Origin of the sequence: Azospirillum sp. TSH64 (assembly GCF_003116035.1) — a bacterium.
Lineage (GTDB): Bacteria > Pseudomonadota > Alphaproteobacteria > Azospirillales > Azospirillaceae > Azospirillum.
The window spans coordinates 6766555-6823947 of record NZ_LGQW01000015.1; the positions used below are offsets into that span (position 1 = coordinate 6766555).

Annotated in this window: 48 protein-coding genes (1 of these 48 only partly in view); 29 read left to right on the forward strand and 19 right to left on the reverse strand. The window is 68.1% G+C overall.

Annotated elements, in window-relative coordinates; all coding sequences use genetic code 11:
- Nucleotides 1–185 precede the first annotated feature (185 nt).
- The 3 genes from TSH64_RS31825 (at nt 186) to TSH64_RS31835 (ending at nt 3058) form a co-directional block, all read left to right on the forward strand.
- Nucleotides 186–1121, forward strand: a complete 936-nt coding sequence (locus TSH64_RS31825) for a DMT family transporter (protein ID WP_109451175.1) — start codon at nt 186–188, stop codon at nt 1119–1121.
- A 305-nt stretch (nt 1122–1426) separates the two neighbouring features.
- Nucleotides 1427–2563, forward strand: coding sequence for a hypothetical protein (locus TSH64_RS31830; RefSeq protein WP_109451177.1), 1137 nt, complete (start codon nt 1427–1429; stop codon nt 2561–2563).
- Nucleotides 2564–2668: 105 nt separating this feature from the next.
- Nucleotides 2669–3058 (forward strand): DUF4280 domain-containing protein, encoded by a 390-nt coding sequence (locus TSH64_RS31835; protein ID WP_109051039.1) that lies wholly within the window; start codon nt 2669–2671, stop codon nt 3056–3058.
- 30 nt (nt 3059–3088) lie between these two features.
- On the opposite strand, the gene TSH64_RS31840 is transcribed toward TSH64_RS31835, so the two are convergent.
- The 12 genes from TSH64_RS31840 to TSH64_RS31895 form a co-directional block, all read right to left on the reverse strand.
- On the reverse strand, nt 3089–3781 hold the full coding sequence (locus TSH64_RS31840) for a toxin-antitoxin system YwqK family antitoxin (protein WP_247873259.1): 693 nt from the start codon (nt 3779–3781) through the stop codon (nt 3089–3091).
- 10 nt (nt 3782–3791) lie between these two features.
- A complete protein-coding gene (gene tssI / locus TSH64_RS31845; protein ID WP_109451181.1) occupies nt 3792–5909 on the reverse strand; it encodes a type VI secretion system tip protein TssI/VgrG in 2118 nt (705 codons plus the stop codon).
- Between the two features lie 52 nt (nt 5910–5961).
- Nucleotides 5962–8601, reverse strand: a complete 2640-nt coding sequence (gene tssH, locus TSH64_RS31850) for a type VI secretion system ATPase TssH (RefSeq protein ID WP_109451183.1) — start codon at nt 8599–8601, stop codon at nt 5962–5964.
- A complete protein-coding gene (tssG, locus tag TSH64_RS31855; protein ID WP_109451185.1) occupies nt 8598–9635 on the reverse strand; it encodes a type VI secretion system baseplate subunit TssG in 1038 nt (345 codons plus the stop codon). Before tssG ends, tssH begins: the two co-directional genes overlap by 4 nt.
- Nucleotides 9599–11395 carry a type VI secretion system baseplate subunit TssF gene (tssF, locus tag TSH64_RS31860; protein ID WP_109451187.1) on the reverse strand — a complete coding sequence of 599 codons (1797 nt, stop codon included), beginning with the start codon at nt 11393–11395 and terminating at the stop codon, nt 9599–9601. The genes tssG and tssF overlap by 37 nt, the downstream gene beginning before the upstream one ends.
- Before the next feature lies 1 nt (nt 11396).
- On the reverse strand, nt 11397–11882 hold the full coding sequence (tssE, locus tag TSH64_RS31865) for a type VI secretion system baseplate subunit TssE (RefSeq protein WP_247873260.1): 486 nt from the start codon (nt 11880–11882) through the stop codon (nt 11397–11399).
- Nucleotides 11883–12021: 139 nt separating this feature from the next.
- Nucleotides 12022–12531 (reverse strand): type VI secretion system tube protein Hcp, encoded by a 510-nt coding sequence (locus TSH64_RS31870; RefSeq protein ID WP_098735784.1) that lies wholly within the window; start codon nt 12529–12531, stop codon nt 12022–12024.
- 47 nt (nt 12532–12578) lie between these two features.
- Nucleotides 12579–14048, reverse strand: coding sequence for a type VI secretion system contractile sheath large subunit (gene tssC, locus TSH64_RS31875; RefSeq protein ID WP_211099171.1), 1470 nt, complete (start codon nt 14046–14048; stop codon nt 12579–12581).
- A gap of 46 nt (nt 14049–14094) precedes the next feature.
- Complete coding sequence (gene tssB, locus TSH64_RS31880; protein WP_109451193.1) at nt 14095–14637, reverse strand: type VI secretion system contractile sheath small subunit; 543 nt, start codon at nt 14635–14637, stop codon at nt 14095–14097.
- A gap of 206 nt (nt 14638–14843) precedes the next feature.
- Nucleotides 14844–15407 carry a hypothetical protein gene (locus TSH64_RS31885; RefSeq protein WP_247873262.1) on the reverse strand — a complete coding sequence of 188 codons (564 nt, stop codon included), beginning with the start codon at nt 15405–15407 and terminating at the stop codon, nt 14844–14846.
- Between the two features lie 118 nt (nt 15408–15525).
- A complete protein-coding gene (locus TSH64_RS31890; RefSeq protein WP_109451197.1) occupies nt 15526–15837 on the reverse strand; it encodes a hypothetical protein in 312 nt (103 codons plus the stop codon).
- 12 nt (nt 15838–15849) lie between these two features.
- Complete coding sequence (locus TSH64_RS31895) at nt 15850–17277, reverse strand: tetratricopeptide repeat protein (RefSeq protein WP_109451199.1); 1428 nt, start codon at nt 17275–17277, stop codon at nt 15850–15852.
- Between the two features lie 158 nt (nt 17278–17435).
- Between TSH64_RS31895 and TSH64_RS31900 the strand changes: the two genes are divergently transcribed.
- From TSH64_RS31900 to TSH64_RS31965, 14 genes are all read left to right on the forward strand, one after another.
- Nucleotides 17436–18212 carry a hypothetical protein gene (locus TSH64_RS31900; RefSeq protein WP_109451201.1) on the forward strand — a complete coding sequence of 259 codons (777 nt, stop codon included), beginning with the start codon at nt 17436–17438 and terminating at the stop codon, nt 18210–18212.
- Between the two features lie 3 nt (nt 18213–18215).
- On the forward strand, nt 18216–20144 hold the full coding sequence (locus TSH64_RS31905; RefSeq protein WP_109451203.1) for a hypothetical protein: 1929 nt from the start codon (nt 18216–18218) through the stop codon (nt 20142–20144).
- Nucleotides 20141–22213 (forward strand): PP2C family protein-serine/threonine phosphatase, encoded by a 2073-nt coding sequence (locus tag TSH64_RS31910; RefSeq protein WP_247873263.1) that lies wholly within the window; start codon nt 20141–20143, stop codon nt 22211–22213. Before TSH64_RS31905 ends, TSH64_RS31910 begins: the two co-directional genes overlap by 4 nt.
- The gene (locus tag TSH64_RS31915) at nt 22210–22809 is read left to right on the forward strand and encodes a lytic transglycosylase domain-containing protein (protein ID WP_109451205.1); all 600 of its coding nucleotides are present in this window, start codon (nt 22210–22212) and stop codon (nt 22807–22809) included. The genes TSH64_RS31910 and TSH64_RS31915 overlap by 4 nt, the downstream gene beginning before the upstream one ends.
- Complete coding sequence (locus TSH64_RS31920) at nt 22806–23375, forward strand: SPOR domain-containing protein (protein WP_199237710.1); 570 nt, start codon at nt 22806–22808, stop codon at nt 23373–23375. The genes TSH64_RS31915 and TSH64_RS31920 overlap by 4 nt, the downstream gene beginning before the upstream one ends.
- A 256-nt stretch (nt 23376–23631) precedes the next feature.
- Nucleotides 23632–24420, forward strand: a complete 789-nt coding sequence (locus TSH64_RS31925; protein WP_247873264.1) for an SPOR domain-containing protein — start codon at nt 23632–23634, stop codon at nt 24418–24420.
- A complete protein-coding gene (locus TSH64_RS31930) occupies nt 24420–24869 on the forward strand; it encodes a hypothetical protein (protein ID WP_109451211.1) in 450 nt (149 codons plus the stop codon). The genes TSH64_RS31925 and TSH64_RS31930 overlap by 1 nt, the downstream gene beginning before the upstream one ends.
- Nucleotides 24870–24896: 27 nt before the next feature.
- Nucleotides 24897–26240, forward strand: coding sequence for a type VI secretion system baseplate subunit TssK (gene tssK, locus TSH64_RS31935; RefSeq protein WP_109451213.1), 1344 nt, complete (start codon nt 24897–24899; stop codon nt 26238–26240).
- 16 nt (nt 26241–26256) lie between these two features.
- Complete coding sequence (locus TSH64_RS31940) at nt 26257–27153, forward strand: DotU/TssL family secretion system protein (protein WP_247873265.1); 897 nt, start codon at nt 26257–26259, stop codon at nt 27151–27153.
- A 22-nt stretch (nt 27154–27175) separates the two neighbouring features.
- Nucleotides 27176–31438 (forward strand): type VI secretion protein IcmF/TssM N-terminal domain-containing protein, encoded by a 4263-nt coding sequence (locus TSH64_RS31945; protein WP_109451215.1) that lies wholly within the window; start codon nt 27176–27178, stop codon nt 31436–31438.
- A 30-nt stretch (nt 31439–31468) separates the two neighbouring features.
- Nucleotides 31469–32587, forward strand: coding sequence for a type VI secretion system protein TssA (gene tssA / locus TSH64_RS31950; RefSeq protein ID WP_109451218.1), 1119 nt, complete (start codon nt 31469–31471; stop codon nt 32585–32587).
- A gap of 7 nt (nt 32588–32594) precedes the next feature.
- The gene (locus tag TSH64_RS31955) at nt 32595–33188 is read left to right on the forward strand and encodes a type VI secretion system tube protein Hcp (protein WP_109451220.1); all 594 of its coding nucleotides are present in this window, start codon (nt 32595–32597) and stop codon (nt 33186–33188) included.
- On the forward strand, nt 33185–33769 hold the full coding sequence (locus TSH64_RS31960; RefSeq protein ID WP_109451222.1) for a TIGR00645 family protein: 585 nt from the start codon (nt 33185–33187) through the stop codon (nt 33767–33769). Before TSH64_RS31955 ends, TSH64_RS31960 begins: the two co-directional genes overlap by 4 nt.
- A 25-nt stretch (nt 33770–33794) precedes the next feature.
- Complete coding sequence (locus tag TSH64_RS31965) at nt 33795–34748, forward strand: hypothetical protein (protein WP_109451224.1); 954 nt, start codon at nt 33795–33797, stop codon at nt 34746–34748.
- A 90-nt stretch (nt 34749–34838) separates the two neighbouring features.
- On the opposite strand, the gene TSH64_RS31970 is transcribed toward TSH64_RS31965, so the two are convergent.
- Together TSH64_RS31970 and TSH64_RS31975 are read right to left on the reverse strand one after the other, a co-directional pair.
- Nucleotides 34839–36014: a helix-turn-helix domain-containing protein gene (locus TSH64_RS31970; protein ID WP_109451226.1), complete on the reverse strand. Its 1176-nt coding sequence runs from the start codon at nt 36012–36014 to the stop codon at nt 34839–34841.
- 141 nt (nt 36015–36155) lie between these two features.
- On the reverse strand, nt 36156–37169 hold the full coding sequence (locus TSH64_RS31975; protein WP_109451229.1) for a response regulator: 1014 nt from the start codon (nt 37167–37169) through the stop codon (nt 36156–36158).
- Between the two features lie 433 nt (nt 37170–37602).
- On the opposite strand from TSH64_RS31975, the gene TSH64_RS31980 reads away from it, so the two are divergent.
- The 8 genes from TSH64_RS31980 (at nt 37603) to TSH64_RS32015 (ending at nt 45634) form a co-directional block, all read left to right on the forward strand.
- Entirely contained in the window at nt 37603–38379 is a 777-nt protein-coding gene (locus tag TSH64_RS31980; protein WP_109451231.1) for a hypothetical protein, read from the forward strand.
- Complete coding sequence (locus tag TSH64_RS31985; RefSeq protein ID WP_109451234.1) at nt 38379–40379, forward strand: MFS transporter; 2001 nt, start codon at nt 38379–38381, stop codon at nt 40377–40379. Before TSH64_RS31980 ends, TSH64_RS31985 begins: the two co-directional genes overlap by 1 nt.
- The gene (locus TSH64_RS31990) at nt 40376–41443 is read left to right on the forward strand and encodes an ABC transporter substrate-binding protein (protein WP_109451236.1); all 1068 of its coding nucleotides are present in this window, start codon (nt 40376–40378) and stop codon (nt 41441–41443) included. The genes TSH64_RS31985 and TSH64_RS31990 overlap by 4 nt, the downstream gene beginning before the upstream one ends.
- A gap of 1 nt (nt 41444) precedes the next feature.
- The gene (locus tag TSH64_RS31995; RefSeq protein WP_247873267.1) at nt 41445–42242 is read left to right on the forward strand and encodes a hypothetical protein; all 798 of its coding nucleotides are present in this window, start codon (nt 41445–41447) and stop codon (nt 42240–42242) included.
- Complete coding sequence (locus TSH64_RS32000; RefSeq protein ID WP_109451239.1) at nt 42239–43480, forward strand: ATP-grasp domain-containing protein; 1242 nt, start codon at nt 42239–42241, stop codon at nt 43478–43480. Before TSH64_RS31995 ends, TSH64_RS32000 begins: the two co-directional genes overlap by 4 nt.
- Before the next feature lie 27 nt (nt 43481–43507).
- Entirely contained in the window at nt 43508–44314 is an 807-nt protein-coding gene (locus TSH64_RS32005; RefSeq protein WP_109451240.1) for a hypothetical protein, read from the forward strand.
- 204 nt (nt 44315–44518) lie between these two features.
- Nucleotides 44519–45223 carry a hypothetical protein gene (locus TSH64_RS32010; RefSeq protein ID WP_109451241.1) on the forward strand — a complete coding sequence of 235 codons (705 nt, stop codon included), beginning with the start codon at nt 44519–44521 and terminating at the stop codon, nt 45221–45223.
- A 192-nt stretch (nt 45224–45415) separates the two neighbouring features.
- Nucleotides 45416–45634 carry a hypothetical protein gene (locus tag TSH64_RS32015; protein ID WP_109451242.1) on the forward strand — a complete coding sequence of 73 codons (219 nt, stop codon included), beginning with the start codon at nt 45416–45418 and terminating at the stop codon, nt 45632–45634.
- Between the two features lie 102 nt (nt 45635–45736).
- On the opposite strand, the gene TSH64_RS36500 is transcribed toward TSH64_RS32015, so the two are convergent.
- Genes TSH64_RS36500 through TSH64_RS32035 form a run of 4 tightly spaced genes read right to left on the reverse strand, consistent with a single transcriptional unit; the run spans nt 45737 to nt 50771 of the window.
- On the reverse strand, nt 45737–48100 hold the full coding sequence (locus TSH64_RS36500; protein ID WP_109451243.1) for a hypothetical protein: 2364 nt from the start codon (nt 48098–48100) through the stop codon (nt 45737–45739).
- A gap of 34 nt (nt 48101–48134) precedes the next feature.
- Nucleotides 48135–48878, reverse strand: coding sequence for an ABC transporter permease (locus TSH64_RS32025; protein WP_108547429.1), 744 nt, complete (start codon nt 48876–48878; stop codon nt 48135–48137).
- Nucleotides 48878–49897: an ABC transporter substrate-binding protein gene (locus TSH64_RS32030; protein WP_109451244.1), complete on the reverse strand. Its 1020-nt coding sequence runs from the start codon at nt 49895–49897 to the stop codon at nt 48878–48880. The genes TSH64_RS32025 and TSH64_RS32030 overlap by 1 nt, the downstream gene beginning before the upstream one ends.
- 40 nt (nt 49898–49937) lie before the next feature.
- Nucleotides 49938–50771 carry an ABC transporter ATP-binding protein gene (locus TSH64_RS32035; protein WP_199237711.1) on the reverse strand — a complete coding sequence of 278 codons (834 nt, stop codon included), beginning with the start codon at nt 50769–50771 and terminating at the stop codon, nt 49938–49940.
- A 204-nt stretch (nt 50772–50975) separates the two neighbouring features.
- Between TSH64_RS32035 and TSH64_RS32040 the strand changes: the two genes are divergently transcribed.
- Together TSH64_RS32040 and TSH64_RS32045 are read left to right on the forward strand one after the other, a co-directional pair.
- Entirely contained in the window at nt 50976–51695 is a 720-nt protein-coding gene (locus TSH64_RS32040; RefSeq protein WP_109451246.1) for a GntR family transcriptional regulator, read from the forward strand.
- A gap of 253 nt (nt 51696–51948) precedes the next feature.
- On the forward strand, nt 51949–52113 hold the full coding sequence (locus tag TSH64_RS32045) for a hypothetical protein (RefSeq protein ID WP_199237712.1): 165 nt from the start codon (nt 51949–51951) through the stop codon (nt 52111–52113).
- Nucleotides 52114–52136: 23 nt separating this feature from the next.
- On the opposite strand, the gene TSH64_RS32050 is transcribed toward TSH64_RS32045, so the two are convergent.
- On the reverse strand, nt 52137–53927 hold the full coding sequence (locus TSH64_RS32050; RefSeq protein WP_109451248.1) for a tetratricopeptide repeat protein: 1791 nt from the start codon (nt 53925–53927) through the stop codon (nt 52137–52139).
- Between the two features lie 322 nt (nt 53928–54249).
- Here TSH64_RS32050 and TSH64_RS32055 point away from each other — a divergent pair, with 322 nt between their 5' ends.
- The gene (locus TSH64_RS32055; protein WP_199237713.1) at nt 54250–55287 is read left to right on the forward strand and encodes a TIGR03032 family protein; all 1038 of its coding nucleotides are present in this window, start codon (nt 54250–54252) and stop codon (nt 55285–55287) included.
- Between the two features lie 68 nt (nt 55288–55355).
- Nucleotides 55356–57393, forward strand: part of the annotated coding region (locus tag TSH64_RS32060; protein WP_199237714.1) for a calcium-binding protein (this coding region is incomplete at its 3' end). 5813 nt of the annotated region lie beyond the right edge of the window; 2038 of its 7851 annotated nt are in view.

Below are 57393 nucleotides of genomic sequence, written 5' to 3' on the forward strand. Positions count from 1 at the left end.
CACTTCGCAAACGCCCCGGTTCACATGAGCCGGGGCGTTTCGCTGTTCGGGCCGCGCTTGCCCTCAGGGGCAGGCCCCGCCTGGAGACATGGGTCGTCGGCGCACGGCTGCCGCCAGAGGAATGCAGGGCTGATTGTCAGTCTGTCGAATTAGCATGCTCTGCAACCTAAAGAGAGCGGCCGGTCATGACGGACGAAACGGTGGACGGGGGGCGAAACGGGCCGGCCCGCCAGACGGCAGCCGGAACGGAGCCCGGCCCGACAATCTACCTGCAGCTTGCCGGGGTCGTCCTGTTCTGGGGCGCCAACTGGCCGCTGATGAAGCTGGCGCTGATCGACATCGGGCCGCTCGCCTTCTGCGCCGTTCGGCTGGTCGGCACCACGGTGAGCTTGGCCCTGCTGGCGCCGCTGTTGCGCTTTCCCTTGCTGCCCCACCGCGGCGAGCGGCTGATGATCGCGGTCGTCGGCCTGCTGCAGGTCGGCGGCATGATGGGACTGAGCAACATCGGGTTGCAGTTCGTCTCGCCGGGGCGGGCGTCGGTGCTTGCCTACACCATGCAGATGTGGACGCTGCCGCTCGGCCTGCTGCTGCTTGGCGAGCGCATCTCCAGGCGGCAAGCCGCGGCGGCGCTGCTGACCTTCGCCGGGGTGGTTGTCTTCTTCAACCCGGCGCTGGTGAACTGGAACGACGCCAACGCGCTGATCGGCAACGGCTTCCTGATCGGCTGCGCGATCAGTTGGGCGCTGGGGGCGACGCTCTACCGCCGGCGGCTATGGGGTACGCCGTTCTGGACCCAGATCTTCTGGCAGGTCGCTGCCAGCGCGGCGGTGATGGTGCCACTGGCGCTGTTCGCCGAAACGGCGCACCCGATCAACTGGTCGGGCTCGCTGCTGGCGGTCATCGCCTACAACTGCCTGATCGCCACCGGGCTTTGCTATTGGTGGTGGAGCAAGGCGCTGTCGGTGATGCCGGCCAGCCAAGCCGGGCAGATTGTCTGTCTGGTGCCGGTCACGGCGCTTCTGTTGAGCGCGGTCTTCGACAGCGAGCCGCTGAGCTTGGGCGTGCTGCTCAGCGTGGCGCTGATCGGCGGCGGCATCGCTCTTTCCGCACGGGCACGCTGATCGGCGGCGCCAAGCGAACGCACGGAGGAAATCCTGATTGGCCGGCGCACTTGCGGCTGAAGACGGACCTTGGTAACGGGGCGGCCGGTCCCAATCGGCGTGGAGAACCGTCCTTCATGTTCAAAGTAGCCGGAGGCGCAATCCTCAATTGTGGCTGAATTTTCCTTGAACCGTTACCTTGCAGCGGTGGATTGTTCCGGAAATGGATTATCCAACAGTCCAGTTCGGAGCAAGTCCAGGTCGAAGTGGCGCTGCCAGTGTGGATACTGAAGCGGGAGAAATGGTCCAACACTGGAGAGCACCCGATGGCCGGCATTCAGATCGCCGAGATGGATTTTTCCGCAGGGCTCAAGACCAAACACATCAAGGTCCCTGCCATGGTCGCGAAGGTGGATCTGAAGGAGGTTCCGAAGGATCTCCAGAAGGCCATCGACAAGGACAAGATCATTGTCCAGAAACTGATCGAAGCGGCCTATGAGCAGCTCAACAAGTCCAAGAAGGAAGTCCAGGGGGCTCTTCAGGATTTCGACGCCAATCTGGGCAAGAAGCCGCCGGCCAATGAAAAGGAACTGGCCGAGCGTGAGAAGACGATCAACGTCATGTGCAAGCAGTTCACCGAGGCGCAGGCGGGTCTGGCGCTGAAGGCGGTGGAAAAGGCCTGGGACGCCTATGCCAGCAAGAAATCGGACCTGAAGTCGTTCAAGCTGAAGTTCGCCAAGACCATGGTGCTGGGGTCGATCAGCGTCCTTGCCAACACCGTGTCGGCCGGCGTCAGTGTCGGCGTCGCGGCGGTGACGGCGGGCGGCGCCACCCCGATGGCGATCATCGGCATCTGCACGACCGTCGCCAGCATCGGCAAGACCGCCGTCACCATGGCGCTCGCCATTCATAATTTCGCCCGCGACATCGAGAAGGCGGAGACCGACATCCGCAAGACCGACGACACGCTGGCGTCGGCCTACAGCAGCGGTGACCTGAATTTCAAGGCCGGCGCGCGCGAGGTGGCGGCGATCCTGGGCGTACCGTTCGTGAAGTCCGTCGGCGGCATGGAGAAGCTGCTGCTCGAATACCATGCCAAGACCGGCAAGATGGAGGAGCAGTCCGACAAGCTCTACGATCAGGCCAAGAAGATGATGACCCAGATCGAAAAGCTGGAGAAGGAGAAGCTCTCCAAGCAAGCCGATGCCCTGGTCAAGATTCTCGGCGAGAAGGTCACCTTCACGCTCGACAAGATTCATGAGCTGCAGGCGCGTATCAAGACGAAGGACGTCTTCTACGACCAGATGACCGGCCACCTCGTCTGCTACAAGGACCTGCGCGGCAAGCCGCTTGAGAAGATCGGCGTGACGAAGGAGACGCTCGAGACCATTGTCACCATCGGCTCGACCCTGAAGACCATCGTCTCGACGACGCTTCAGATCGTCAAGCTGGCCGGCGGCTGACGCCTGTGCCTCAACGGAGTCTGTCCCGCGCCTGGAGAGGCGCTGGACAGACTCCAGGCTTTATTCCGGAGACGGACCGCAGGGAACGGGAAGAGGAGACGCATCATGGGAATGCAGGCCGTCATGGGCGCGATGACGATGTGCAGCTTCGGCGCCGCACCGTCGAGCCTCATGGTGCTTCCCGCCAGCGCGGTGATGAGTTCCAAGGTGCCCGCCGCCAACATCATGGACAGCAAGCCGTTCGTCAATGTCCTGCCGTTCGGCGTGTGCATGAGCATGGCCAACCCGGCGGTGGCCGCTGCCACCGCGGCGGCCTTCGGTGTGCTGACGCCCATGCCCTGCACGCCGATGACCGCCGCCCCCTGGGTGCCCGGCAGCCCGACCGTCCTGGTGGGCAAGATGCCGGCGCTCAACAACAGTTCGAAATGCATGTGCGCCTTTGGGGGCGTGATCCAGATCACGCTGCCCGGCCAGTTCACCGAAATGGTCCCCTGAGCATCGGTTGCCGGGCCGAACCGCCAGACGCTATCGTCCCGGCGGTTTCGGCGGCGGGATCGCGCCGGTTTCCTTCCCGCCCTCGGAGAAGGTCCGCAGCGGCTCCACCAGGACGCCCTGGTGATAGACACCGCGCTGCATCACCTTGCCGGACGGAAAGAAACGCAGGAATTCTCCCTCCAGCAGCCCGTCCTGGAAGAACGTCTGCTCGCTGACCGCTCCGCCCTCGAAAAAGCCTGCCGTCGGGCCGTGCAGACGGTCCGCGGCATAGGTCTCCCGGCGCAGAACCGCGCCATGGGGGCTGTAGAAGACAGACTCGCCCTCGCGCTTGCCGGCACGGTACTGCACCACGGCTGCCACCGTGCCGTTGGTGGCGAAATAGACGGACGGCCCTTCCAGTTCGCCGGCGCGGTAGCTCAGGCGGCAGACCAACCGCGCCTGCATGTAGAAGGTCGAGGTGCCGTGCTGCACCCCATTTGCATACTCGGCCACCTGCACGATGTTGCCATCATCGTCATAATGGCGTGTCTCGCCATGCATGGCGCCGCTGCGCATGCGGGCACGCATCGTCGGCCGTCCGGTCTCTCCATAACGGATGAAATCGCCGTCGAACACCCCGTCCACCAGCCGTCCGGACTGGACGATGCGTCCGTGCGCGTCGCGTTCCTCGACCCTGATCTCGGTGGGGCCTGCGGCCTCGGGGGCGGCGGTTGGAGAGTCCATGTCCGTCATTTCAGTTCACCATCACCACGCCGCCCTTGAGCGTCAGCATGCCGCCGCCGCTCACCTCGGCCGTCGCCGAGCCCTTCACCGTGCTGGTCAGGCCCTGGGCCGTCAGGGCCAGCCCCGCCTTGAGGTCCAGCGTCGTGCCGCCCTTGAGCGTGGCGCCCATGCCGGCCTTCATGTCGAGCCCCATGCCGGCGTCGATCTCCATGCCGGTTCCGGCCTTCACGGTCATCGCGGTGCCGGATTTGACGTCGAGCGAGGTGCCCGCCTTGATCTCGATGCCGGTCGCCGCCTTGATGCCGATGTCGGCCGAGGTCGCCGTCAGCTTGATCGACTTGCCCTTGATCACGATGTCGCCGGTCACGTCGATGGTCAAATTGCCCTTGACCGTCAGCGTGTAGTTGTTGTCGACGGTGTGCTCGAAATCGTCATTGTTGAGGTGCGTCTCCTTGCCTTTGACCGACAGGTCGCGGGTGCCCTTTGAGATTGCGTGCGTCTCGTTGCCTTCGGTGACGGTGATCGTATGGTTGTTCTTGACCGTCAGCTTGCGGTCGTTCTTGACGTCGATGGTGCTGTCGTTCTCGATCGTCTCGATCTCGTCGTGCTTGACCAGCCGTGTCAGGTCGTTGAGGACCTTGATGTTCATGTCCTTCTGGGCCTGGACGAAGATCTCCTCGTTGTCGGCCTTGTCCTCGAAGCGGATCTCGTTGAACTTGCCGGTGCCGTTCTTGGAGGTCTGCGTCTTGATGGTGCTCTTCGTGGAATCGTCGGGCAGTGTGTAGGGAACGGTCTGGTCGGCGTTGTAGACGGCGCCGGTGACCAGCGGCCGGTCGGGGTCGCCGTCCAGGAAGGTGACCACCACCTCCTGCCCGACGCGGGGGAAGAACATGATGCCGTAATTCTTGCCGGCCCAACCCTGCGCCACCCGGACCCAGCACGAGCTTTTCTCGTCGTTGGTGCCGAGCCGGTCCCAGTGGAACTGCACCTTGATCCGCCCATACTGGTCGAGCCAGATCTCCTCGCCCGACTTGCCGACCACCTTGGCGGTCTGGGTCGAATGGATCCGCGGCTTCTGCGCCGTGTTGAGCGGGCGGAAGGGGTGGGCTGACGGGAAGCCGGTGAAGGTCGCGACGAAGCGGTTGGTCGCCCCTTCGATGCGGACGGAGTTCAGAACCATTTCCGCGTTGAGCGAGTCCTTGCGGTGGCCGGAGATGGTGATCTTGGTCCCGGCCTCCATCCCGCGGCAGTTGCCGCCGCCGCGGATGCGCTGGCTGGCGAAGGCGAGCGCCTGCTGGCGCACCAGGGCGATCTGCTCGCCGTCGGCGGACACCGTGTGGCGCACCGCATAGTCGTTCATCGTGCCGGTGCCGGCAGTCCCCTCCGCCGTGGCGTAGAGGTCGGTCGCCGGCGTCTCGAAGTGATAGCTGTCCACCCCGACGCTCTTGGTCGTCACCCGCCGCTCGACGCCGAGCTGGGTGATGACGTTGTCCTCGTTGTCGTAGGCCTTGTGCCCGCGATACTCGTAGGTGGAGACCAGCGCGCTCGTGGTGAAGGCGCTGTCGCCGTCGCCCAGAACCAGCTTGTGCTCGCCGTCGGCGTGCTCGAAGAAATAGAATATGCCTTCCTCTTCCAGCAGGCGGGCGATGAAGTTGTAGTCGGTCTCGCGATACTGCACGCAATATTCGCGGGTCGCGTAGGTGCCGTTCAACACCGTCTTGATGGTGCCGGTGGAGCCGATCACCGCCTCGACGATTTCCGGCACCGTCTTCTCCTGGAAGATGCGGCAATCGCCGGAATGGGTCAGCATCCACAGCCAGGGATGCAGTTCGGCCTCGTAATGGGCGGAGGAATCGCGGTCGTCGATGTGCGTCAGCTCGATGCGGCCGACGATGGCGTTGATGTAGCGCTTGGACGTGCCGTCGCCCAGAGTCAGCGTCACCGTCACCGGCTTGCCGACGATCTGGTCGAAGTCGATGTCGTCGTCCGACGACAGCATGGTCACCCGGTAGGAGAAGAGCGACGACAGCCGCTCCTCGCCCACGATGTTGCGCAGGATCAGCTTGTCGGGTCCGAGCGGAGTCGAGATCGACAGGTGCTGTTGGGCCTGTGAGAAACGCTCGCTCATTCTTCCCTCGTGCTGCCTTCCCTCGTGCTTCCTCGCCCCGTCCCGCGGCCGGTCAGGCCAGTGCCGGTTCCGCGGCTCCAACGGTCACGGTGAAACGCCCGTCGCTGTCGCAATCGACCCGGATCGCCCCCACCGGCTGCCCGGCGGCCACCTGATCGAGGATCCGCATGGCCACTTCGGGCACCACGAACTCCGACAGCAGCGTGTCGATCATACGGGCGCCCGCATCGGAATGCACGGCCCGCCGCACCAGCGCCTCCAGCGCTGCCGGTGCAACAGTGAGCGCCGCGGCGCGATTGCCCTCGGTGCGCTTGCGCAGCTTGTCCACCTTCATCAGGGCGATGGCGCGGACCTGCTGCTCGCTGAGGGGATAGTAGGGAACCACCGTCAGGCGACCGAGGAAGGACGGCCGGAAGCGCCGCCGCAGCGGATCGGAGATGGCCTCGATACCCTCTTCCAGCGCCTCTCGGATCTCGCCGGCATCGAGGCGCTCCCGGCCCAGTTCGGTCAGCTCCACGTCGCCGAGATTGCTGGTCAGCAGGATAAGCGTGTTGCGGAAGTCGACCTCCACCCCCTCGCCATCCTCCAGCACGCCTTTGTCGAACACCTGATAGAACATGTCCAGCACGTCCGGGTGGGCCTTCTCCACCTCGTCCATCAGGATGACCGAGTGCGGGCGGCGCCGCACCGCCTCGGTCAGCACGCCGCCGCTGCCATAGCCGACATAGCCCGGCGGGGCGCCGCGCAGGGTCGCCACCGCATGCGACTCCTGGTATTCCGACATGTTGATGGTGATAAGGCTCTGTTCGCCGCCGTTCAGCAGTTCGGCCAGGGCCAGCGAGGTTTCCGTCTTGCCGACGCCGCTGGGACCGCTCAGCAGGAAGACGCCGATGGGGCGGTTCGGCTCGTTCAGCCCGGCGCGGTAGCCGCGCACCGCCCGCGCGATGGCGCGCAGGGCTTGCGGTTGGCCGACGACGCGCGCCTCCATGCGCTCCTCCAGCCCGACGACGACATCGACGTCGTCCTTGGACATCGAGCCGACCGGGATGCCGGTCCAGTTCGACACCACCGCGGCGACCACGCCGCCGTCGACCCGGTGCGGCACCAGCGCGTCGTCGCCGCGCAGCGCGGCCAGCCGCTCCTCCGCCGCCACCGCGTCGGCCTGCCGGCCGGCGGTCAGCGCCTCGTCGATGGCCTTCACCAGTTCGGCTTCGCGGTTCCAGCGCCCGGTCAGCGCCGCAAGCTCCTCGGCGACGGCAAGGCGGCGGGTGGCGATGCCGGCCAGCCGGGCCTCGTGCGCCGCGCCGGCCTCGCGCTCCAGCCGCTCGGCCTCGCGGGCCAGCATCTGATCCTCGCGCTCCAGGGTCTCGACGGCTTCGGGTTTGGAGGTGCGGGCGACGGCCACCCGGGCGCAGGCGGTGTCCAGCACGCTGATCGCCTTGTCGGGAAGCTGGCGCGCCGGGATGTAGCGCGCCGACAGTTTCACCGCCGCAGCGATGCCGTCGTCCAGCACGCGCACGCCGTGGTGTTCCTCGAAGCGGCGCACCAGTCCGCGCAGCATGGCGGCGGCGGCGACCTCGTCCGGCTCAGGCACGGAGACCGGCTGGAAGCGGCGGGCGAGCGCCGGGTCCTTCTCGAAATATTTCTTGTATTCGGCCCAGGTGGTGGCGGCGATGGTGCGGAACTCGCCGCGGGCGAGCGCCGGCTTCAGCAGGTTGGCGGCGTCGCCCTGTCCGGCCGCCCCGCCGGCCCCGATCAGCGCGTGGGCCTCGTCGATGAAGACCACCGTCGGCACGGCGGAGGCCGCCACCTCCTTGATGATCGACTTCAGCCGGTTCTCGAACTCGCCCTTGACGCCGGCGCCCGCCTGAAGGAGGCCGAGGTCCAGCGTGCGGATCGCCGTGCCGCGCAGCGGCTCCGGCACGTCGCCCTCGGCGATGCGCAGCGCCAGCCCTTCGACGATGGCGGTCTTGCCGACGCCGGGGTCGCCGACCAGGATCGGGTTGTTCTGCCGCCGCCGCATCATCACGTCGACGACCTGGCGGATTTCGCGGTCGCGGCCGATCACCGGATCGATCTTGCCGGCACGCGCCTGCGCCGTCAGGTCGACGGTGTACTGGTCCAGCATGGACTGGCCGGAGGCCAGCGGCGACGGCGTCGAGGGTCCCTCGCCGAGCGGTGCGGGTGCGGCTGAGGACGCCTCGCCGAGCCTGGTGTCGCTGCGCAGCATGCGCACCAGTTCCGGCAGGTCGGTGGCGGTGCGGTCACGCGGGATGGCGAGCAGCGACGGTGCCGATTCGCCGATCACCGCGCGCACGGAATCACAGGCGACCGCCGCCCACAGCATGGCCGGCACCAGGATCTGCGGGCTGTCCAGATGCGTGACCGAGGTGAGCAGCGCGTTCTCCAGCAGCTCCGGCACCCGCGGCGAGAAGGCGGGGGTGCGGGTGTTGCCGCGGCGGATTTTCTCCAGCGCCGCGTTCAGCTCGGCCTCGACCCGCGCGGCATCGACGGTGTAATGGCGCAGGATGCCGGCCACGACGCCGCTGTTGGCGCGCAGGACACTGAGGACCAGATGTTCGACCTCGACGTCGTAATGGGTGTTCGACACGCACAGTGCGGCGGCGCGTTCCAGCACCTTGCGGCCGTCGCGGTCGAGCTTTCCGATCAGGGTCTTGATGTCGGCGGTCACGGGCTGCCTCCGGTCGCGGGCTGAAGAGTGAGCTGGCCGGGTGTCCGGCTCGGCGAGTTGGGGAAGCGCAGCCAGGACGTCCAGCCGAGCAGGCTGCCGTCGCGGGCGGAAAGACGGGTGCGCGGCACCATCGGCGGGCTCAGCACCAGGGAAATCTGGAAATCCATGCCGTCGCCGCTGTGGAAGCGGGCGAGGGCGCACAGCGTGGCATGGTGGCGGCCGTTGGGCAGGAAGTCGCGGTAGCGCTCCAGCGAGTCCATTTTCAGTTCGATGTCGTAGCAGGTCTGCTGGTCCCAGACGCGCCGTCCGACCACCACATCCTGGCCCAGCCGGTTGTTGCGTCCCCGCCGCCCGGCGCTGACGACGGTCGTCGCCTCCTCGCCCAGGGGAAGCCAGCGGCCGACGAATCCCTTGACCCGCGCCTCCACCTGGAAGATGGCGCCGATCATCGTCTCCAGCCCGGCGGCCGAGCGCACGCGGCAGGACAGGATGCCGGAAAAGGCCAGCAGCATGCGGTCGGGCGCACCGGGCAGCCGCTCCTCCAGATGACCGGTGCCGATGCCCACCAGGGAGCGCAGGGCCCGTGCCAGCAGCGACCGCTCCGGATCGCGCTCCAGCAGCGGCAGGCTGCCCTGCCGCGTCCGGTAGAGGATCGACATCAGGCGGTGGTTGAAGATGTCGTAGAAGGCGGCGCCTGCCGTGTCGTGGCGGGCCACGCGCTCCAGCATCATCTCGGTGGCGACATAGGGCAGGGGGCCGCCCGTGCCGCCGAGCCCCAGCACCGGCGAGCGCACGACGCCGCGCCCGTCCTCGTCCTGCCGGGCCGACACCACGTCGCTGGCCGGAAAGGCGAGGGTGGCGTCATGTTCGATGCGCACGGCCTCGCGGTCGGGATCGATGCCGGACCCGAGTGGCTCGCGGTCCGGTGCGGCGCGTTCCAGCAAGGCGATGGCCTGAAACAGGTCGAACCCCCAGGGCTCGGCCTCCAGCGCCTCGATCAGAGGACGGGCTGATTGCCTGCCAGGCGTGGCCATGTCTTCCAGATCCCCCCTCGTTGCACCGAGCGCAGCCGGAGCTGGGCGAAAGCGTTGACGTTGACGTAGAGGCCGAGGAAGCGGCTCAGCACCCCGCCGAACACCAGCGGGCTGGTGCCCACGAAGTTGCGCTCGTCGATGTCGAGCGTCAGTTCCAGCCCGCGCACGAAGCCGCGCCAGGCATCCTGGCCGATGCGGTGCAGGACCGGCCGCGAGGACAGGGCGTTCAGGCCGCGCAGCTGGTTCTGCGCCATCACGTCGTCCGGCGCATAGAGCCCGAGAATGGCCTGGAGCGCCCGCAGCCCCTCCGGATCGCCCGTCAGGCTGAGGTGGTTGACCGACAGGTGCGAGACCAGCTTCCACGCCGACGTGCCGCCGATCGGGGCGGGACGCCCGGCGGTCGGCTTGTTCAGGCAGCGGATGGAGGCGATGGGGGCCGCCTCCTCGATCATCAGCACCGCCCCGGCCGGCACCTGTTCCGCCAGACCGCGGTTGGTGCAGGCGACCCTGACCAGCAGCGTCTCGTCCGCCGGCTCCGCCGGGTCGAGGTCGAGATGGTGCAGGCTGAGATAGACGTCGGTGCCCGGCATGTCCTCGCGCTGGGTCGGTTCGCGCGCGGCGAGCCAGAAGCCGCGCGGATCGGCATCGGCGCTGGCATGCTGGAAGGAGAACAGGGGCACATAGCTGCGTCGCGCGCCGTCGGCGTCGCGCATGCCCGTGACCTCCAGCACCGAATGGATTTCGGTGGTCCGCTCGCGCATGGCGTCGGCGACGACGCGGTAGGAGGTGCGCTTGTGGTTGAGCCGCACCGGCTCGGCCGAGCGGGTGAACAGGTTGACGATCGGCGTGCAGCCCAGCCGGAAACAGTCGCGGCGCACCGTCAGCCGGTTGGGCAGCGGGCGCGACACCAGGATCAGCACGTCCACCACGGTTCCCGACAGCCGGCCCTGCGGCAGCGTCAGATCGTAGAAGTCGAACTTTTGCGGGAACTCGAAATACTCCTGCAGCAGGCCGTAGGCCGGCTGGGCGTGCCGCGGGTGCGGCAGCACGGTCTGGTCGGGCTCGAAGCCGACGGGACGCAGCAGGTCGTCGCCGCGCAGCCGCACCGGCGGCTTGCCGGGCATCAGGTAGACGACCTCCACCATGCCGCACAGCAGCAGTTCGTGCAGCGCCGCGTTCAGCACCGGCTCGCCGTTGAGGAACAGCCTCAGGCTCTCGACCGGGAGGTTCTCGAAAACCTGGTTGCAGGTCTCCAGCCGCAGGCGCAGGACCGAGGCGGCTTCGCCGCCATCGATGAAGTCGTAGCGCTCGGTCGGCTCCACCGCGGCCTCGGTCAGCGCCAGCGGCCACAGGGTCACGTCGTAGGCGGTGCGGAAGCGGCAGCGCGCCGATCCTTCGGCCAGGGCGTGCAGGGCCGTGCCCCGCGGCACGGTGAAGCCGCCGGTGAGCTGGCCGTTGCCGGCCGCCGGCTCCATCTGGGCGATGCCCATCGGCGGCACCGGCGCCACCAGCTGCGGGTGGAGGATGCCCAGCAGCGCTTCGGTGAAGCGCGGAAACTCGCGGTCGAGGTTGAGTTGCAGCCGTCCGGTCAGGAACGCGAAGGACTCGATCAGCCGCTCGACGTTGGGATCGGCCGCCTGGTCGGGCCCGAGCGCCAAGCGTCGGGCGATCTTCGGGTAGCTGCGTGCGAACGCCTCGCCCGCCCGGCGGACGTACAGCAGTTCGCGCTCATAATGTTCGAGGAGGTCCTCGCGCCGCATGTCAATCCGTCCCGGCGGCGAGGCCGTCGGTCGGCGTTGGGGGGGCAGCGCCGAGATTGACGGAGAAGAACAGCGGCTCGACGACGGTGCCGGCGGCCACCTCGCCGGAGATTTCCACCGTCAGCGTCCCGTTGCCCTTGCCCGGCGTCACGACGACGCGCGGCCGCAGCAGGCGCGGCTCAAAATCGAGGATGGCATGGCGGACCACCGTCTCCACCCGGCGGCGGTCGGTGAAGGAGCGCGGGTGGATCTCGCCGAAGTCCGGCAGCCCGTATTCCATCACGGTGCCGCCGGTGTCGGTCCGGCGTTCGCCCGCGGTGCGGCTGTCCAGCAGGCGCAGGATCTCCCGCTGGATGGACGCGGTCAGGTCGGGCAGGGACATGACGATCATGGACGGATCGTCGGTCGACGGGTTGTCCGGCTCGAAATCGATCAGGCGCTCGAAGAGCAGCGTGCGCCCGCCGTTCATCGCCTTGGACTGTCTCATTACCGGCCTTCCGATCCCTTGTCGTCCGCTTGCCCGCGGCGTTGCCACGCTTGCCCCTCCCTTGCGGAGCGAGAGAGGGGGCAACCGTTTCCGCCACGGCATGGCCCCGGCAGAAACCGGGGGCTCATGCCGCAGAGTCTCAGCTCGCGCCGCCGACCGCACCGGTGAGCAGGTCGAACGAGACGCCGCCGCCGCCCTGGCTGGTCTGCTTCTCGTCGTACTGCTTGTAGACCCAGGTGATCTTCGTGGCGTTGATCTCCAGGCTCTCCGTGGTGTCGCCCTCGCTGACGCTCAGCGAATGCTTCGACAGGAGCGGGTTGGTCAGCTCCAGGGTGAGGAACTCGACCCACTGGAACTCGTCGTCGCCCAGCGGCTTGACGCAGTGGATCTTCCAGGTCTCGCCCTTCACGCCGGCCCGCAGCAGCAGGCTGATGAGCTTGGGGGACGCGATGTCCCACTTGCGCTCCAGCGTGATGTTGTTGACCTTCGGCGTGTGGACGGTGCGCCGCGCGTTGGTCGTGACTTCCATCTCGACCTCCATGTCCTGCGCGAGCGATTCGCACAGGATCATGTCGGTGAAGTCGACCTGCTTCGTCTTGACCCGGCACTCGCCCTTGACCTCGGGGATCTCCAGGATGACCATGGACATGGTGATGAACTCCTAAACAGATGGGCGTTGGACGGTCGGGGCCGGGGTCAGGCTTCCGGCGCCGGCAGCTCGGCCACCAGCCGGATCGAAGCCGACAGCTCTTCGAGCTGGAAGTGCGGGCGCAGGAACACGTTGGCGCGGTAAACGCCCGGACGGCCCGGCACCTCGTAGACGTCCACGCGGGCCTCGCGCAGCGGGAAGCGGGCCTTCATGTCCTGGGAGGCGTCGTCATCCAGCAGGATGTAGTTGCCGATCCAGGTGTTCAGGTAGCTCTGCACGTTGCCGCGGGTCGTGAACGAGCCGATCTTGTCGCGCAGCATGACCTTCAGGTAATGCGCGAAACGCGAGGACACGAGCATGTAGGGCAGCATCGCCGAGAGCCGCGCGTTCGCGTTGGCCTCGTTGGTGTTGTACACCTTCGGCTTGTTGGCCGTCTGGCCGCCGAAGAACGCCGCATAGTCGGTGTTCTTGCAGTGCACCAGCGAAATGAAGCCGAGGTCGTTCAGCTCCTTTTCACGACGGTCGGTGATGGCGATCTCGGTCGGGCATTTCAGCGCGACGTCGCCCTCGTCCGTCTTGAAGGTGTGGGTGGGCAGGCCGCCGACCCGGCCGCCGCCCTCGACGCCGCGGATGGCCGCAGTCCAGCCATACTTGGCGAAGGCGTCGGTGATGCGCGCGCCGAGCGCCCACGAGGCGTTGCCCCACAGGTACTTGGAGTGATCGCGGCCGTCCACGTCCTCTACGAAGTTCACGCCTTCGACCGGCACCGTCTTCGGGCCGTAGGGCAGGCGCAGCAGCGTGTGCGGCATGACGAGCGCGACGTAGCGCGAGTCTTCCGACGCGCGGAAGGACCGCCACTTCGTCATCTCGGCGGTTTCGAAGATCTTCGACAGGTCGCGCGGACCCGACAGCTCGGAGAAGCTGTCCATGTCGAACATCTTGGGCGAGGCGGCGGCGATGAAGGGCGCATGGGCCGCAGCGGCGACGTTCGAGATCTTCTCGATCAGCGACATGTCCTGCGGATGGCGGCCGAACTCGTAGTCGCCGATCAGCACGCTGTAGGGCGTGCCGCCGAGCGTGCCGTACTCGGCCTCGTAGACCATCTTGAACAGCGCGCTCTGGTCGAACTCGACCGCGCTGTCGAGATCCTTCTGCAGGTCCTTGCGCGAGCTGTTCAGCACGCGGATCTTGAGCTGCTTGCCGGTCTCGCTGTTCATGACGAGGTAGTTCAGGCCGCGCCAGGTGGCTTCCAGCTTCTGGAAGTCCTCATGGTGCAGCACCTCGTTGAGCTGAAGGCTGATCAGCTCGTCGATCTGGGCGATGCGGTGGTTGATCGCCTCGACGACATCCACGGCGACGGCATCGCCGGTCTCGGCGACGACCTGGTCGACGAACTCGGACAGCAGATCGCGGGCGTAGGGGCGCTGGCCTTCTTCGCGCGCCATCTTGCCCTCGACCATCATGCGGTCGAGCAGGCTGGCGCTGGCGGTGCTCTCGACGGACATTTCCGTAGTCACTTGGGCACTCCTGTGAATGCGTTCCGTATCAGCGGATTGGCGGCCGTCAGGCGGCCGGCGGCTCTTCCGTCGGAACCGGCGCCATGGCCGTTTCCGTGGGGCCGAGGAGCTTCTTCAGCTCGTCCTGCTGTTCGGTGTTGGAGATGACGTCGTTGAGCAGGCCGCTCAGCTCGTCGTTGCCGTCCAGCTTCGCCAGCAGGTCGGAGAGCTTCTGCCGGGCCTCGAACAGGCGGGCCAGCGCCGGCACCTGGTTCAGCACCTGGACCGGCTCGAAATCGCCCATGTCGTCGAAGTTCAGCAGCACGTTGAGCTTGCCGCCGTCGGGCTGGAGCTTGTTGTCGACTTGGAACGCCAGCCGCGGAGCGGCGGAGGCCAGAACGTCGTTGAAATTGTCGCGGTCGACCTCGACGAACTTCCGCTCCTTCAGCTTCGGCAGCGGCTTTTCCGGCTTGCCGCTCAGGTCGGCCAGGACGCCGACGAGGAACGGAAGCTCCTTCATCTCGGTGGCGCCGCCGGTGTGAACCTCGTACGTCAGCTTGACGCGCGGCGGACGGACGCGCTCCAATTTCTTCTGGATGCTCTCGGTCATGACCTCACCACCTCGCAATGAATCCATGCGCGCCCTGCGCCGCGCGTTAGCCCCGCCATCATTCGGAGTGCAATCAATCTTAGCCAGCCGAGATAGGCCCCAATTGGCTGGCATCCCCCGGTAACACCTCCGTTTCGGAGGTATTACCCCGCAGCAGGCCTTTCGGCCTGTTCCATTCCGGCGGGAAGCCCCGCACCGGTACGGAGTTACCGGCGCAGGTGCCGCAGCAGGAAGTTGCGCGCTTCCACCAGCTGGCTCATCCGTTCCGCGCTCGACAGCAGGCCGGTGTCGGGATGGTAGATCGGCGCCAATGTGCGGAAGCGGCTGTTGACCGCCTGCGGATCGAGGCCCCACTCGTGCGTGAACCCCAGCACGTAGGTCGCCTGCCAGGGCTTGAGGATCGGCTGCTGGAGCGGACGGAAGGCCAGCGTCTCCAGTGCGGACGTCAGCTGCTCCAGGCGCAGGCGGCAGCGGCTCATCTCGGTTTCCACCGCCGCCAGTTCGCCCGACGTGACCAGGCGCGCGCCGTCGGATGCACCGATGGTCGCCGCCGCCCACGCCGCCTTGCGGACCGTCGCATGGTCCAGGCGGACCGGGTAGCGCACCCTCAGCTTCGGCACCACGCGCACCCGCCGGGTGCGTCCGTTCTTCAGCGTCACCCGCCGGTACGACACGTCCACCGGGTTGGGTTCCCCCGGATCCGGCAGAGTTTCCAGCACGTCGGGACTCATGACCGTCAGGAATGCCCGGATGAGCTGCGATGTCGTCATGCCGCGGGCGACCGCCGCCGCCTCGACGGCCGACCTCAGGGAATGCTGGCAAGGCACGACGATGGAGGACAAAGGGCGACCCCGAAGTGTGAGTGAAACCATGAATGACCTGTAAGACTCAGTCCCGCGCCTGCCGGAGCTGGACGAGCGCATCGCGGATCGCCGCCTCCAGCGCGGCGATCCGGCCGCGTTGCTGGTCGTCGCGCCGGGCGGCGGCCTGTGCGGCGCTGCGCAGGCGGCCGACCTCCTCGATCGGCGATGCGTCCACCCCCCGGCGGTCGAGGTAGAACAGCCCGACCTCGATCACCTGCTGCAGCGTCTGGCCGGCCGGCAACAGCCGCTCCAGCGCCGCCAGTGCGGCAATCCGCTCGCCCGCCGCCTCGCTGCCCAGCCGCGGAAGCACCGCCCGCAGCCGCTTGTCCCGGCTCAACGCGCCGACCGGTCAATGCACGGCATGGCCGAGCCGCTGGAACATGCAGAGATAGCCGTGGACCGGAACCGACGCCTCGGTACGCAGGATCACGTTGTCGATGGTCCTGGCGCGGAACAGGCCGCGCGCGCTGCTTCGCAGATGGTCGAGACCATGGACGTAACGGCCGCTCGGGGTCAGCCGGTATCCCGGCTCCTCCTGCCGCTCGACCGTGAATGCCAGCAGCCCGCCGGGATCGAGCACGTCCGCCGCCGTCCGGAAGACTTCGGTCAGGTCGCCGATGTAGCACAGCACGTCGGCGCTGACGACGGCATCGAAGCGTTCGTCGGTTCCGGTCATGAACTGGACGAGTTCGGCCTGCGCCAGCAGATCGTAGAGGCCGCGGTCGCGCGCCTTGTCCAGCATGCGCGCCGACAGATCGACCCCGACCAGCCGGGATGCCGCCGGGCGCAGGATCGGCCCGCACAGGCCGGTGCCGCAGCCGATGTCGAGAATCCGTGCACTGCCCTCCGCCGCCTGGGCCGCCGGCAGCGCGGCGACCGCGGTGCGGGCGACGATCTCATGCGCCTTGTACTGGAGCGTCTTGACCAGATGCTCGTCGAAGCGGTCGGCATAGGAATCGAACACGTTGGCGACATAGGCCTCCGGCGCCTTGGCCGAGGTCGTGCCGCCAATGGCGTGGACGAGATGGGCCAGGACCGTGTCGTTCGGATCGAGATCCATCGCCCGGCGATACACCTCCAGCGCTTCGTCCCGATGATTGCGGTTCACCAGCAGCGATCCCAGCACGATCAGCGATTCCCGCCGCGACGGGTCGAGCGCCGCCCCGCGGCGCGCGGCGGACAGGGCCTCCGCCGACCGGCCGACGGCGTCCAGCGCCTGAGCCTGGACCGCCAGGACTTCCGTGCCCGCCGGATCCAGGGCCAGTGCGGCGCGGCACACGGGCAGGGCCTCCTCCGGCGCCTTGTCCTTGAACAGGGCCATGGCGCGCAGGGCATGCATCGCCGAGTGGTCCGGGCGCAGCTTGGCCGCCTGCTCGGCGGCGAGGGCGGCGTCGCGGTACCGGTTCTGGGCCAGCAGGATGCGGGCCAGGTTGGCGAAGGCCTCTGGATAGTCGGGGCGGTGGCGCAGCGCGGCGGCGCAGGCGAGCAATGCCTCCTCCAACCGGCCCATGCCGCGCAGCGCGACCGCGAGGTTGTTGTAGGGCATCGGCCAGTCGGGTTGCGCGGCGATGGCGTCGCCGAACAGATCGGCGGCCTCGGCGAAGCGCCCCTGGCGGAGCAGGGCCGTGCCGTCCTCCACCTTCGCCCGGATTTCGTCCGGGATCTCGCCGGCCTGGAACGAGGTGGTTTGGGGCGACGGGGCATGACGGGGGGAGGGTGTTCCGGCGACACTTGGCGGCGCCATTGCGGGCGCCATTGCGGCGGACGCTTCGTCCATGGCGGTCCCCTCCGAGAAAAAATGATATTCGGCCTATGCCGTGACAAAGGGCATACCGCACCCCCGACGCCGCCGCAAAAGCAGATCGAACCAACATGGGCCAATCTTCAGGGGCTCCGGCGCTGGAATCCGGCTATAGCCGAACCAGGAGGCCAGCCATGCTCTTCGGTTTCGGGCGCCTTGCATTCGTCCTGTGGCTCTGCGCGGTCGGCGGTCAGGTCTTCACCCTGTTCGCCTTCCACAACGCGGTGGCCGAGGCTCACACCAGCGAGATCGCCGCGCGGCTTTCGGCGTTGACGAACCGCGTCGCCGCGGCTGCGGCGGAACGCGCCACCATCGGAATTCCTCTGGCCCACCAGACCGACCTCCAGCGCCGCATCGAACTGGCGACCGGCGTCGGCAGCGGCGTCGCGCTGCATGTCGTTGACGCGCGCGGCACGGTACTTTTCAGCACCGCGCGGGAAATGGTCGGCGCGACGGTTCCGGCCTCGTGGATCGGCATCGTCGCAGCCGCTCCGGCGGAGCCGTGGAGCCACGAGGGGCGCGACGGCATGGTCATCGGCGTGCCGGTGCTCGATGCCCTTGGCGCGGTGGGCGGCGCCATTCTCGGCCATGCGGCGCAGGAGGATGCGCGGGTCGAGGTGCTGACGGCGCTGCGCGAGACGGCGACGGTCACCCTCGTGTTCCTGATGCTGGTCGCCGTGCTGGCGGCGCTGGGCACCCGCCTGCTGGTCGGGGAGACCCATCGTTCCGTTTTGAAGCTAAAGGCATTTTACGAGGCGCAGTGCCAGAGGCTGATGGGGGCGGAGCCCGCCAATGTCGGGACGCGCCCCGCGGGGCAGGCGCTCGGCGTGGTCCTGCACGGTCTGGAGCAGGCCGAGGAACAGGCCGCCCGCATCGACGATGCGCCAAACCGCGGCACGTCGGGAGCATAACCAATGCTGTTTGGATCCGAGCACCCGGTCCGCCGCTTCGTCCCGCTGCTGGTCGCGGTCGTCGTCATCCCGTGGATCGCCACGCTGGCGGCGGCGCTGGTCGGCGCCGCCAATCTGGCCGACCGGGGCACCGCCACACGCACCGACATCGTCGGCCAGGCCCTGGTGCAGGACCTCGAAAAGGCGCTCGGCCTCGGGCTGCCGCTGAACCGTCTGGCCGGCATGGACGATTATCTGGAGGAACTCTCCGACATCGTTCCCGAGATCGAGCTGGTGCTGATCGCCGACGCCGATGGGAAGACCCTGTTCCAGAAGGCGACCACCGGGCGGCCGGACCTGTCGGCGCGCCTGTCCGCGGCCGAGACCGACTGGTCGGCCTTCCACCTGTCGGTGCAGCGCTATCCCCTGCGGACCGGGGCGACGCAGGCCGGCGAGGTGATCCTCGGCCGGAAGGCACTGGCACAGCCGGCGAACACCCGGCGCATCCTCATCGATTTCGCGGTGGCGCTGACCATCGCGCTGACGGGCGGGTCTCTGCTTCTCCGCATGCTCGTGCACACGCAGCTGGTCGCGCCGCTCGGCTATGCCAGCGGGCTCGACGCGGTGGTGGCCCGGCGCGTCTATGACCGGATCGCTCCGCCGGTGGACCAAAGCCTGATCGGCGGCCTGCTGGCGGAGATGAACCGGCTGGTGATCGGCGTCAACGACCGCTTCGCCCGTGCGCACGCCTACCTGACCGAAGTGCGCGACCTCAGCTTCAATCCGGACGCGGCGGCGGAGGTCGAGCCCCTGATCGCCCGCATCGAGCGGCTGGGCCGTTTCTCGCCCGACCGGCTCGCGGCGCTGCCGCCGGTCGCGGGCAACCCGCTGCCGCATGCCGTCGTCTTCTTCGCCGCGGTGGCGCTGTCCATCCTCGCCGGCGTCGCCGCCCAGCGCCTGCCCCTCGACACGGCCCTGGCCGCCACGGCGCTGGGCATCGCCCTGGCGGCCCCCTTCGCCCGCATCGTCGGGCGCTACGGGCTGGCGGTCACGCTCGCCGCGCTGGCGGCCTGGGGCGTGACCACCCTGTCGGACCCCGGCCGCGACCTGCTGCTCGCCGCGGCGGTCCTGGGCGGCATCGGCGCCGGCCTGTCGGTCCAGACCGTCCGCCCGATCCTCGACACGCTCGGTGCCGATCTCGGGGTGTCGGCCACCGGCGGGCTGGTGGCCGGGGCGGGGATTTCCATCCTGTGCACCGCGAGCATCGGCACCGGACCGGTGATGGGAATCGGCGCCGTGTCGGCAGCCATCGGCCTGCTGGTCGCCTTGCGCGTGGAGCGCATCGCGTCGGCGCGCCGGGCTCCCCTGATCCTGCGCCAGATCTTCACCCTCGACCGCTGGTGGAACGGCGGACGGCCGGCGCCGAAGGGCTGGGCGCTGTGGCTGGTCACCGGCTTGTCCCTGGCCTATGCCGCCATGCCGCAGGTGGCCGGTACCCCCGGTGTCCGCCAGGGCGCGGAGTTCATCTGGTTCCACGGCGGTGCCGCGTGGCTGGCGGCGATTGCGGTGGTGGCGCTCTCGCCCCGGCCGGCGACTGCCGTGCTGCTGTCCTTGTCCGCCACCGCCCTGGCGGCCGGCGCGTTGGCCTTGGGGGCCGTCGCGGCCGGGCCGGGCACGGCGCTGGCCGTCGCCGCGGCGCTCGGCGCCGGGCATGCCGCGCTGGCGGCGGGCGGCGAGAATGGCGGTCTGGTCGCCTTGCGCGGAGCGATGGCGCTTCTGGCCGGAATGGGGCTGCCGCTGCTGCTCGGCGGCACTGCCGGTGTCGCCGCGGCCTCGGCCGGGCTGGTGGTGACGGTCGCCCTGCTGCCGCCCATCGCGCTGGCGCTGCGGCGCGTCCTGCAGGACCGCCGGACCGTGCCGGCCGCCGCGGCGGAGGGGAGTGCGGCGGCATGAGGATGGGCATTGTGGGATCCGGCAGCATGGAAGCCGGCACTACGGGAGCCGGATTGGGCGGGCGGATGTTCGTCTTCGCCGCCGGTGCGGTGCTGGCGGTGCTCGCCACGGCGGTCCTTTTCGCCGTGCTGTGGGGCGACCGCACCGCGGAACGCCGTGTGGCGGAGGAGACCCGTGTCGCCCAGCGGCTTTGGGAAAGCCTGATGGAGGAGGAGGCCGTCGTCATGCAGCGGGCGGCGGCCGACCCGCTGCTGGTCGCGGCGCTGGACCGCAACAACGGCCAGGCCGCGGCGGCCCGGCTGCCGCTGCTCGGCTTCTCCTCGGCGGCGCTGGTCAACAGCGTCGGGCAGCCGCAGATCTCGGTGCCGGCGCCGACCGACATGCGCCTCATCGACGAACGGCGTGTCGCCCAGGTGCTGGCGCAGAACGATGCCTACACCGGCCTCGTCGTCGTCGGCGGTGCCGTGCAGCACATGGTGGCGGCCCCCTTCGGCGAGACGCGGCCGGTCGACCGTGTCGTCCTCGCGCTGCGCACCGTGCAGCCGAGCCTCACGGTCCTCGCCCGCGTCCTTGGCGGCTCGGCCTATCTGGTCGACGGCAACGGCGCGCTTTACGACCGTGCCGGCGCCCTGCCCTGGGAGGACATCCAGCCGTCCCTGGGGGGCGGCGGCGGGGACCATGCCAAGGTCCACCGGTCCGGCCGCAGCTTCGAGGTCCGCACCCTTCGCCTCGCCGACCCTGCCGGCGGCAACACGCTGGCGCTGGTCGTGGCACGCGAATCCACGCTGGAAGACATGGCGACCAGCCTGTTCGACACCAGCGCCATCCTGGTGCTGATGACCGTGCTGGCGGCCAGCCTGTTCGGGCTGGAGTGGTTTTTCCGCCGTTCCCTGGCGCCGATCCACGCGTCGCTGTCCGCGCTGTCGGCGCTGGCCGACGGCAACACCAACGTGGCGGTGCTCGGCGCCGAGCGCAGCGACGAGGCGGGCCGGCTCGCCCGCACGGTGGAGGTGTTCCGCAACCGCAGCCGCGCCCTTCAGGATGCCGAGGCGCGGCGTGGCCGCCATTGGCTGCGTCAGCAGTCCTTCATCCGCAAGCAGATGCTGCGCATGGCCGAAACCCTGCCCGACCAGGGGCGGGTGGAGCTGCTGGGGGATCTGGACCGCATCGAGTCCGTCACCGGCCGCGGCGACGGGGCGGGCGGTGACGGGGCCGGCGGTCTGGCGGTTGCCTTCGAGGTGATGGCCGAGCGTGTGCGCAGCCAGCACGCCGCCCTGGACGGCATGGTCGTGCAGCTTCGCGCCTCGCTCGACACCAAGACCGAACTGGTGGAACTGCAAAAGCAGTTCGAGATCGCGCGCCGCATGCAGCAGGCGATCCTGCCCGCCGGCCTGCCGGCCCGCCCCGATCTGGCGGCGGCCGGCCTGCTGCTGCCGGCGGCGGAGTTCGACGGAAGCTTCTACGATTTCTTCCTGGCCGACGACGACACGCTGGTGGTGCTGCTGGGCCAGGTATCTGGCGGCGGTCTGGCCGGCGGCTTCATGACGGTGACCGCCCGTACCGCCGTGCGCGCGCTGGCCTCCGCCGGGCTCGGCCCGGGGGCCTGCCTGACCGGCGCCAACCGCCTGCTCGCCGCCGACAATGCGGCGGGGCTGCGGATCGGGCTGGCGATGGGCGTGGTGACCCTGCGCAACCGCCGCTTCGTCTTCGCCGGTGCCGGCGTGCCGGCCCCGTTCCTGGCCCGTCGCCTGGGCGATGTCGTCGATCTGCCGGTGGCGGAGAACCCGCCGCTTGGACTCGACGCCGGCCTGACGGTCGCCGAGACCGCATTCGACCTGCCGGTGCCGAGCACGCTGGTTCTGTGCGGTTCGGGCCTGCTCGACGGCACCAACCGGTTCGACATGCCGTTCGGCCGCACCCACATGGGCGAGGTGCTGAGCGGTCTCGACGATCTTTCGGCCGACAGCACCGTCGCCGCCGTGCAGGCGGCGCTGTTCGAGCATGCCGGCGGCCGTACCGTTCCGATGGCGCGCGACCGCACCTGTCTCGCCGTGCGGGTGCGGGCATGACGGCCGGCCTGTTTGCCCGCGCCGCGGCGGCGTTCGTCTTTCTCGTGCTGTTCGCTTTCCCCGGGGCCGCGCGGGCACAGCACCCGTGCGAGAGCTACTTCGCGGCGAACGAGGCGGCCTACGGCATCCCCACCGGCATCCTGCACGCCATCGGCATGACCGAGTCCGGCCGCGGCGGCGCGACCTGGCCCTGGGCGCTGAACCTGGGCGGGGCCCCGGCCTTTCCGGCAAGCCGCGGCGAGGCGCTGGCGCTGATGGGCGACGGGGCGGGGTCGCTACGCCTCGACATGGCGGTCGGCTGCATGCAGGTGCACACGCGCTGGCACGCGCGCGCCTTCCGCTTCGGCGAGGACATCCTGGACCCGGCGACCAATGTCGCCTATGCGGCGGCCTTCCTGCGCCTGCTCTATGACCGCCATGGCTCCTGGACCGAGGCGGTGCGCCGTTACCATGCCGGTGCCGGCAATCCCCAGGCGCAGGACATCTACCTGTGCCGGGTGCTGGGCTGGCGGGTCCGTCTCGGCTACCAGCGCGAGACCTCGGCGATGGACGGTCTGTGCGCCGCTGCCCGGACCGTCTCGGCGGAGGGGCGATGAAGAAGCTTCTCCTTGCCGTGCTGGTCCTGCTGCTGTTGGTGGTGGCGTTCGGCGGCGGCTACTATCTGGCCGGCGGCGAGCTTCCGGGAGGCACCGCCCAAGCCGCCAAAGATGGTCAGGCGCCGGCAGGAGGTGTCGCAGGGGCGGCCAACGGCACTGCTCCGGCCGGTGCGCCCGCCACCGCCCCGGCCGGAACGAAGGCCGCGGACGGGAGGGATGCCAAGGATGCGAAGGGCGTCCCTGAAGAAAACCCGCCGCCCGCCATCCCGGTGAGACCCGCTACGGCGACCGCAAAGGGCGGCACGGTCTACGCCGTCGAGCTGGGCGCCTTCCGGTCGCCCGACAATGCGAAGGCCTTTGCCGGGGTGATGCAGGAGCGCGGTCTGCCCGTGTCCATCGTCGAGACGGTCGACGCCGGCGGACGGCCCTGGTTGCGCGTGCGCGCCGGCAGCTTCGCCGACCTGTGGCAGGCCGAGGCCCGCCGGCCCGAGTATGAGCGGGTCGCGGGGATCGGCGGGGTGGTGGTCGGCGAGACGTCCCCTGCCGCTCCTGCCGCCGCTCCGTGACCGGCGGCCTTCCGCGACCTGCCGCGGACGTTGAATGCTCCACATTGGATGTATGCCTCAACCCCGCGGAAACGCATGGGATGCGGACTTTCGCCCATGCCGGAAATAGGCCTTCGGGACAGCGTCCGGTCCGCCCCCGCTGACTACGCCAGAACGAACCAGACAGAGGGCGTGAATCCGGCGGCTTGATGTTTCAATTGCCACGATCCGGGCCGACGGGCTCTCGGAACAGGATTTCGCTTGGGATGCGATGGCGATGACGACGATTACGCTGGGGCGGGGACAGGTGGCCGGGCTGGCCATCGGCGTTGTCGTGCTCATGGTTGTCGCCGTGCTGCTGGGCGTCGGGATCGCCGTGGCGACGATGGGTCCGGGGCCGGCCACGCAGGTCGCCGCCGGCACTGGTCCCGCCACTGGTGCTGCCCCTGCCGCCGCCCCGGCTGGCGAAGGCCGGTTTGCCGGCGTCGCCGACACCGTCGGCATGAGTTCCATCTCGCGCCGGTTCGAGACCGAACAGGCGGTCAAGGCCACCGCCGACCGTGCCGCGGACACCGTCTCGGGCGTGGCGGAGAGCGTGCTGGACCCGGTCGCCCACGGCACGCTCGCCGCCGCCGGCCGCTTCCTTCCGTCCTGGATGGCCGCTCCGGTGGCCAAGTCGGTGAACCGAGCCTCCTTCCAGGCGCGCAGCAAGCTGTCCTACGGCGTCGAGAACGGCGTCGAGGACCGTCTGTTCAACGGGCTCGATCAGATGAGCGGGCAAGGGGCGAAGGCGGGCGATCCGGCCCCCGTGCGCAGCTTCGCGGTCGAGCTGGGCCGCTTCGCCAGCCAGGCCAATGCCGAGAGCTTCGCCGACGCCGCCGGCCAGCGGGGCGTCTCCGCCGCCGTCTCCTACACGCCCGACGGCGGGGCCACGACACCCTATGCCGTGCGCAGCGGCCGTTTCGCCACCACCGACGAGGCGACCGCCGCCGCGGACGCCATCAAGCGGTCCAGCGGCGTCGCCGGAACCGTCGTCACCCTTGCCGAGCCGGGAGGACGGTCCTGATGTCCCTTCGACGTTCCCATGCTGCCCTCGCTTTCCCCCTGGCCCTTCTTCTGCTTCTCGGTGCCTGTGCCGACAAGCCGGCGGCCTGGCTGAACACCGTGTCGTTCACCGTGGCGCCCGCCGCCAACGACAGCACGCCGGTCGCCATCGACGTGGTGTCGATCCGCGACAAGGCGCTGGTCGATCAGCTCACCGCCCTCACCGCCGCCGACTGGTTCGCCAAGCGCGAGCAGTACCGGCGCGACCACCCCTCGACCCTGGACATCGCGAGCTGGGAGCTGGTGCCCGGCCAAAAGCTCGACGCCCAGCTTCCGTCGGACCGCGAAGCGGCCTGGGCGATCCTCGTCTATGCCAACTACGCCACCCTCGGACCGCACCGCCTGCGCGTGCCCGACACGCGCACGCTTTCCCTCTCCGTCGGCGACAAGGATGTCGAACTTGCTCCCTGACGTTTCCGCCATTCACCGGAGGCCGGCATGACCGAGGCACGCGACATTCCCGAGGCCATCGCCTGGCACGACGGCATGCTGCTGGCCCCGCAGCATTTCCAGCAGCAGGCCCTGCGCAACGAGCGGCTGCTGACCTATCATGCCGGCCATGCCCGTCCCTTCCACTGGGGCGTCGTGCATTTCCAGGTGGACCGCGTCAATCTGGTGTCCGGTCTGGTGCGCATCCGCGAACTGGAGGCGATCATGCCCGACGGGCTGATCGTCCATCATGCCGGCGACAGCAGCGAACCGCTGGAGGTGGACATCTCCGCCTATGCCGACCCGGTCGGCCAGACGCAGATCACCATCCATCTGGTCATCCCGCAGGCTCTGGCGGACCGGGCGCCCGGTCCCGGCGAGATCTCCCGCTTCCTCTCGGTGGAGGGGCGTCCGGTTCCCGACCTCAACGGCGGCGAGGAGGTGGCCATCGCCCGCCTGCGCCCGCGCCTGGGACTGTTCGCCACCACCGGCCCCAACCAGAAGCCGCCGCAGAAATTCGTGTCGATGCCGGTGGCCCAGGCGACCTTCCGCAACGACGCCTTCGTGCTGACCGACTTCGTGCCGCCGACGCTGTCGGTGACCGCCAACTCGGCGCTCGGCCGGCTGGGCGGTGAGATCGTGCGGCGCGTGCGCGAGAAGGCGCTGTTCCTGGCCGAACGCTCCGGCGTCGGCACAGGCAACGCCGCGACCGAGCTGGCCGACGCCGCCCGCACGGAAATCCGCAGCCTCGTCACCGGACTGCCGCCGCTGGAGGCGCAGCTCGCCGTCGGCGTCTGCCATCCCTTCGACGTCTACCTGTCGCTGTGCACGCTGGCCGGCCATCTCTCGGCTTTCGCCAACGGCGCGGTGCCGGCCAAGCTGTCGCGCTACGACCACGACGACCCGATGTCGGCCTATGGCGAGGTGCGCGACTTCATCCTGCGCATGATCGACCGCGTCAAGGAGGGCGTCGCCCGCATCCCCTTCACCTTCGAGGCCGGGATGTTCGGTCTGGTGATGGAGGAGGCCTGGCTGAAGGGCCGTCTGGTCATCGGCGTGCGCGGCCCGGCCGCCGCGACCGTGGGCGAGGTCGCCGCCTGGATGGAGAATTGCATCGTCGCCTCCCACTCGAAGCTGGAGACGCTCTCCGGCCTGCGGGTGAAGGGAGCCGACCGCATCGCGCTGGACGACAGCGGCGAATCCGGCGTTGCCGCACCGCGCGGCGTCGTGCCGTTCGAGGTGGTGGTGGACCCCCGCTACATCGTCCCCGGCGAGCGGCTGGAGATCTGGAACCCCGACAGCATCGGCAGCCGCTTCCGGCCCGCCGAGATCACGCTGTTCGTCACGGCCTGAGCTGAGGATTGGCACGATGCTTCACCGCCGGGATCTGGTCGATCACTTCCTCGCCTTCGCCCGCGAGATCCAGCAGCACCGCGCGGCGATCCGCGCCGGCCGTCCCGCTGCCGCCGCTGCCGCCGGGTCCGGGGCGGAGGCGGCCGAAAGCCTGCCGGCCTTCCTGAACGAGGACGTGCTCGCCCTGTCGGCCATGCATGCGCCGGCCGGCTTCGCGAACCGGCCCGGGATGGGCGCGGCGATGCCGGCGCTGTCCCTCGAACCCGATGCGGAGATCGTCATCCGCCGCCTGCAGGACTTTCTGGAAGCCCAGGCGGCGCAGGTCGCGCGCACCGGCACCGAACTGATGATCAGCCAGTACCGCGAGGCGCAATACGCCATGGCGGCGCTGGCCGACGACCTGTTCATCCATGACGTGGAGTGGAACGGGCGGGAGGTCTGGCGCTCCGCTTTGCTGGAGCAGGCGCTGTTCCGCACCCGGCTTGCCGGCGAGCGCGTCTTCGACCGCATGGAGGCGCTGCTGGCCAGCAACGACCGCCGGCTGTCGCAGCTCGCCGCGGTGTACCTGCTGCTGCTGGGGCTGGGCTTCAAGGGCCGCTACCGCGAGCCCGGCGGTGCCGTGCAGTTGCGCAGCATCTCCGCGCGCCTTTTCGAATTCATCGCCGGGCGCGAGTCCGAGCTTGCCCCCGGCCTGCTGCCGGCCGGGCGCACGCTGATCCCGTCCGCCTACGCCCACACCATGACCGACGGGCAGATGCGCACGCTGGCGCGCGGCGTCCGCTGGCCCGTCGTGCTGGCCGCCCTGGCCGGTGCGTGGCTGGTCGTCGGTCAGGCGATGTGGTGGGTGACGACCGCGAACCTGTCGAGTGCGGCGGACGCGGTGATGCAGGCGTCCGTCCGCGTGACGCGCTGAGCCGGGGACGGGGAGAGGCACCATGGATATTCTCGGCACCGTCCTGACGGGCATCGCGCAGAACCAGCTTTGGTTCTTCGCAGCGCTTCTGCTGGTCGTCCTCGTCATCATCGCCGTCATGGCGGTAATCCTGCTGCGCGCCGGCCGCCGGCCGGCCGAGCCGCCGCCCGAGGTCAAGGCCTTGCCGGCACCCGAGAGCGCCGATCCCGGCGGGGCGCCCGGCACGCCGGGCGTGCCCGCGGCGCTGCCCATCGTCGGCGGGCGCGACCTCCGCCGCCTCTTCCGCGAGGGCCTTGCCGCCTATCGCGAGACCCTGTCGCGCAACGTCTATCTGGTGCCGTGGTACCTGCGCACCGGCGTCGTCCCCGGCGACGACGGCGGCCTGCTGACCTGCGCCGAGGAGGTCAGGCCGCCGGTGGAGTCCAAGGACCGGCCCTTCGGCTTCCACTGGCGCTTCTACGACCGGGCGGTGGTGATCGACATCAACGATGCCCGCGTGGCCTGGAAAGGCGTGCTCGACCAGCTCGCCCGCCACCGCGTCATGATGCCGGCCGACGGCGTGATCCTGACCATTCCGCTGGAGGAACTCGAGGACGTCCGCCGCGCCGCCGCGCGCGGCACCGAGCTTTACGCCCGCCTGTGGGAAATCCAGCGCACGCTCGGGCTTGCGCTGCCGGTCTATGTGGTCGTCACCGGCTGCGACGCCATTCCCGGCTTCCCGCTGCTGGCCGATGCACTGCCCGAGCCGCTGCGCGACGGCATGCTCGGCTGGTCGTCGCCCTACGCGCTGGAGACGGTGTTCACCCCGGATGTCGTCGGCGAGGCGCTCCAGTCCGTCGCCGCCGGCATGTTGGCCCTCCAGCTCGAAGTCTTCGGCGCGGCAGCCCGGGAAGACGGAGCGCAGATCGTGGCGCTGACCGACCGGCTGACCGGGACGGAGGCGGCCCTGCGTGCCATGCTCGGCACCGCCTTCAAGCGCACCGCCTATCAGGAAACCCTGTATGTGCGCGGCCTGTATTTCGTCGGCCGGACGGCGCCGGAGACGCCGGCCGTCTTCGGCCGCGACCTGCTGAACCGCAAGATCTTCCCCGAGGCGGGGCTGCCCAAGCCGACCCGCGCCTTCGCCGCGACGCGGACCCTGCGCCGCCATGCCTGGCCGGTCGGCACCGCCGTCGCCTCCGCCGCCGCGATCCTGCTGCTGTGGATGGGCGTGCACCGGGTGAACACGCTGTCGGACCAGCTGGTGCCGATCCTGTCGGACATCCCGGCCAACCTCCAGCAGCTGTCCGACCAGCGCGCCGCCAACCAGGCCGGCGCGCCGCTGCCGGCGACCTATGCCGACGCAGCCGCACGGTTCGTCCAGGGCATGGCGACCCTGCCGCAGGATCTGCCCTTCAACCCGCTGCCGGCCGCCTGGATCAGCGGCGTGCCGGACGAGGTGGCCCGTGCGCTGGCGGTCGGCTATCGCCGGCTGACGCTGGCGACCATGCGCGATGTCGCCGAGGACCGGCTGCGCCGGCTGGCCCGCGATCCGCTCCGCGTCCAGATCGGTGCGAGTGAGTTCGACCGCCTGCGCGCCTTCGCCGCCGAGGTGGGCATCGCCGAAGGCCTGGCCAGGGCCTACAACACCGTCGACTCCCGTGACGCCAACATGCCGCTCGACGAGGCGCTGGAATTCTCGCTGGGCTCCGCCGGGGCGCGCGGCTTCTCCTCAAGGCTGCATGGCTGGGGCGTCGACGTGCCGCCGTCGGGCGGTGCCATCCCGGCCCCCGGTCCCGGTGCACAGCGGCCGATCGACCTGTCGGCCTATCGCGGCGACGTGACGCGCCGCTTCCGCCAGTTCGCCGACGCCTATCTGCGCGAACTTGCCATGAGCGGCCTCGCTGTCGCCCGTCTGTCGGTCGCCGCCAACGAGCTTGAACTGCTCGCCGGCGGAGCCCGCACCGGCGCCGATGCCGCGACCTCCTATGCCGAGGTGCTGGGGAGCCTGGACGAGGCCGCGCGCGGCCTCAACATGGAGCGCGGCGCCTGGATCGGCACCGATGGACCGGTGCTGCCGCCCGAGTTCGACACCCTTCTCACCCGCTTGGAGAAGTCGGAGTTGTTCGGCCCCGGCTTGCGCGCCGACATCATGGAGCTGGCGCAGCGCCGCTATGATGAGGCCGGGTCGGGCGGAAAATCGCTGGACTCGGTGATCGGCCGGCTGCTGGTCCAGGGACCGACCGGCGCCCCGCGTCTGTCGCCCGCGGCCGAAGGCCTCCGCCAGACCCTCAGCGTCTGGTCGGCGCGCCGCTTCATGCGCTCCGGCGAGGCGTCGGGCACCATGGCGGCTTCTGCGGCGGCTCCGACCAACCGCGCCGGCTGGGACCGCGCGGCCTTGGAGACGATCCCGCCGCTGCTGGAAGATTATCTGCTCTTCGACGCCAAGGAGCTGCCGCAGGCCCCGCAGATCCTGCGCGCCTCGATGCGGGCCGCGGCGCAGCACCAGCTCCGCCGCGGTGTCGAGCAGGTTCTTGCCCGCGCCCTGTCCGGCACGCCGGCCGGCGGGACCATCGACCGTGCCGGCGGGCTGACGCAGCTCCGCGAGTCCGCGCGCTCGCTGCGCCTCGCCTTCCCGGTGCTGGCCGAGACGATGCAGAGCTTCCGGCAGATCGGCCTCGCCACGCCGGCCGACGCCATCCGCGACATCGTCGCACGGCAGGCCAACGCCGTGCTCGCCCAGGCCGACCGCATGCTGGAAGAGGACCAGCTCTACCGCCCCGATGCGCGGTCGCTGAACACCTGGATCGACGGTCCGCTGGTTCCAGCCCAGCTGTTCGGCCAGCAGAGTCCCACGGCGCTGGCCCTCTATCTCGGCAATGCGCGGCAGGAGGTGATGGCGCTGACCCGCGAGGTCGCGGCGCCGGTGGTCGAAATCCTGGAGAAGCCGGTCATGGGCGGTGGCGCGGCCTCCGGTCTCTCGGCCAAATGGTCGCGCATCGTCGCCGAGTTCGACCGCTATGAGGGCGGCCGTCCGAACAGCACGCTGGCTGCCCTGGAGAAGTTCGTCACCACCGACGTGGCCGCCATCGACGCCACCAACTGTTGGGATAAGGCGCAGCTCGACCCGCAGGCCGGCGATTTCTTCGCCAGCCGCCTGAACGAGCTGAAGCAGTCCATCGCCGACCGCTGCCGCCTGATGGTCGACCAGCGCGTCTATCTGGGCTATGCCGAGCTTGCGACCGCCTTTAACGCCTCGCTGGCCGGCCGCTTCCCGTTCGGTCCGGTCGGCGAGAGCCAGGCCGACGTCTCCACGGTGCGGGCCTTCTATGACGCCTTCGATGCCCGCCAGGGCTATGTGATCGAGGGGCTGCGCCGCTCGACCCGCCTCGGCACCGCCGGCCATGACGCGCTGCGCTTCATGGAAACGATGGCGCTGGCGAAGCCGGCTCTGACGGCCGCCACCGTTACCGACCAGTCCGGCGGACTGCTGCTCGACCCGACCTTCCGCGTCAACCGTGGCCGCGAGGCCGGCGGCACCAACATCATCGAGTGGAAGCTGTCCACCCCGGCGGGCACCATCGCCAACATCGGTGCGCGCTCGCCCTTGCGCTGGTACCCCGGCGACCGCGTTGCTGTCTCGCTGCGCTGGGCTAAGGACGGCAAGCTCGTTCCGGTCAGCGGCATCGGTGCGTCGTCTGCCGTCGACGAAGCGACGCTCACCTTTGCCTATGAGGGGCCCTGGGCGCTGTTCGCGCTGGTCCGCCAGCACAATGCCGCGCAGCGCGACCGGCCGACCAATGCCGATACGGTCCTCCTGTTCGAAGCGCTGACCAAGCCCGTACCGACCGCCAGGGACGGGGAGGGCAGGGAGGTCGAGGACAAGGCCGGCCGCGATGCGCCGGTCTCCCTCAGCCCGAGCCTGCGTCCCGGCACGCCGGGCCTGCCCTCCCTGCCCGAGGCGAAGCGGCCGGACACGCGGGTCTTCATGGCGCTGGGCGCCAAGCGGACAATCGTGACCGACGGCAAGCCGCCACGCGACGAGAAGGTGGCGCTGCCCGAGCTTCCGTCGTCGGCGCCGCTGCTGGCATCGGCCGGCGGCATGCCGCGGCCGGGCTACCCACCGGCCGTGCCGCCGAGCTTTTCCCCGAGTTTTCCAGCCACACCCCCGGCAGGGCTGACGGGCTTCCCTTCGGCCGGCTTCGGCGGTCAGCCGGTCAACCCGACGGACCGCGCCTTCTTCGACCTCCAGGCGCCGCCGGGCGTGCCGCCGCTGCTGCGGCCGGCCAACCAGCGCGTCTACTGACGTGTCAACGAACGGATTTCAGTCAACGCCATGACCGACACGCAGACCGCCGAACGCCCTCTCATCGACATCGAACGGATTCTCGCGCCGATCCCGGGAGATCTTCCGGCAGGCGAGGACATCCGCTACGAGCCCGAGTTCGACGCGCTGGCCGAGGCGCGGCGCATGGACGACGACACCGACAAGGGGATCTGGCAGACCGACGACGTCAAGCGGGCTGACTGGAAAGGCGTCGCGGCCGGCGCCACCGAGCTGCTGGCGACCCGCTCGAAGGATCTCCAGATCGCCGTCTGGCTGGTCCAGGCGCTGGTGCAGCAGCATGGGCCGTACGCCATCGCACCGGGCCTCTCGATGCTCGCCGGCCTTGCCGAAACATTCTGGGACGGGCTCTACCCACGCATCGACGAGGACGGCGACATGGAGGCGCGCTTCGCGCCCCTGTTGTGGCTGGACGAACGGCTGGCCCGCGATCTGCTGGCGATGCCCATCGCGCTGCCGGAACAGGGTACCAAATCGGGGCTCCGGCTGCAGGACTGGCAGAACGCCCAGCGCCTGCGCAAGCTGGCCGGCCGCGATGCCCGCGCCTACAAGGCCGCCATCGCCGATGGCGAGGTGCCGGTGGAGCGGATCGTGAAGGATGTCGAGAAGACGCCTTCGGACTTCTATCTCGCCCAGCGTGAAAGCCTGAAGGCGGCCGAAGCGGCGGCGCAGGCGCTGGACGCGAGACTGGACCGGCTCGCCGGCCGCAACGCTCCTGCCCTCTCCCGCTTCAAGCGCACGGTCGAGGAACTGTGCCGGTTCCAGGAGGATGTCCTGCGCAAACGCGGTGTCGCCCTCGAGCCGGCGGCACCCGTGGCGGCCCCCGAAGACGCCGCTGCCGGCGACGCCGCCGCGGCCCCCGATGCCGCGGCCCGTCCGGCCGGCGCCGGCTGGACCGGCGGGCCGCGCAATCGGGAGGAGGCCTACGGGATGCTCCGGCAGATCGCCGACTATCTGGAAAAGGAGGAGCCGCACAGCCCGACCTCCTATCTGGTGCGGCGCGCGGCCTCCTGGGGTCAGCTCTCGTTGCCGGAACTCTATGCGGACCTGCTCGGCGACCGCGGCGAGGTCGGGCGGATGTTCTCCGTGCTGCGCCTGAAGGACGAGTGAATCCACGATGCGCATTCTTCTCAAATATCCGGGCATTGCCGGCGATTCGCTGCTCCAGGGCTACAGCAACCTGATCTTCTGCTCGAAGTTCGACATGAAGACCGGCTCCAACGACGCCGGATCGCTGGAATACGGCTCGGCGGTGGAGGATGACGACTACGACGTCTACGGCATCGCCGCGATGCATGACAACTACGCCAATGTGAAGCCCCAGGCGAAGCGGCGCACCGTCGGCATCGACAGCATCGACCTCAGCAAATCCATCGACATGGCCTCGCCGCTGCTGCTGAAGGCGGCGTTCGCCGACCCGGTGCCGGGTGCCGAGGCCACGATCTATTTCCTGCGGCCGATGGACACCCAGGTGTCGGCCAGCCAGTCGGACATCGACGGCGGCAAGATCAGCTTCGACAAATTCATGACCATCGTGCTGACCGATGTCCACGTCACGTCCTACACGGTCTCCGCCAATGGCAGCGGCGACAACAGCGGCGACGAGACGATTTCGCTGTCCTTCACCAAACTCAACATGACTTACGTCCATTACAAGAACGGCCAGCCGCAGAACGTCCCGGCTGAAATCAAGGTGGCAAAGAAAGAATGACACACGCTCATATCACTCCGGCGGACCTTCCGGCCGGCGCTCCGATCCAGGCTCCCCGCGGTCCGGCGAAGCATATCGAACATTGGCTTGAAATGGCGATGTTCCAGAGCCGCTGGCTGCTGGCGCCGCTTTACCTCGGGCTGGTCGGCGCACTCGGCATGATCGGCTGGTGCTTCGCGGTCGAATTCGTCCACGCCTTTCCGAAGCTGGCCAGCGGCAACGAGTCCGAGGTCATCCTGGTCGTCCTGGCGCTGGTCGACCTGACCATGGTCGGCAACCTCGTGCTGATGGTGATCTTCAGCGGCTACGAGAACTTCGTGTCCAAGATCGACGTGGCCGGCCATTCGGACCGTCCGGAATGGATGGGCAAGCTCGATTTCAGCGCCCTGAAGGTGAAGCTGATCGCCTCCATCGTGGCGATCTCGTCGATCCAGGTGCTGAAGACCTTCATGCATGTCGGGACGGTGTCCGACCGCGACCTGATGTGGCTGGTGGCCATCCACTGCACCTTCGTTGTGTCGGGTCTGCTGCTCGCCTTCATGGATTACATGGTCAAGAAGAGCCACGCGCTCGAACATTGATCGGGCCGGAAAGGGGGGACTTGCGATGTTTAGGAGTCTGCTGGCGTTCGCGCTTCTGCTGTTCACGGGTCTGTTCGCCATGGTGGCGGACGAAGCGCGTGCCGAGCCGCAGAAGGTCGTCGTGGGGACTTACATCAACCAGATCACCGGACTGAACCTGAAGGAAAAGCAGGTCACCGTGGATTTCTATGTCTGGTTCCGCTGGGATGCCGACGACTTCAATCCGCTCGACTCCTTCGAGGTGATGAACGGCACCATCAGCTCGAAGGAGCCGACGCCGCTGCGCAAGGTCAAGGACCAGAATTATGTCTCGGCCCGTGTCCATGCCGTGCTCAACCAAGCTTGGGACATCAGCCGTTTCCCGCTGGACAAGCAGTCGATCCGCATCGAGATCGAGGACAACGACCGCACGGTCGAGAATCTGGTCTATGTCGCCGACACCGATAACACCGAGGTCAATCCCGACATCGACATCGCCGGCTACAACGTGACGAAGACCACGGCCGGCATCTCGGAGAAGACCTACCGCACCAACTACGGCGATATTTCCCTGCCGAAGGCGCACGAGTCGCGCTTCTCGCGCTTCGTGCAGGAGGTGCAGATCGATCGGCCGAACACGATCTATTATTTCAAGACCTTCTCGACGATCTTCATCTCGTGCTTGGTCGCCTTCCTGGCCTTCCTGGTCAAGCCGATCGACCTCGACCCCCGCTTCGGTCTCGGCATCGGTGCGCTGTTCGCGGTGGTGGCCAGCTACTTCATCGTCGCCGGCGAGCTTCCACACAGCACGGGCTTCACGCTGTCCGACAAGATCAACATGGCGTCGATGGGGCTGATCTTCCTCAGCCTGCTGCAGAGTTCGGTGTCGCTGATGATCTACGAGCGGGACACGGCGAAGGCCGTCAGGCTGGACCGCATCTCGGTCATCGTCTTCCCGATCGCCTACGTGATTCTCTGCGCCTGGATCACTGTGGGGTAAGGTCCCCGCCGCTCAGGTGGGCGGCGGATGGGAGCCCGCAATGGGGCGGGCCTCCCTCCATCGATGCCGCCAGCCTCAACGCCGCCAATATCAACGCCGCCAGAACAGCAGCCCCTTGCGCTTCTTGGGCGGCTCGGGTTCCGGCTCCGGTTCCTTGGCTTCGGGCTCCTCGTCGAAGGAGAAGGCGTCGGCGCTGACCGGCGGGGTGTCGTCGGCTGCGGCTTCATCCTCGAAAGCCTTGAACGGGTCTTCGTCCTCAGCCGTCTCCGTCTCAGCCGCCCCGTCCTCCGGATCGTCCGCAGTTCCGGTCGCGCTTTGCTCCGTTTCGGACGAATCCTCGTCGGTGTCGAAGGCCGCGAACGGATCGTCGGACCCGAAGGGATCCTCTTCGCCGGGCTCCTTTTCCTTCTCGTCCTCGTCGAAGCTGAAGGGATCCGTGCCGCTCGCCGTTTCCCCAGTGTTGCCGGAACCGAACGGATCCTCCGCAGCTGTTTCAGCATCGTCATCGTCGCCGAAGCTGAACGGGTCTTTTCCGCTTTCGTCGTCGCCGAAGCTGAAGGGATCGGAACCGCCCCCCTCTTCGTCGTCATCGCCGAAACTGAACGGGTTGTCGTCCGACGCGGCCTCGTCGTCATCGGTGGCCGACGACCCGCCGGAGGCCCGCATCTCCTCCTTGAATTGCTCCAGTTCGGCGCGGAAGCGCTCCTCCGCCTCGGACCAGCGCGCCCGTTCGGCCTCAAGCGCCTCCAGCAATTCCTCTTCGCGGGCACGCGCCTTGGCGCGCTCCTCGTCGAGGGCGCGGATCAATTCGTCCTGGCGGTCGATCATCGTCTCGTGACGCTCGTCGAGCGTGGCGATGACCTCGCGGACATACTGCTCGAACGCCTGGAACTGGAGGGCGAGAACATCGCTGTCGCCGTCCGCCGCGGCTGCGGCCCGGGCCGCGGCAGCCTTGGCGGCCTTCCCCTTGGGGGCCGGTGCGGGCGTTTCCGCCGGTGTTGATGTCGATTTTGAAACAGAAGCGACCCGAGCCGCCTGCTGCGCCGGGCCGTCGCCGAGCCAGCGCGCCACCAGGATGTAGGAGACCTGCAACTCCTCGGATATCCGCCGATAACTCCAGCCCTGCGCCCGCAGGCGCTCGGCCATCTTCTGGCGGTCCACCTCATCGCGCGAGCTTGGGGCTTGGTCGGGGAGCTTGCGGCCACCGTCGCCGGCCTGATCGGCCGAGGACAGCACGATCAATTCCTTGAATTTCCGATCGGTCATTCAGCCCCCGCGGCCACGCGCTTCAAGATTCTCCGGCCTTCCCGAGTTTCGCGGGTTTGCATCGCGGTTGTCGACGCCCAAACAGTCCTCATTGGTGCGGTCTGCGGACCGGCCGACCATTCGGTCCGGCAACTGCGGCGGTCAGTTGGACGAAGGCGGATTGATCGACTGGATGTGCGCGATGTAGCGCGACATGGCGGCGATTCCCTCTTCGGTCAGCTCGACGAAGACCCGCCGGCCGTCCTGATCGTCCGCCACCCGGCGGATCAGGCCACAGCCCTTGAGGTTGGAGATGCGGCGCAAGGCGGTCGTCTGGGCAACGCCGGAGGCCATGCACAGCGAGGATACCGAGATCCGCTTGCCCAGCAGGTGGTTGGTCATCAGATCCAGCAGCATGGCCCAGCAGGGGTCCTCGAAGAGATCCTTCGGGAAGAACTTGTCGCGGCAGGCCTGCCACTGCTGGAGCGCGCGAAGCGCACGCAACCGCTCATGGTCCGATTCCGGACGGGCGGGAAGAGGTTTCTTCGCCTTGCTCATCGGAACGACGCTGAGCGCCGGCGCGGACGGCGCCGGCGTACCCGGGAAGGGGGACGGGGCCGCCGCATTGTGTCGTTCGCGCAGGGCCTTCACCGCGGCGATCATCGCCATTCCGTGCCGGTAGGCCTCATCGAGCGCCGCGTCGTGGGGCGGGGCTTCGCGCGTGGTCTGGCTGACGGACAGCGCCCGCACCAGAGCGCCGTGCAGCCGGCCGAAATCCTCCGGATCGTCCACGAAGTCGGCCACCTTGAGATGCATCGCCCGCACCACGTCACCGACCTGGGCGCCGGACGCCAGGATGATGAACTGGACGGAACGGCTGCCGATGGAGGACTGCATGCGCTCGACAAGCGCCAGCCCGTCGAAATGCGGCATCACCATCTGGACGACGACGACACCGATGGAGGAGTCGGCCTCCAGAGTGTCGAGCGCCTGGACGATGTCGCTGGTCACCTGGATGCGGTGGCCGTTGCGCAGGAAACTTTCTCGCACGCGGTCGGCCGCGGGGAGGTTCTGTCCGACGACCAATATGGAAGGACCCGGTGCAACAAGCTCCGTGCTGGTCTCCACCGGTCGGATCGGCCACGTCAACGGTCGCTCGATTTCGATCCGCATCATCCTACCCTCTGGGTTGCGATGTAGCTATGCCCATAGTAGGTACCACAACGGGCGGCGGCGTGAAAAGAAGCGATGTAGCACGTATGGGCATAAACTTCCGTGATCTCCCAAATTTGCGAAGACAATGCTGTGACACGACTCGCGCTTATTCGATGGGGTGGCGCAATTACCCCCGCAATTGTCATGTTACAGCTTAGAAATATTAGATTGTTCTTGAAGGAAGCGAAGCTATCGCTCAGATTGTGGAGATATTACTTAGGTCATATGCACACTAAATGAATGTCGGCCCCGGCCACTGCACGCCGGACGCGTCCACTCTGGACCCGTCTCGTCCGCGAGCCCGGTTGATTTGCGTTAAGGTCGGCTGAATCCGAGTTCCAGGCCCGGCAGCAAATCCGAGCAGACAAATCTGCGATCAGCCAAGCGACCGACAATGCGATTGACCCTGTCGACCAAGATCATGCTCCTGCTTCAGGTGGCGCTCTGCTTCGCGCTCGCCTCGACCGCGGTGCTCTCGTATCTCAAAATGGAGCGCATGGTGGAGGAGACGGTGGCTTCGCGCTTCCGGGTCGTTGCCCATGGGTTGTCGAGCGAGGTCGAAGGTGCGGTGAGCCTCGGCGTTGCGCTGAACGCGTTGCGCAACCTCGACGAAATGATCCAGCGCGCCCTGGTGCGTGACCTCCAGATCACCGGGCTGATGCTGTTCAATGACAAGGGCGAGGTGCTGGGCGCGGCCGGCGGCAGTGCGGTCCGGGGCACGCTGCCCGACAACTGGCTCGCGGCCTTCCAACGCGACGGCAAGACCGACCGGGGGGCGAAGATCGTCGACGGTGGCTCACAGGTGCTGCTGCTCAGCATCGGCAACGCCTATGGCGGCGTCGCCGGCGGCGTCGCGCTCACCTATTCCCTGGACGCCTTGCGCGCGGGCATCCGCGGCACGATCCCGGAACTGGCGATTTCCGGCGCGATCAACCTCGCCACCTGCTACGTCATCAGCCTGATCGTCGTCTGGCTGGTCATGCGGCGCCTTCAGCGGTCCCTGCGGGAGGCGGCGGTCATCGTCGAGGCCGCGACCGACGGCGGGCGGCCGGTCGTTCCGCCGGAGATCGCGGCGTTCGCCCCGGGACTTGCCGGCTTCGTGGAGCGCGTGTCCGCGCGCCGCCGGCAGGGCATGGACGAGCGCAAGGCGGCGCCGGTGGAGGTCGCCTGATGGAACTCACCTTCATCAAGCGGCTGAACTGGCTGCTCACCGGCCTCGTGTCGGTTCTCATGCTGGTCAGCCTTGTCGTCCAGACCTCCCATTTCAACACGCTCTTCCGTCCCCAGGCGGAGCCGGAGCTGGCGCGCAAGGCGGAGGTCGTCGGCAGCTACATCGTCGCGCAGATCGACCGGGCGGTGTCGCTGGGCTTCGAGGTGGAGAAGCTCAACGGGGTCGACGAAATCCTCGCCGACGCCCTCGCGGTCAATCCGGACGTCAACTACATCGCTCTGATGGTCGGCGACAGGATCGCCGCATTCGCCGGCGCCCCGGATGCGCGGGCCGGCGACCTGCTGGCGGCGCGCGACGCCGACGGCGCGGTGGCCGGGCGTTACATCGATGCCGCATTGACCGTCGGCGGCGGTGTGCCGGCGCTCCTGCATGTCGGCGTTCCTGCCGGGTCGGTCGAAGCGGCGCTCAACGACATCGTCTTCGATCTCGGGTCGGTGCTGATCGTCGCCATCCTTCTGAACATCGAAATCCTGCTGCTGGTGGTCGGCAGTTCGGTGACGGCACCGCTTCAGCGGGTCGGCGACGTTCTCAAGGAGGGTGCCGAGGGCAGGCTGACCTTGCGGACCGGGCTGCGCGGGCGCGACGAGGTGGGGCATCTCGGCCGTGCCATAGACCGCGCGCTCGACGTGATGCGCGATGCGGAGGGGGCCGCCCCGCTTCAGCCGGGAGAAAAAGCCGAAACGCGCGCCGCCGCCGGCGACCGCATCGTGACGATGCAGAGGATCAGCGAGCTGCGTTTCGCCATCTTCGTCTTCGCCCTGGCGGAGGAACTGACCCGCACCTTCCTGTCCGTCTATATCAAGGATCTCTTCGAGCCGGTGCCCGGCCTCAGCAAGGAGCTGGTGATCGGCGCGCCCATCGCGCTGTTCATGCTGCTCTGGGCCGTCGCCCAGCCGATTGCCGGCAACGTGTCGGAGCGCCGGGGCCGCCGCACCGTTTTCCTTGCCGGCGCGGTGTTCTCGGCGCTTGGGCTGCTGGGGTCCGGCCTGGCGACGGATCTCATCCAGCTCATCGTCGCCCGCTGCCTGACCGCGGTCGGCTATGCCAGTGTCTTCATCGCCGCGCAGGGCTTCGTCATCGATGCCACCGATCCGCGCCGGCGTGCTGGCGCCATCGCGCTCTATGCCGGCGGCATCCTGACGGCCGGCGTCTGCGGTCCGGCCATCGGCGGTGTCGTCGCCGACCAGATCGGCTTCCGCATGACCTTCATCGTCTCCGCGGCGCTGGCGCTGGCAGCGGCCTTGATGGCGTGGCACCTCCTGCCCCGGCATGTCGACGGCGGCAAGGCCAAGACCCGTGGGCTGCGGCTGCGCGACGTCGGCGTTTGCCTGACCAATCCGCGCTTCGTGGCGGTGACCCTGTTCAGCGCCGTGCCGGCGAAGTTCGGATTGACCGCCCTGCTGTTCTTCCTGCTGCCGCTGGCGCTGGACGACAGCGGGGTCAGCCAATCGTGGATCGGCCGCGTGCTTCTTCTCTACTGGCTGATGATGATCGTGGCGTCGCCGCTGGTGGCGCACCTGTCCGACCGTTCGGGGCGGAGAACCCCGTTCCTGGCGATCGGCGGCGTGATCGCCGCGGGGGCGGCCTATGTGCTGGCCAATTCCGGGACGCTGCCGATGACCATCACCGGCGTCGCCCTGCTCGGCCTCGCCCATGCGCTGGTCAACACTCCGCAGATGGCGCTTCTGGCGGAATCCTGCGTGCGGGAGCGTTCGACGCTCGGCGAGACCACGGTGATCGGCATGTTCCGGCTGATCGAGCGCATGGGGTCGGTGATAGCGCCGTTCCTGGCCGGCCTGTTCCTCGCCTATTACGGCTACCACGGCGCCATGAAGGGCATCGGCATCGTGCTGGCCGCCTGTGTCGCCGCCCAGCTTCTCCTGCTGGCCGCCACCGGCGGGCGGCCCTCCGCTGACCTCCCCCAGAAGGACCCGGCATGACCTCCGTGACCCGACGCTCGCTGCTCCTCGGCTCCGCCGGCGCGCTCCTGGCATCCGGCCCGGCCGCAGCCGCCATGGCGGGTAGCCCGGCGGGAGCCCCGACGCCCAATCCGGTCACGGCCGGGCGCGGCAACCGGCCGGCCAACATCATCGTGCTGACGCCGCGCAAGGATGTCGGCGACGTGCTCGGATTCCGCGATCTGCTCGAATCCATGGGCATGCAGGCGAAGATCGACGTGCGCGAGGTGCAGCAGGCGTCCGCGGTGGCCGGCATGCTGCCGGACATCCGCGCCGCCCGCCCCGACCTCGTGCTCACCGTCTTCACGCCGCTGACGCTGGCGACCGTCGGCCGCTACGACGATCCCGATCCCTCGAAGTTCCTGACGGATGTGCCGGTGGTCTTCACCTCCGTCACCGACCCGGTCGCCTCGCGCATCGTCCGTTCGTTGGAGCAGCCGGGCCGGGCGGTGACCGGCACCCGCCACATCGCCCCGGTGGCGGTCCAGTTGAAGACGATGCTGGCCTACCGGCGCTGGAAGAAGATCGCGGCGGTCTACAATCCGGCCGAAGAGAACATGGTCGTCGCCGTCCGCGACCTGAAGGAGGAGGCGGCCCGCCAGGGGGTTGAGATCATCGACGGCGCGGTTCCGCGTGATGGATCCGGCAGGCCCAATCCCGACGCCATTCCCGACCTGATCCGTGACGTGGCGCGGGCCGGGGCGGAACTGGTCTATATCGGTCCGGACACGCTGGTGGCGTCGAACAACAGCCAGGCGGTGGCCGACGCGGCTCTGGCCAACAATGTCGCCACCTTCTGTTCCACCGAACTGCCGATCCGCCGCTCCGGCCTGCTGATGGGCTTGGTGAGCCCGGCGGTCAATGTCGGCCGCTTCGCCGGGCTGAAGGCCTACGACATCCTGAGCGGAGCCAAGCCGGCCACCGCGATACCGGTGGAGACGCTGAACCGCTTCTCCCTGCTGCTGCGCATCAACACCGCCAAGCGTCTCGACCTTTACCCGCCGATGCGTCTGCTCAACATCGCCGAAATCGTCAAGGATGCCTGACATGCCGGTCGTGTCCTCACCGTCCCAGACCCTCCACCAAGGCATTCTGAGCCTGTGCAGCGGACAGCCTTCCGGCATTCCCTACCGCGTGCGTTTCCTCGACGCCGACGATCTTCCGGCGCTGGAGCGGTTCCGCGCCTTCATCTTCGGCAACCTTCCGGACATCGACGCCTATTTCCCCGAAACGCCGGAATTCTCCGGCCTGCATATGGCTGAGCGCGGCGTCACGCTCGGTCTGGAGACGCACGGCGCACCGGGCGGCGACCGCCTCATCGGCTGCGCCGTTCTCGGCCTGCCGCAACCGGGGATGCCGGCCTTCGCCGATGATCTGCCGGGCGGGGGCCCCGACGTGACGGCGACCGCCCACATGTCGAGCTGCATGGTGCATACCGACTTCCGGGGCAACGGGCTCCAGCGCCTTCTGGTGACCATGCGCACGCTCTACGCACTGGGAGCCGGCCGGCCGCACCTGCTGAGCCGGGTGGCGCTGTCCAACCCGGTCAGCCTCTCCAACATGCTGGCGTCCGGCTTCACCGCCCGCCGCATCCTGGTGATGCACAGCGGCCGCCTGCGCTACCTGCTGCACCGCGACATGCAGGCGCCGCCGCCGGCCTTCGAGCCCGGAACCGACCGTGCCCTGCGCGTCGCGGACCATGCGGCGCAGAACGCCGCCTTCGAGGCGGGGCTGGTCGGGCGCACCGTCACCTTCTGCGGCGACGAGCCCTTCATGATCTACGCCCGCCCGGCTGCCGCCGCCCGCCGCGCGACCGCTCCTGCCGAACTGGAGGCCATCCCATGAAGACAGCGATCGTCGTCGATCCCTACTCGACCGGACATCTGCTCGCTCCCCGGCTGCGCGCGCGCGGTTACCGCGTGATCGCGGTGCAGAGCCGTCCCGATCTCGCGCCCTCGCTGCTTCTCAGCTATGTTCCCGGCGACTTCGACGAGTTGGTCCTGTTCGACGGTGACCTCCCGGCCCTGGCCGAGCGGATGCGCGCGCACAGCCCCTCCTTCGTGCTGCCGGGCAACGAGTCCGCCGTGGAACTGGCCGACGCTCTCGGTGCGGCGCTGGGCACGCCGGGCAACACGCCCAAGCTGACGGCGGCGCGGCGCAACAAATACATGATGATCGAGCGGCTGGGTGCCGCAGGCCTGCTGACGGCCCGGCAGACCATGGTGGAGTCGGGGGCGGAGGCGGTGGACTGGGCGGCCGGCGCCGGCTGGCCGGTGGTCGCCAAGCCGCTCGACAGCGCGTCAACCGACCATGTCTATTTCTGCGACGGCGCTCCGGCGTTGCGGGAGGCCGTGGAGTCGATCCTCTCCAGCCGCAATTTCTGCGGCACGCCGAACCGGCGCGCGCTGGTGCAGACCTATCTCGACGGCGATGAATATGTGGTCAACACGGTGAGCCGCAATGGCCGGCACTATGTCTGCGACGTGCTGCAGTCGGCCAAGCGCACGCTGAACGGCTCGCCTTTCGTTTACGACTACTACCGCCTGCTGCCGCCGGACGATGAGCGGTCCGTCCAGCTCATGTCCTACATCCGGCGCACGCTCGACGCGCTGGAGATCACCGACGGCGCCGCCCATGCCGAAGTGCGGCTGACCTCCCGCGGGCCGGCGCTGGTGGAGATCGCCGCACGGGCCATGGGGCCGGCGGGATCGACCACCGCGATAGGTCACGGCACCGGCCATGACCAGGTGGATTTGCTGGTCGAGGCCTTCGACAGCGGGGTCTGCCCCGGTGGTGCCGATGGGCATTACCGCTTCCTGGCCGACGCCATGGTGCTCTACCTGCCGGTGCTGGTCTCCGGCCGTGTGGAGGCGCTTCCCGACCTCAGCGTGCTGGACCGGTTCGAGAGCGTCCGCGGCTACGGCATCGTGCCGCGCATCGGTGCCCGGATCGTCCCGACGCTCGACCTGACCCAGGTGCTGGCGAAAATCTACCTCTCCCACACCGACCGGGCCGTGTTCGAGCGCGATTGGGCGGCGATCCGTGACATGGAAGAGAGCCTGCAACCGGTCGTAACTCCCTGATTCAACCGACCCCGTGAGGAGGATTAGATGGCGCACACTCCGTACGATCAGCAGTGGGACAAGGCCAAGAAAGAGTTCGAGGCTCTCACCGGCAAGCATAAGCCGAAGGAGAGCAAGGGCATTTTCAATGCCTTCGGCAGCCACACCGGCCTGTCCGGTTCGCTGAAGAAGTGCGAGAAGGCGCTCTCCGCCTGCGACACCACCAACTCGACCGACGTCAAGGAAGGCAAGAAGGTCGTCGCGGCGTTCCTGGCCGCGTCGAAGGATTTCTCCAAGGCGAAGAAGGGCTATCTCGAAGTCCTTCAGAAGGAAATCTACGCCGAGTTCGACAAGCGGACGGAAAAGGATTTCAAGACGAACTACGAGAAGGCGTTGAAGTTCCTGGTCAAGGAGCTGGCGGCGCTGGAAGCCACCATCGAGTCCGCGGTGGGGATGTATACCCAGAAGTTCAATGAGGCGGAGAAGGATCTGTCTGTCGAGCAGAAGATGCTCAAGAACTGGGAAAAGAACATCAACGGCGCGCTGGCCCGCGCGGCGGCCGGCGTTGCCAAGGTCAAGGCCAAGCCGACGGCGGAAACCTACAACGAGCTGTTCCCGACTCTGGCCCGCGACATCACCATGCAGCTGGTGTTCGCGCGCAAGATCGAAGGTCTCCTGGCCGATCCCGACTTCTTCAAGAAGAAGCTGGATCCCTGGGCGAACCAGAGCAGCGCGGCCGAGCCGGTCAAGGTGCCGGTTGATGCCACGCCGAAGGTGATCCTCGACCATATGAAGGAGTTTTCGGCAGCCTGCAAAGGCGTCGTCCAGCTCGTCAACTCGCGCGCGAACGCCTGATCCGCCGCCGGGTCGGTGCCGGATGGTGCCTGCGCAAGTCGGAGCAGGGCGGGCAAAACGCCCGCCCTGTCCGGTCCGATGGATGCCGATCACCGGAAGGAAAAACCGTGTTGGACGGAAAGGCGTCCTTGATGGAACGGCAGCCGCGGTCCAGAGAGGGGCAAAAATTTAACAAACACCAATCGTAAAATTCAAGAGTAAGCGATGGCAAAGAAATATCTGGAGTCCTGGAAGAAGGCCAAATCCAAATTCGAGGCGGACACCGGCAAGAAGAAGCCCGATCCGAAGAGCCGATTCGGGAAAATTTTTTCCAAAATCAGTTCCACCGGGTTTGAGAAGTCATTGAAGGCGTACGATGCGGCCAAGACCGTCAAGGAGGCGGAGAAGTCCGCACGCGCCTTCCAGTCTGCCGCCTCGGACTACATCCCGACGCTGGACTCCGCCGGCAAGGCGGCGCGGCAGGATGGGGACGACGTTTACGCCGACGCCTGCGCCGCGATGGTCGCGTCGCTCAACAAGATCACTGCCAACGTCTTCATGGATCTGGAACGGTTCGGGAGCTGGCCGGATGACCTCGACGGCTTCTTCAAATCGCCATACTGGTACAAGCTCCTGCTGAAGCAGGCAAAAAAGGAATATTCGACCGAGAATATGGAGCTTTTCGGGCTGATCCTGAACAAGAAGGTGAACTCGGAGGCCAATGCGCAGAAGGCCTATGAACTCTACGTCCGGGCGGGCTCGCCGAAAGAGGTCAACATGTCCTCGTCGACCCGGAAGCTCTGCGACAAATGTGCGCAGGACGGCAAATGGAAGGCGATGCCCTGGGACAAGGTCGAGATGGAAATCGGCGTAAACCTGGCCGATACCGTCGTGAGGCTGAGTGCCGCCGTGGCCGAAGGGACAGCATAGGGCTGCCGGCAGCGGCCGCATCGGTCTCCCGCCAAAGCATGCCCGCAGGATATTGGAGGTGCGGATTGCCGCGTTGACCTGCATACTCGTCGTTGGGTGTCACCTGTCCCGGAAGTAGGCATTCGGAAGTGTCAGGGTCCGGATGCCGCATCTGTGCGTTCCATCTCCGGGAATGACACCGAGGCGAGTGCCATGATGAAGGATCCGAAGCAGATCGCGCGCGTTTGCCTCCAGGCGGCGCGTGTCGACTTGGAAGCGCATGCTGCCTGTGGGCTGATCACCGCGGACGACGAGTTCGGCCTGCGCTACAAGATCGCTGTCCAGGCATGCGATGTGAACGGCGACGATTGCCGGTTCCCCTCCTGCGGCTGTCCGTGGCCGGATTGTTCCCGGCAAGCCCGGAAGCAGTGATCCGCAATCGGGCCGAGGACGCCGGTGCCGTTGTCGCCAGCCGTTCGACCGGCGACAACGGTTTCCCGCATTTCGGTTCCTGCCGGAGCGGCGTGAGCCGCCTCAGACCGTCAGGAACAGCGCCGAGGTCCACACCCGCGACTGGTCGCGCTGCCGTCCGGTGAGGAACAGCGGATGCTCGCGGCCCGCCGCCAGATCCAGTCCGGCCAGCGGGATGCGGCCGGCGAGATCGCGGGGCAGCGGCGCCTCGGTGACACGCTCCACCGTCACCTCCAGTTCCGTGCCGGGCAGCAGGCGGCTGACGGCTCCGGCCGGCGAGCGGGCGGCATCCAGCAGCGCGTCGCCGTCGATGTCCAGCACCGCCTCCGGCGCATGCGGGTTGGGCGGCGGCGTCAGCGGGTTGCCGACCTTCACATAGGTGCCGATGTCGAGCTGCACCCGGATGCGCGTGCCGGCCAGTTGCGACAGCGTCAGTTCCACCCCGTCGGTGTCGCCGTGGGTGACGGTGCGCAAAGCCACCGTGGTGGCATCCTGCCGCCAGCAGCCCTGCTCCGGATGGTCGAAGCCGAAGGGCTCGACCCGCTGCACCGCCGCTCCGGTGACGGTGATGCCGCCGCTCCAATAGGCGCCGCGATAGCGGTCCTTGATGCGGGCGCCGCCCAGCCGCAGGCGGATGCGGCGGTCCGACAATCCGAGTTCGCGGTGCAGGTCGCGCTCCCACAGCAAAGTCTCGCCGTCGTAGAGCCGCAGGCTTTCCCAGCCGCGGTCCCCGAGTACACGATAGTCGAGTTCGTCCCCGCCGGACGCCGTGACCACCTCGCCCATCCACTGCTGGCCCAGCCGCAGGCTGGCGAAGCTGCGCTCCCCGGTGGTGGCGAAGGTGCGGCGCGCGCGCAGCGCCCGGCCGATGGTGGCGCGGTCGAGCCTGTCGGCCAGCACGCCGGTCAGCCCGCCGCGCGCGCCGAACACCGCGGTGGCCGGCGCCCCGCCGCCGCAGCGGCCCTGGTGCTCGTCGCTGCTGGCCGAGGCGCCGAGCCGGTAGCCGCGGGCCAGCGCCTCGGCATAGACCCAGTGGAACTGGCCCCAGGCGGAGCCGATCTCGATCAGCCGCTCCAGCTCGGGATGGTGCCAGTCGAGATTGCAGCGCCGTCCGCCGACATGCGGGATCAGCAGATGGCCTTCCGGGTCGTCCTGATAGGCGGCATAGAGATCGTCGAGCGGCCAGGCGCCGGGGCGCAGCTTGCCGCGCGTGGACTCGTTCCATTCGAAGGAGCGGACCGGCTGGCCCCGGCTGTCGGTGGGGAATTGCGGCACGCCGTCGCGCAGGAAGACGACATTGTGGTCGCCGCCGGCCGCCGAGTTGCCGCACCATTCGGTGCCGGGATAGCAGACGAAACGGCCGGCCTGGTTGAAGCGGTCGATCAGCCCGACCGCCTCGCTCCAGGCCTTTTCGGTGACGTTGAAGTCGTTGGCGGTGTAGCCCAGCACATCCAGCCCGGCGATATCGCGACCGTAGGACAGGTTGTAGGCGGTGTCGTTGGTGCCGACCGTGTCGTTGGAATGGACATGCAGGTCGGCATAGTAGGCGCGCGGCGCGTTCTCTTCGACGGTGACGAAGGCTTCGGCCGGGACCAGCCCGTCGGCGGTGGCGGCGATGCGCCAGTCGCCCGCCGACAACGCCGCGTCCTGGCGATGGACCAGCCAGCCATGGGCGTCCGGGTTGGGCGAGAGCGTCAGTTGCTCGGTTGCCTCACCCTGCGGTCCCGCCAGGGTCAGGGTGGCATCGACCGAGCCTTCGGTGCAGCAATTGCCCCAGACATCCTCGGCGCGCAGCAAGAGGCTGGCCGGGCCGGGTGCCGTCAGGCGCGGCGCCACCAGACGCAGGGCGGCCGGTGCGCCGGGAACGATGTCGATCACGCAATCGCCCGGCACTTCGGCGTATTTCTGGCTGCCGAGCGGGTCGATGAAGACGCGGAAGCGGAATCCCTGCTCAACGAAGCTCTGCACCCGCGTGCCCGGCCCGCCGCGCCGCCGGTCGCCCAGCCGGATGACGATCCGATCGCCGGGATTGAGATAGCCGTCGATCACGTCGATGACGATGGCCTTCTGATAGGGGCGCTCGTGGCCCTTCTGGTCGAAGCGCACCTTCAGCGCCTGGATCGTCGCCGGGCTCTGCCCCGGCACCAGCGGCCCGGCCTCATACTCCGCCGAGACGTAATTGGCCGCCTGCGGGTCGCTGGTCTGGAACAGCGACCAGTCCGAATAGAACTTCATCGCCAGCTTGATGCCGGCGCCGTCGGCGAGCCCCGAGGCGCCGACCTCGTAGACCAGTTGCAGTTCGGTCCATTCGCCGGCGACCAGCCGGCGGTGCGAACAGCTGGTCGATCCCAGGAAGGGGCGGTCCTTGTTGCGCTCGTACAGCCCGACGGGGGCGATGTGGCGGACAGGCGGCTGGGCTTCTGACATGGCGGCGTTTCCTCCGGTTTTGCGGGTTATCGGGTCAGGCGAGGTGCCAGTGGCGGTAGCGCCGCTCGATGCGGCGGAAGACGAGGCTTTCGGTGATCCAGGCGGTCATGCCGATGATCGCGACGCCCAGCAGCACCTGGGTGGCGTTGCCGATCTGGCCGCCCATCGCCACCATCCAGCCGATCCCCTGCGAGGCGCCCAGCATCTCGGCCGCCACCAGCGCCCGCCACGCCTGGCTGAAGCCGATGCGCAGTGCCGCGGTCAGGAAGGGCAGCGAGGCCGGCAGATAGACGTGGCGGATCAGCTGCCAGCGGCGGGCGCCCAGCACGCGGGCGGCGCGCAGGTTGCCGTTGCGGATGGCGAGGAAGCCCTCCTGCACCGTCACCGCCATCGGGAACAGGGCGGCGACCACGATCACCATGGTGATGGCGACATAGCCCAGCCCGAAGAAGATCATCGACAGCGGCGCCCAGGCGATGGGCGGGATTGCCATGAACAAGCCGGTCAGCGGGGCGGAAAAGGCGCGGAAGCCCGGCGAAAGTGCGCCGGCCAGACCCAGCGCCAGCGCGCCCAGCACGGCGACGGCGAAGCCGCCGGCCTCGCGCAGCAGGCTGGCGCCGACATGGGCGGCGAGCTGGCCGCTGTCCAGCCAGCGCACAGCCTCCGCCGCCACCGCCCAGGGCTGCGGCAGGACATAGGGCGGCAGGTTCCAGGCGGCCGCACTCCACACCAGCAGCAGCGCCGGGAAGGCCGCCCAGCCGTAAAGCCGGGTCCGCATCAGCGGCCGGCCCGGCGGAGGTAGGAGCCGTCGACGATGTCTGCCGCCTTCATCGGCGCCGGAATGAAGCCGAGCGCCAGCGATGTGTCCATCAGCCGCTGGATGAAGGCGAGGTCGCTGTCCTCCAGCCGGTCCGACCAGCCCAGCCGCTTGCGCGCCTCGGCGGCGACGGCGGCCGGGGCGATCTCGGTGCCGTCGGCGCGCTTCACCGGTTCCAGCTTGAACGCCTCGGCGATCAGGGCGTCACCTTCGGCCGGGTGGTCGGACAGCCAGGCGATGGCCTTGGCATGGGCGCGCAGCAGCTTCACCACATCGTCCGGCCGCTCCGCCAGCGTCTTTTTCGGCGCCATCACCACGTACCAGGTATAGCCGGGCAGCGCCTGGTTGACGTCGAACAGCACATGCGCGCTTCCCCGCAGCACCTGCTGGCTGATGAAGGGTTCCCAGGTGAAGGCGGCGTCGACCGTACCGCTGTCCAGCGCGGCGTTCATGTTGCCGACCGGCATCGACACCACCGACAGGTCGCGGTCGGCGTCGAGTCCGGCGGCCTCCTTCAGCACGACGCCGCGCAGCAGCACGTCCATCCCGCTGCCGCGCGCCACCCCGGCGACCTTGCGGCCGCGCAGGTCGGACAGCTTGGCGATGGCGGGATTGTTGGCGATCACCGCCGCCTGCCCGTAATTGACCTTGGCCAGGATGCGGCTGTCCAGACCGCGCGCCGCCCACTGGTAGACCGGTGGCGCGCCGATATAGGCGACGTCCAGCTCGCCGGCGGCCAACGCCTGCTGGATGACCGGCCCGTCGCCGAAGGGCTTGGCTTCCACCGTCAGCCCCTCTTCGGCATAGAAGCCCTTGCGGTCGGCGACCAGCGCCGGGGCGTTGGCCATGGCGAAGACCCAGCCGATCCGGAGCGGCCGGCTTTCACCCGTTGTGGCAGCCCCGGCCGGGGCGATGCCGGCGAGCAGAACGATGGAGCCGTACAGGGCGGCGGACAGCGCCGCGGCGAACATCCGGTTCATGCGCGAAATCCTTTTGGTCTGGGCTGATTCGCAGGGCGGCTCAGGCCGCGGCGACGATGGCGGAAATCCGCTCCAGCAGCGTGTCGGTCAGGGTGGTGAAGCGTTCCAGCCGCCGCGTCTCGCGCAGGCGGCGGGGGCGGGGCAGGTCGATGGTCAGTTCGCTGTGGATGCCGGCCGGAGCGATGCCGAGCAGGACGACGCGGTCGGCCAGGAACACCGCCTCCTCCACGTCGTGGGTGATGAACAGGACCGTCTGGCCGAGCCGGCCGCACAGCCGCAGCAGTTCCTCGTTCAGGGTGGCGCGGGTGATGGCGTCCAGCGCGGCGAAGGGCTCGTCCATCAGCAGCAGGCCTGGCTCCAGGACCAGCGCACGGGCCAGCGCCACCCGCTGCTGCATGCCGCCCGACAGCTGGTGGGGAAACTTGCCGGCCGCGGCCTCCAGCCCGACCAGTGCCAGTGCCGCCAGCGCCTTGTCCCGCTGCTCCGCATCCGGCAGCCGGCCCGCCATCCGCAGGCCGAAACGGACATTGTCGAGCACGTCCAGCCAGGGAAACAGCTGCGGCGACTGGAAGACATAGCCCAGTGCCGGCATCTCCGGCGTCACCGTTTCGCCGTCGATGGTGATGCGGCCGGCATCGGGCGGCAGGAAGCCGGACAGCAGGTTCAGCAGCGTGGTCTTGCCACAGCCCGACGGGCCGAGCAGCGCCACGAACTCTCCCGGCCGGGCGGACAGCGCCAGCGAGCGGAACACAGGATGTGCACCGTCATAAGCGAAATCCACACCATCGACGTGGAAGTCGGCACCGCCGGAGCGATCTCCGGAAAAAGCATCGAAGCGGCTGCTGGGTGGAGAGGTCTGAATTCCACAGTCCATGTCCGTTTTATCCCCCCGATCAACCGCCTCAATTCGATAATACAATATAATACATATTATAAAATACGTGGCAACTAGGGAATTGAATCGGATTCACGCAGCCGGCAGCGTGACGGTATCGAGGCTTGAGCCGTCCCGTTGCCGGTGGCATCAAGGCGGCCTCGATCCGTTGGCCGGGTCGATCAATCGGGGAGGGACGCCAGGGTGCCCGTGGTGCGAGACAACGCGACGGCGCTGTACCGGCAGATCGCCGACCGGCTGCGCGACGAGATCGCCGCCCGTCTGTTCGAGCCGTCGGGGCGGCTGCCGACCGAAAGCGAGATCGGGACCCGCTTCGGCGTCAGCCGGGTCACCGTCCGGCTGGCGCTCGACCGGCTGGAGGCGGACGGGCTGATCGAGCGCCGCAAGGGCAAGGGCACCTTCACCGCGGGCAAGCGCGTCCAACATCCGCTCGACCGCCTGCGCAGCTTCCACGAATCCCTGCGGCTTCAGGGGCTGGACGCCACCATGCAGCCGATCTCGGCGCGGATCGTCGCGACGCCGCCGGACCTGCGGGAGGATTTCGGCCCCCATTGCCTGGAAGTCTGCCGCCTGCATCTGGTGGATGGCGAGCCGGTGGCCCTGGGCCGCAGCCTGCTGCCGCCGGCTTTGGAGCCCGTTGATTGGCAGGCGGCCGGACACAAGCCGATCTACGGCCTCCTGCAGGACATCGTCGGCAAGCCGGTCGGCGGCGCCGAGATCGAGGTGAAGGCGGCGGCGGCCGAGGCGGAGGTGGCGGCGGCGCTCGACCTGCCGGCGGGCGCGCCGGTGCTGGTGATGGACCGCCGTTCCGTCTTCGTCGGCGGCGGCTGCGCCGACCGTTCGGTGTTCCACATCAGATCCGAACGCTACAGCTTCATCCTGTCCCACCGCTGGGAAGGGTAGGGTTGGGCGGCGGACATCCCGGCCTGATAAAACATGAATTATTTGTATATCAAAATTTCAAATCGCTATCTTTACAGTAGGAATAAAATAGGTCTATGGTCTCTTCAGATGGTGAGTGGAGAGCGCTGCACACGACCCCGAACGAGGAGGGATGGCGATCTGCGGCAGGTCATCGCCGTCGCCCGGACATCCCGCTGTCGACAACCGATCCGAATTTCAAAATTTGAAAGCCAGATTTTTGAAAGCCAGCCCCATGCTCGATCTGATCCTTCGTTCGACCGCCCTGGTCGCCGGCACCCTGTCGCTGCTGGCCGCACTCGGTCTTGCCCAGCCAGCCTTTTCGCAGACCGTGCCTGCCGGCCCGGCGAAGCTGCCGGTGGCGATCGGTGTCAGCGGGCTGCTGCCGGTCGGCCAATAGCAGGTTTCGCGTCCGGCGGATTCTCACCGCACAGCCCACCGTTCCAGGGCGGCGCGGACCCGAAGGATGACGGGAGGCCAGTCGCCCGGCCGGTCCTGGCGGAATAGGCGCATGGTTGGATACCAGGGGCTGTCGGACCGGTTGCGCAGCCAGCGCCAGCAGGCATCGTGGCGCGACAGCATCCAGACCGGCCGTCCCAGCGCGCCGGCCAGATGGCACACCGAGGTGTCCACGCTGATGACGAGGTCGAGTTCCGCGACGAGCGCGGCGGTGTCGGCGAAATCCTCAACCGCATCCATCCAGTCGACGAGGTCGAGGCCGGATGACCGTGCTTCGCGCGCCGGTGGGCCTTTTTGCAGGCTGTAGAACCTCACGCCCGGAATGCCGGCGAGCGGGGCCAGCGCGGAAAGCGGCAGGCTGCGCCGCCGGTCGACCATATGCGCGACGAACTGCTCGTCATGCGCCGAACCGGCCCAGACCAGACCGACCTTCAGTCCATCCTCGGCATCGAGCTTCCGTTTCCAGGCGGCACGCTCCTGCCCGGACGGGCTCAGATAGGGGACGGCGGCCGGAATGGTCGCCAGACCGGTGCCGAACGCCAAGGGAAGGCTGAGCAGCGGAATGCAGGCATCGCAGGCCGGTGGCGGCTCCGTCAGCGACCGGACGGAGGCGATGCCGGGAAGCCCGGACAGCAGCCGGACCAATGCCGGCTGCACCATCAGGTGGACCTGGGCGCCGAGTGCCGCCAGCATCGGGGCATAACGGACGAATTGCAGCGTATCTCCCTGTCCCTGTTCGGCCACCAGCAGGAGTGAGCGTCCCGCCGGATTGCCGCCGGTCCAGCGTGGCGCATGGGCCGGATAGGCCACACCCTCCATCCGCCAGCGGGATTCGTAGAGGCGCCAGCCGGTGGCGAAGTCGCCCTCCGCCAGCAGCACCATCGACAGGTTGAAGCCCGCGACATCGCTCTCGGGATGAATCGCCAGGGCGCGCTCATTGCCGCGGCGCGCCGTGTCTGCCTGTCCGCTGCCATGTTCGGCCAGGGACAGGTTGATCAGGGCCGCCGCCGAAGCCGGTTGCAGGACGAGCGACCGGCGGGCGAACTGCACAGCGGTCGCGAAATCGCCGCGCAGGGTTGCCACCAGACTGTCGCCGGTTTCGGCATGTCCCTCCAGCGGCGCCAGCCGGTGCAGCCGGCCATGCAGGACCTGCGCGGCGTCGAGCCTGCCCAGCCGGATCAGGAAGCCGGCAAGGCTCACATAGCCGGCCGGCCGGTCGGGCGACAGCGCGACCGCGCGCTGCGCACAGGCAAGCGGAAGATCCGGCTTTCCCGTTTGACCCAGCCCGCCGGCCAGCGCCAGCCACAGCGGAGGATTGTCCGGAGCCAGCCGCACCGCCCGGCGAAGGACGAGCGGCAGACGCTCCATCGCCCGCCGCTCCAGCAGAATCGAACCGGCGACCGACCACGCTTCGGCGAAGCCCGGATCGAGAGCGAGTGCACGCATCGCCGCTCGCGCCGCGGCTTTGAAACGGCGGCCCTTGAGCAGCAGCGAAGCCAGTCCGGTCCAGGCCTTCGGATAGGCCGGACGCAACCGCAAGGCATGATGGTAGGCCCGCGCCGCGCCGGGCATCTGGCCAAGGGCGCGCCGCGCCTCGCCGAGATTGTGCCAGATGCTTGCCCGGTGCGGCGCCAGTATCGCCGCCGCGGTGAAACAGGAAACGGCAGATGCCTCCAGTCCGCCGGCCAGGGCGGCGGCACCGCGGTGGGTAAGGGCAACGGCTTGATCGGCGAAATCGGAGGTTGGGGCGGGCATGAAGGAGTTTCCTGGGAAAGGTGGCGGGCCGGTGTAAATCTGCCATGGAGAGAACTGGAGCATGGGGGCGGCATCCGTCCGATTCGGCGGAGCGAAATCCGGGGGCGGCCCCGACTTCCACCACCTTTGGTCGTTCATGTACGGATACTCGTTCAAGTCTCTTCCATCTTTGGATGTGGTGAAATCGGGATCTCCGAGAAAATTATCTACTCTCTTAATAATTTTAGTTTGTTTTACGGTGTATGCTAAGGGTTCATCCGGGATGATGGGCCTAACGACAGGGAAGAGTGGTCGGATGGTGGCCGAAGAACGATCTCAGCCCATGCTGCAAGGCACGCCCAACCTGCCGGATTGGCTGGAAACGGTCGGCTGCGCCATCGCGTTTTCGACCTATGAGGCACATAGGCTCTTCTTCCTCGGGCTGGGGGAGGGTGGGCGTCTGAAGGCCCATGAACGGATGGTGCAGCGCTGCCAGGGCCTGTGCGCCGACGGAACCGCACTGTGGGTCGGCGGGCAATCCCATCTTTGGCGCTTCGCCAGCACGCTTCAGCCATCCGACCGCACGCCGTCGGGCGCAGACCGCCTCTATGTGCCGCGTCTGGGCTACATGACCGGCGACGTCGATATCCATGACATCGCGGTCGGACCGGACGGCATCCCGGTCTTCGTCAACACGCGCTTCAGCTGTCTTGCCGTTCCTGACGCCGACCGGGGATTCCGTCCGGTCTGGAAGCCCGCCTTCATTTCCGCCCTGCGCAACGAGGACCGCTGCCATCTGAACGGGATGGCGCTCGGCGAGGACGGCCGGCCGAGGTTCGCGACGGCATTGGGCCGCTGCGACGTCATCGAAGGCTGGCGGGAGCGCCGGGCCGATGGCGGCGTGCTGATCGATGTCCCGTCCGGCGAGGTTGCCTGTGCCGGCCTGTCGATGCCCCACTCCCCGCGCTGGCACCGTGGCCGGCTGTGGCTGCTCAATTCCGGCACTGGCGAACTTGGAACGGTGGACGACAGCGGCCGCTTCGAGCCGATCTGCTTCTGCCCCGGCTTCGCGCGCGGACTGGCCTTCCATGGCAAATGGGCGGTCGTCGGGCTGTCGCGTCCACGCGGCGACCACGGAACGTTGAGCGCTTTGCCGCTTGAGCCGGCGTTGAATAGGGCCGGGGTTTCCGCCCAGTGCGGCTTGGCCGTGGTCGATACGGACAGCGGGACCGTGGCGCATATGCTGTGGCTCCATCACACCGTGAACGAGCTGTACGACGTCGCCATCCTTCCCGGCGTGCGCCGGGCGGAGGCGGTGGGTCTGCTCGACGCGCGGGCGCTGGCCGACGCGGTGGCCATTCCAACGGAAATTTTGAATTGACCGGGCGCCTGATGGCGACCGGTGAACGGGTGCGGTGTCGACAAATTCATTTCAGGGGCTGAAAGATCGTGACCACTCCAACCTTTACCCTTGTCGGCACCAATTCTATCGGCCTCAGCGACATTGGGGATTACGCCGCACCTGTGCTCAAGGATCTCGACGGCGACGGCGATCTGGATCTTCTGGTTGGCACCAAGCTTGGCCAGACGGTGTATTTCGCCAATGTCGGAACGACGCTGGCGCCGACATATTCCCTGCAGGGTACGAACCTGTTCGGACTTTCCGGCTTCAATACATATGCGAGACCAAGCCTCGTCGATATCGATGGCGATGGCGACCTCGATCTGTTCATAGGCAGCAACAACGGCGGCACGCAGTTCTACCGCAACGGCGGGACGTCGTCGTCTCCAACCTTCTCGTTGGAGGGAACCAACCTCTTCGGCATCGTCACCGGCCGCTATCTGGCTCCGACCTTCGCCGATCTGGACGGTGACGGCGACGCCGATCTGCTGATGGGGGACAATTCCAACGGCATCCTTCTCTACCGCAACAACGGAACGTCGTCGTCGCCGACCTTTTCGCTGGAGGGAACGAACCTCTTCGGCATGACGGCGGGCGACAGTTTCAATGGACCGGTCCTCGTCGACCTCGATGGTGACGGCGATCTCGACCTCGTGAACAAGGATGTCGTTTCCATCAACATCGGGACGACATCCTCCCCCACCTTCTCGCTCGTCGGGACGGCTGTCTACGGCCTCGTCACCGGAGCCTATCCGATGCCGGCCCTGGCCGACCTCGACGGCGACGGCGACCTCGACGCGCTCTATGGCGTCTCCAACGGCACCCTGTTGTATCTGAGGAACATCGCGCCGGTCGTCAGGACGCTGGCAGATTCCGGCAACACGCTGACGCTGTCGCAGATCAACACGCTGACGGGCGGCGCCGGCACCGATGTCATCACGCTGGGCAACATCGGCGCGACCTTCGGCGTAGCCGACGTCGAAACGCTGACCGGTGGGGTCGGCACCGACGTGGTTACGCTTGGTACCGCCGGCAACACGATTCTGGTATCGAGGCTGGAATCGGTGATCGGCGGCGGGGGCACCGATGTCATCCTGCTCGGCACGGCGGGCAACTCTCTCTTGCTCGGGGCAGCCGAGACGCTGTTCGGTGGGACCGGCACAGATGTCATAACTTTGAATTTACTCGGAAACACGCTGAGTGTGACCGGCATCGAGACGGTGACCGGGGGTAACGGTACCGATGTCGTGACACTCGGAACCGCCGGCAGCACCATGTTGGTAAGGCTGTTGGAAACCCTGACCGGCGGTGCCGGCACCGATATCGTGACGTTCGCCTCCGGCGGCAACACGACATTGGTGTCCGACATCGAGACGCTGATCGGTGGAAATGCCGTCGACGCCGTGACGCTCGGCACCGGCGGCAGCACGCTCCTGGCGAGGCTGCTGGAAACCCTGATCGGCGGCCTCGGCACCGACGTTGTGACTCTCGGCGCCGGTGGCAACTCTGTGCTGATCTCGGTTGCCGAGACATTGACCGGCGGCTCCGGCAACGATGTCGTGACGCTCGATGCTGCGGGAAGCACTCTGCTGGCTTCCAGAATCGAGACGTTCATCGGCGGCTCCGGCACCGATGTCATCATGCTCGACACCGGTGGCAGCACGCTGCTGGTGAGGCTGTTGGAAACCCTGACCGGTGGTGCCGGCACCGACGTGGTGACAATTGGCACCGGCGGCAGCAGCGTGATGGTTTCCGATATCGAGACACTGACCGGCGGGGCTGGTTTGGATGTCGTGACACTCGGAACCGGCGGTAACACGATTGTGGTTTGGCGCATCGAAACGCTGACGGGAAACAGCGGCACCGATGTCGTGACCGTACGCTCCGGCGGCGCATCGATTATGGTGCAAGGCATCGAGACGCTGACCGGCGGTAACGGCCTTGAGGTCGTGACGCTGAGTAGTTCCGGCAACACGATGTTGGTCTCGACCATCGAGACGCTGACCGGCGGTGTCGGCACCGACGTTGTGACGCTGGGTACTTCCGGCAACACGATGTTGGTCTCGGCCATCGAGACGCTGATCG

Bases quoted from the DNA above. Each gene is read 5' to 3' on its own strand.
- TSH64_RS31910 (WP_247873263.1), top strand. From the start codon at position 20,141: ATGAGGATGGGCATTGTGGGATCCGGCAGCATGGAAGCCGGCACTACG.
- tssK (WP_109451213.1), top strand. From the start codon at position 24,897: ATGACCGAGGCACGCGACATTCCCGAGGCCATCGCCTGGCACGACGGC.
- TSH64_RS31970 (WP_109451226.1), bottom strand. From the start codon at position 36,014: ATGACCGATCGGAAATTCAAGGAATTGATCGTGCTGTCCTCGGCCGAT.
- TSH64_RS32050 (WP_109451248.1), bottom strand. From the start codon at position 53,927: ATGCCCGCCCCAACCTCCGATTTCGCCGATCAAGCCGTTGCCCTTACC.
- TSH64_RS32035 (WP_199237711.1), bottom strand. From the start codon at position 50,771: ATGGACTGTGGAATTCAGACCTCTCCACCCAGCAGCCGCTTCGATGCT.
- tssA (WP_109451218.1), top strand. From the start codon at position 31,469: ATGACCGACACGCAGACCGCCGAACGCCCTCTCATCGACATCGAACGG.
- TSH64_RS31825 (WP_109451175.1), top strand. From the start codon at position 186: ATGACGGACGAAACGGTGGACGGGGGGCGAAACGGGCCGGCCCGCCAG.
- TSH64_RS31960 (WP_109451222.1), top strand. From the start codon at position 33,185: ATGACACACGCTCATATCACTCCGGCGGACCTTCCGGCCGGCGCTCCG.
- TSH64_RS32025 (WP_108547429.1), bottom strand. From the start codon at position 48,878: ATGCGGACCCGGCTTTACGGCTGGGCGGCCTTCCCGGCGCTGCTGCTG.
- TSH64_RS31965 (WP_109451224.1), top strand. From the start codon at position 33,795: ATGTTTAGGAGTCTGCTGGCGTTCGCGCTTCTGCTGTTCACGGGTCTG.
- TSH64_RS31995 (WP_247873267.1), top strand. From the start codon at position 41,445: ATGCCGGTCGTGTCCTCACCGTCCCAGACCCTCCACCAAGGCATTCTG.
- TSH64_RS31945 (WP_109451215.1), top strand. From the start codon at position 27,176: ATGGATATTCTCGGCACCGTCCTGACGGGCATCGCGCAGAACCAGCTT.
- TSH64_RS31835 (WP_109051039.1), top strand. From the start codon at position 2,669: ATGGGAATGCAGGCCGTCATGGGCGCGATGACGATGTGCAGCTTCGGC.
- TSH64_RS31885 (WP_247873262.1), bottom strand. From the start codon at position 15,407: ATGACGACATCGCAGCTCATCCGGGCATTCCTGACGGTCATGAGTCCC.
- tssE (WP_247873260.1), bottom strand. From the start codon at position 11,882: ATGAGACAGTCCAAGGCGATGAACGGCGGGCGCACGCTGCTCTTCGAG.
- TSH64_RS31900 (WP_109451201.1), top strand. From the start codon at position 17,436: ATGCTCTTCGGTTTCGGGCGCCTTGCATTCGTCCTGTGGCTCTGCGCG.
- TSH64_RS31920 (WP_199237710.1), top strand. From the start codon at position 22,806: ATGAAGAAGCTTCTCCTTGCCGTGCTGGTCCTGCTGCTGTTGGTGGTG.
- TSH64_RS31905 (WP_109451203.1), top strand. From the start codon at position 18,216: ATGCTGTTTGGATCCGAGCACCCGGTCCGCCGCTTCGTCCCGCTGCTG.
- TSH64_RS31840 (WP_247873259.1), bottom strand. From the start codon at position 3,781: ATGGACTCTCCAACCGCCGCCCCCGAGGCCGCAGGCCCCACCGAGATC.
- TSH64_RS31940 (WP_247873265.1), top strand. From the start codon at position 26,257: ATGCTTCACCGCCGGGATCTGGTCGATCACTTCCTCGCCTTCGCCCGC.
- TSH64_RS31870 (WP_098735784.1), bottom strand. From the start codon at position 12,531: ATGTCCATGGTCATCCTGGAGATCCCCGAGGTCAAGGGCGAGTGCCGG.
- TSH64_RS31930 (WP_109451211.1), top strand. From the start codon at position 24,420: ATGTCCCTTCGACGTTCCCATGCTGCCCTCGCTTTCCCCCTGGCCCTT.
- TSH64_RS31895 (WP_109451199.1), bottom strand. From the start codon at position 17,277: ATGGACGAAGCGTCCGCCGCAATGGCGCCCGCAATGGCGCCGCCAAGT.
- tssI (WP_109451181.1), bottom strand. From the start codon at position 5,909: ATGAGCGAGCGTTTCTCACAGGCCCAACAGCACCTGTCGATCTCGACT.
- TSH64_RS32000 (WP_109451239.1), top strand. From the start codon at position 42,239: ATGAAGACAGCGATCGTCGTCGATCCCTACTCGACCGGACATCTGCTC.
- TSH64_RS32010 (WP_109451241.1), top strand. From the start codon at position 44,519: ATGGCAAAGAAATATCTGGAGTCCTGGAAGAAGGCCAAATCCAAATTC.
- TSH64_RS31975 (WP_109451229.1), bottom strand. From the start codon at position 37,169: ATGATGCGGATCGAAATCGAGCGACCGTTGACGTGGCCGATCCGACCG.
- TSH64_RS32045 (WP_199237712.1), top strand. From the start codon at position 51,949: ATGCTCGATCTGATCCTTCGTTCGACCGCCCTGGTCGCCGGCACCCTG.
- TSH64_RS31985 (WP_109451234.1), top strand. From the start codon at position 38,379: ATGGAACTCACCTTCATCAAGCGGCTGAACTGGCTGCTCACCGGCCTC.
- tssF (WP_109451187.1), bottom strand. From the start codon at position 11,395: ATGCGGCGCGAGGACCTCCTCGAACATTATGAGCGCGAACTGCTGTAC.
- TSH64_RS32015 (WP_109451242.1), top strand. From the start codon at position 45,416: ATGATGAAGGATCCGAAGCAGATCGCGCGCGTTTGCCTCCAGGCGGCG.
- TSH64_RS32005 (WP_109451240.1), top strand. From the start codon at position 43,508: ATGGCGCACACTCCGTACGATCAGCAGTGGGACAAGGCCAAGAAAGAG.
- TSH64_RS32055 (WP_199237713.1), top strand. From the start codon at position 54,250: ATGCTGCAAGGCACGCCCAACCTGCCGGATTGGCTGGAAACGGTCGGC.
- TSH64_RS31955 (WP_109451220.1), top strand. From the start codon at position 32,595: ATGCGCATTCTTCTCAAATATCCGGGCATTGCCGGCGATTCGCTGCTC.
- TSH64_RS31915 (WP_109451205.1), top strand. From the start codon at position 22,210: ATGACGGCCGGCCTGTTTGCCCGCGCCGCGGCGGCGTTCGTCTTTCTC.
- tssB (WP_109451193.1), bottom strand. From the start codon at position 14,637: ATGACCGAGAGCATCCAGAAGAAATTGGAGCGCGTCCGTCCGCCGCGC.
- tssG (WP_109451185.1), bottom strand. From the start codon at position 9,635: ATGGCCACGCCTGGCAGGCAATCAGCCCGTCCTCTGATCGAGGCGCTG.
- TSH64_RS31980 (WP_109451231.1), top strand. From the start codon at position 37,603: ATGCGATTGACCCTGTCGACCAAGATCATGCTCCTGCTTCAGGTGGCG.
- TSH64_RS32030 (WP_109451244.1), bottom strand. From the start codon at position 49,897: ATGAACCGGATGTTCGCCGCGGCGCTGTCCGCCGCCCTGTACGGCTCC.
- TSH64_RS31925 (WP_247873264.1), top strand. From the start codon at position 23,632: ATGACGACGATTACGCTGGGGCGGGGACAGGTGGCCGGGCTGGCCATC.
- TSH64_RS36500 (WP_109451243.1), bottom strand. From the start codon at position 48,100: ATGTCAGAAGCCCAGCCGCCTGTCCGCCACATCGCCCCCGTCGGGCTG.
- TSH64_RS31990 (WP_109451236.1), top strand. From the start codon at position 40,376: ATGACCTCCGTGACCCGACGCTCGCTGCTCCTCGGCTCCGCCGGCGCG.
- TSH64_RS31830 (WP_109451177.1), top strand. From the start codon at position 1,427: ATGGCCGGCATTCAGATCGCCGAGATGGATTTTTCCGCAGGGCTCAAG.